Origin of the sequence: Nocardioides sp. NPDC057767 (assembly GCF_042798275.1) — a bacterium.
Lineage (GTDB): Bacteria > Actinomycetota > Actinomycetes > Propionibacteriales > Nocardioidaceae > Nocardioides.
Window position 1 is genome coordinate 109,353 of sequence record NZ_JBHVKJ010000002.1, and the last position, 55,961, is coordinate 165,313.

Consider the following 55,961-nt stretch of genomic DNA (forward strand, 5'->3'; position numbering starts at 1 on the left):
GCAATGCGCCGCTGCTCAGGGCACGGTCTAGCAGTCCGCGGGAGTCGTGGCCGCGGCGATGGAGCGTGTCGAGCAGTCGAGCGAGCTCGATGGCTTCGCCTCGGGTGTGGTCGTCCTGGGCCTGGATTCCTGTCCGGCGGAGGATCAGCTCGTGCCAGCGCTGGACCGAGTCGCTGTAGCGACCAGTGAGCTGCCGCAGGAGATGGCGTTGGAAGCGGCCGGCGCGCGGTTCGGTGACGGCTGGCCCGGTCGGGCGCGGATCGTCTTCGGGTACGCCGCGGGCGGCTCGCCACAGCGCGACGGTGTCGTGGAGGTCTCCGAGGACATCGGCGTACCGCGTCATCCAGGCCGGACGCTTCTGGCTTTCGATCGCTGTCGGTATGTCGGCGCCGACCAGGTGGTCGAGGAAGCCCTGTCTTGTCACCTCGACATGTTGGGAACGAGCGGTGAGATATGGACCCCAGGACTCATCCCGCGCCAGGTCGGCAGGTATCGCGGGTAGCCAGGGGAGTGGGCCTTCGCCGGCCGCGTCGAGGGCGTCTTCCCAACCGCTGCCAAGCACTCGCATTGCTCCGGTGGCGACCGCGTCGGCGTAGCGTAGGGAGGCGTCGTGGAGCTGGGTGGACCAGCTGCGGCCGCGGCGGAGCGTGGTGGTGGCCGAGACCGCAGCACCGTCACGACCGACCACGTCGTCGAGGATCTGGATCGCGGTCAGTTGTTCCTGCAGTCCAGGCAGCATGCACTGCCGCCGATCGGCCTCGACGGGGTCGATCGGTTCGAGCACCAGATGGACGTGGTTCTCGCGGCGGCCGCGGGTCAGCATCGTGTACAGCATCTGCCGATCCTCGCGGCCGTCGACGATCCCGTGGACGACGTCGGCGGTGAGGCCTTGTGCGGTGTGAACGGTTGAGGCGTAGCCGAGCTCGACGTGGTCGTGCACGTATTCGGCAGGCAGCGACGCCTTCAAGCCGGTTGTGGCGTGGCGTACGGTCAATGCGGCGCCGCGGATGCGGGTGATGGTCCACCGGTCACCGTTCTTGACCCAGTCGGTGCCGGAGACGGCCAGGCGGCGCTGGTTGTGACGGGTGATGATCGTGTCCCCGACTGATGCCTGGTTGCCGTCGGCCAGTTCGACCTCGGTCCGCGGCGCGATGCCGGCGAGACGCCGGGTGCGTGCCTGGTGGTTGAGGGTGGCGGCCATGTTTCGGGTGGGGGCCAGCATGAGTGTGTCCAGCCCGTCGTCTCGGTCGTGTTGCCAGGCGGCGAGGACCTCGGCGATCGTGGTGTCTTCGTCGGCGGTGTGGATGCGGTCGTGGTCGAGGTAGAACCCGATCGCGGTCTGATCACCGTCGCGAAGGTCTAAGGAGGCTGCGGCCTCGCCGGGGTCGATGAAGCGTACGACTTCCTCGAGCCGGTCGGCTCCGTGCCGATGGGTGATGTCGCGCAGCACGCCACCGGCGCCGACGGCGGAGAGCTGCTGGTCATCGCCCAGGAGCCGGATCGTGGCACCGCGCGAGATGCAGAACGCGACTACCCGGTCGAGCGTCAACGTGTCGGCCATTCCCGCCTCGTCGATCACCACCAGGGTCTCTGGTCCGATCCGGGTGCTCAGCCCACTGCGACGGTCACCCCCAGTGTTGGTGGGCTGGGTGGCGACCTCGTCGTCGATCTTCGCGAGGGTCTCGCAGGGCAGGCCGGTCGCCTCCTGAAGTACCTTCGCCGCGGCGGCCGACGGTGCCAGCCCGATCGCGTCATAACCATTCATCGTCCAGACCGCAGCCAGCACCTCGACCGCGGTCGTCTTCCCCGACCCCGCCGGCGCCAATGCGAGGCGGACCCGGTGACCACCACCGGCCAGCGCATGCACGAGCGCGTGTTGTCCGTCATTGAGCCGTACCCCGGCGACCGCGCTGGCGGCCAGGACGATGTCCACTTCTTCCGCAGAGAACGCGAAGTCGCTGCCCAGACCGGCCGCGTCGACCAGTCGCTGTTCGGCTTGAAGGATCCGCTGACTGGTGTAGTGATCGGCGCCGGTATGTCGATACACGCTGGTTCCGCCCGAGCGACGAAGGCCACTGGGTTGGCGAAGATCGGTCCTTTGGTCGATGGGATCGTCGTCCGGCGTGAGCGACACCGACATCCCGACGGCCGCCGCGACGACCGCATCGGCCATCGCGGGAAGGTCACCTGCCCTGATCTGACCAGGTGCCATGGCCCGCACCTGACGCTCCGCCTCTGCCCGCAGATGCCAGCTTTGCCAGGTCGCCCGACGGGTCTCGAGCTCGGTGATGACGGCGACTGCCATTGCGTGGATCACGTGTGTGTCGACGACGTCGGTAGAGGTCGATCGGCGCACCGGCGGCGACACATCCAATGCTTCGTGGATCATCGCGGCGAGGGTCGACTCGCTCCCGAGGAACTCCGATGCCTGGCGGCGCCAGATTCGTCGCTGGTCGGCCTCGGCGCGCGGCTCATGCTTAGGGGCGCGCGTCTCTAGATTGGCCTGCTGTACCAGCCCGAGCCGTTCCGACTCTGTCGGCGGCCGACCGTGCTCCGCGATGAACGCGCTCACGAGGTCGTCCTCACGGCGGTCGATGTCCCGGGCCCGCCGCGACCACACTCGACACAGCCCGGCTGAGACACCCACGATCTCGCGGACAGCGCGCCGCTCCCGAGGGTTCGCCCGTTCGGCGAACGTGACACCGAGCGCCTCGCCGAGCCGGTACTCGAGTGCGGTGTTATAGGTCTCCGAGATCGCCACCGTGTGCTGAAATAACAGCCGGCCATAGACGGTCAGCCACTTGCCCGAAAGTTTCGCCTGCACCTTGTTCGCGACGGCGACATGGGTATGAAGGTCCGGGTCGCCGGCACGGGAGTCCCGGTGGCGGAACGCGGCCGCGATCAAGCCGCGGGTCTTGACCTGCCGCGCCCCGTCGGTCCCTTCGCGGGTGAACAGCACCTCGCGCTCGACATACGCCATCGCGTCGTTGACCGCGGCATCGTGGGCCTGCTCGATCGCACGCGCGATCTCGGGTGGCGCGACCGCCCAAAGCGTCGAGACCGACTTCACCGGGCTGAAGGTCAGATCGAACCCTGCCACCCCGTCCGACCGCGTCCGCCGACCCAACGGTCTCCCGGTGACGGGATGCTCGCCGACGCCGAACAGGTGGCCCATCTGTTCGGCTGTCACCACATCGCCCGCGTTGATCCCGTCCGGGCCAGCGAAGGCGTCGAGCCCAGATCCCGCCCACCGACCGGGCGCCTCGCCCTTGGCCTCGTAGTAGTCCGCCAGCGCTGTGGCGCCGAGCTCGGTGGAGTCACCCGCCGCTACCTGGCGGGTCAGGTACTCGTACCCCGAGCCTGCGGTCAGCTTGTGGATCGTCATGGTCACGTACCCCAGGGGCAGGGGAGGACCGCGAGTGGCCGAGGGGGAGCGGGAATGAAAGAGGTCTGTGCGTTCTGCGGGGTAGTCCGTGGCTCGCATGCCGCCCTGGCGGGGAGGAGGAGGTACCGGGCGCGACCCCGATCGCGATCCGCATTGCGCTCTTCCACCAAATGACCCTGACCGGCATGACCGAGCTCGACCTCTCCTACTCGACGCCGAGCGCGCCACCCCCGGGTCTGATCACATCCCGGTGCCGCGCGACCCCAGGACCTGTCGGCTCAGCCACTGAACAACAGGTACAAGCCGCCGACTGTGTAGGTGATCATCACGACCAGCAGGCCGAGCTGTCCGGTGACCTGGTGGGTTCTCGGAAGAAGCTTGACGGCGCGATCGTGGGCGGCGATGACACCGAGGACATGGCCGGTCACCACGGCGAGGACCTTGATGACGGCGATCGTCGTAGGTTGGCTGGAGAGGAAGTAGACCGGGGTCCAATCGGCTGTGCCGAGCAGGTTCGAGCCGTTGAGCATCGGGTCGCTCAGCTGGATCAGAACCTGTTGGCCGTACTCGAGCAGGAGCGTCATGTAGTGCGCGACGACGTAGCCGACGATGATAGGCGCGACGGAGTGGGCAAAGAGCGCTGGCAGCTGAGCTCGCCTTAGACCTGGACCGACGGCGGTGGCAATGGTCCCGGCGGTGAAGGTGACGCCCACGAAGACGCAGAAGGCCAGCAGTACCAAGGTGCCGAGGACGGTGGCGTCAATGACCGTGGTCTGGGTGATGCGTGCCCACGTCGGAGAGCGGCTGAAGCTGTCATACGCGGTCGACCCGAGCAGCACCGCCACGACGGCGACGCGGCTCGGGCTGGCGTCGAGGCCGTCCAGGTGGTTGAGCGGCCATTGCCAGATGCGGTTGCCGTCGGCGTCTCGCCCCAACGGTGACAGTTGGCCGATGAGGGTCGAGTAGGCCTCGAACGGATCCGCGCGCTCGAACCAACGCTCCCCGAAGATGACGGCGCCGAGGACGAGGGTGACCACGTAGACCGTGAACCATCCGCGAATGGGCGTGATGTAGGTGGAGTTGGGTGCGGCCAACTCGAGCCAGGCGAAGGCGAACAGCCCGATCGTGGCAGGCCAGTAACCGGCGAAACGAGGGAGCGGGATCAGTCCGCCACGAAGGGCCGGGCCGCCCAGGGCCGTGATGCCTGCATAGACCGTGCGCAGCGGGCTGATCGCCTTCCAGGCGGGTCCGAACAGGAGTGATACCGGCACAAGTCCGACCCAGACGAACACGTAGACGATCCCGAAGACCGGGTTGGAAGCAAGGTCCGGTCCGGCGACGAGCGCCCAGACGAAGTAGCCGAAGGCGATCATGCCGAGAGTGCGTGCTGCTCCCTCGGCCCAACGGGAATCGAGGGCGATCGCGAGCCACGTCGGCAGCCGACGGCCCTTGCTTGCGTCAAGGCGCGGGCGGCGCCAAGCAAGAATGAGGATCACGAACGAAGCCGCCAGCGCGATCCCGGACCCGGTGATGGCATAGCTGGCCGGGATAGGAAGGTCCTGTGCGCCCCCGATGCCGTGAGCGGGAAAGAGGGTGTACATCGGTGTCAGCGCGCTTCGATTTGCACGATCAACGCATCGGACTCGTGCTCCTCCACTTCGACCACGCCCGGCTTGTCGATGGTGACCTGGATCGTGGTCGTGCCCTCGGAGAACTCGGGGGTCTGCTCCGGACTGGAGTGGACGTGGAGGCCGCCGGCCCGATCGGAGGTGACGACAAAGGTCACCGGTTCGCCGACCTTGGCCTGAATCCGGGTGCCCTTAGGAGTCACAGACTTTCCGGAGATGGACACCTCGACGACTGGCCCTTCGGGTTCCTGCTGCACCGGGCTGGAGGAGGAACGCGCTGGCGAGGCGGCCTGATCACCCGTGGACGGGGACGAGGACTGTGCAGGCGTGGGTGTCGTGGCCGGGGCTGTGCCGCCACCGCCGCATCCTGCGAGCAGCATCACGACCGCTCCCGCGCCAGCTACCGCCAGTGCCTTCTTCACAGCAGATCCCTTTCGTCAGCGGGGCCATCACCCCGTCTCCTACAACAAGTAGTAGGAGGGTAAAGGTGGGTGCTGAGAGTTCTCCAAACATGCGGCACCCGCAGCGCACGGCGACGGAGCGTCTCCTATCATGAGTAGTAGGAGGTGTGCCGTTGACACCCGTGGAGCTGACCTGTCCCGACTGCCAGGTGACACTTGTGGCAGACAGCGTGGTTGAGCTGGCCGACGTGGTCGGTAAGCACGAGCTCAGCATCCACGAGCGACAGGCCGTGCGCCAGCATGTGCTGTCCAGGATCGGGGCGCAGAACCGATGAGTGTTGCGGCGTAAGAGTGAGGGAGAATCACCGGTATGCGTCAGTTCGGGCATCTAGAAGCCAAGGTGATGGACCGGTTGTGGTCGGCGGATCGGCCGCTGACGGTTCGCGAGGTTCATGCGCTTCTGCCTACCGATCGGCAGCGGGCGTACACGACGGTGATGACGGTGATGGACAAGCTCTTCCGCAAGGGCGTCCTCGAGCGAGAGCTTGACGGCAAGGCCTATCGCTATCGTCCGGTGGCGTCGCGTGCGGAGCACACTGCCACGGCCATGGAGGAACTGCTCAGCACGAGTGGTACGCCGCGGTCGACATTGCTTCACTTCGTCGGTCAGCTCAGCGCCGAGGAGGCCCAGGAGCTGCGCGAGGCACTAGACGCCGTCGCCGTCGATCCTGTGGACCGATCGACCGGGGAGGGACGGTCGTGATCGCCGTCGTCGTGCTGATCGTGGTTGCCGCCACCGCCGGAACCCTGGGCGCCACGATGCTCTCGCGCGCCGGGTGGGTGAGGCGAGCGCCGGTCATCGGGTTGGTCGTGTGGCAGTCGGTGTCGGTGACCATCCTGGCCTCGGTGCTCCTGGCGGCCGCGCTGGTTGCGTTGCCGCCGCCCGTATTCTCGGCGGCATCTGGCTGGCTCGGGACCTGTCTGGGCCTGCTCGAGGGGCACTATGCTGCGCCGTTCGGCTGGATCGGGCGCGTGACGGGCGCGGTGATCGGGTGTGTCGTCCTGGCTCGAGCGGTGGGTTGCACGATGTTGGAGGCCCGCGCAGCGGGCGTTGCGCGTCGGGTCACGCGCGGGCGGCTCGCCCTGCTTGCGGCCCCGAGATCTGATGGCGTGCTGCTCCTCGAGGACGATCGTCCAGCGGCTTACTGCGTACCTGGCCGCCGACCGGTGGTCGTCCTCACCACGGGTGCCGAGCGACTCTTGCGTCCTGAGCAGAGGATCGCGGTGCTGACCCATGAACGGGCGCATCTTCGGGCGAGGCACCACTGGGCGGTGTTGTGGGCATCGGGGCTGAACCGTGCCTTCGGGTTCGTTCCCGCGTTCGCGCACGGCGCCCGAGAGGTGGAGTTGCTGGTCGAGATGCATGCCGATGACGCGGCCGCACGAGCTAGCGGTCGTCAGAGTCTGGCTGAGGCGCTGGTCAGGATGGCCTCGGGCCCGGCGCCCACCGCGACGCTTGCCGCCCACGGTGCAGACGCAGTGACCCGCGTTCGGAGGCTGCTTGGTCGGCCCGAGCGGCTGGGCGCCGGCGCGCGGGTGGCGCTGACCGGGCTCGCGGCCGCGCTGCTGCTCGGTCCGGTGCTGATCGGGCTGCTCCCGGCGATCGAGTCGACCCTGCGGGAGCACTGCGCACCGTATGAGCATGCTTGTGACGTGCCGGGACGTTCAGACGTCGCGCTGCCCTGATCCTGTGTCGGATCCGTCGGGGGACCGGTCCGCCAGCGCTTGCAGTCGAGCGTTGTACGCGGCCCGCGCTGCATCTCCGTCCCGTTCAGCTCGCCTGTCGAGACGACGGGCCTCACGGCCGTCGGCGCGGACCCAGGCGGCAACGAGCGCTGCTGCCAGAAGTGCGAGTGGGAGGTCACCCATGGCCCAGCCCAGGGACGCGCCCAGATATTGGTCCTGCGCGAGGGTGTCGCCCCAGGTGCGCCCCAGCCCGCCGTACCACTCTTGAGCCAAGATCTTGCGGCTGGACATCAACGAGATCGAGAAGAAGGCGTGGAACGCGAAGGTCGCCATCACCAGCAGGACCCGCAGCGGATAGGGCGGTCGGCGGGGCCCCGGATCCTCGCCGCACACGACGTTGGCGAGCAGGTAGCCGCTGAGCAGGAAGTGCGCGGTCATCAGCAGATGTCCGGTGTGTGTACTCAGGGCAAGCTCGAAGAGCCCGGAGTAGTAGAAGGTGGGCAGACTGATGATGAAGAGGCCGGCCGCCACCAGTGGATGCCCGAGCAGGCCGACGGGCCACGAGTGCACGATGACGAGGAGCCACTCCCGGGCGCCGCGGGAGCCGTCCGTACGTCGTCGAAGTACACGCAGCGCCAGGGTCACCGGGCTGCCGAGCACCAAGAGGATCGGAACCAGCGTGGCGATGGTCATGTGTTGAACCATGTGCATGCTGAACAACACCTCGCCGTAGGTTCCTGGGGGCCCACTGGTCGCCCACAGCAGAACCAGGCAACCGAGGAGCCATAGCACCGTGCGGCCTCGTGACCAGACGACGCCGCGCTGATGGAGTCGGCGCACACCGAGCAGATAGAGCACGGCCGCGAGCACGGCGACAGGGCCCCAGAACGTGTCCAGGCGCCATTCGGTGATCCATCGTTGGGCCGTCAGCTCGGGCGGCATGGGCTGCCCGAGGATCGCCTCGGCCGGAGTCGCCGCGGGTTCTGTGCCGGAGCCCGATGGAGGCGCGGAGCGGCCCAAAGCGACCCCGGTACCGATCGCGACGCCCATCAGGGCAAGCTCTCCAACGGCGAGGCGTGCGAAACGGCCCCCGGTGAAGGATGCCGGGGTCGAGGCCAGCAGGCGCCGTCGATGCCACCAGCCGATCCCCAGGCATGCACCTAGCACCGCTGCCTTGATGGCGAGCAAGGCTCCATACGTGCTGAGGAGGTCGGCGACGGCAGGCACCCGGATGCCGGCAGCGAGCACTCCCGACAGGCCTACCAGCGCTGCACACCAGCCGGCGAGGCGAGAGAATCCCGAGATCACGGACGTCGTGCGGGCAGCGGCGCCGGCAACCAGGAGAGCGGCCAGGGTGCCGACCCAGATCGTGACCGGGACCAGGTGCAGAAACTGCAGGTTCACTCCGAGATCGTGGTCGGAGTCTCCTGCGGCGTGCCCGGTCAGGGCGAGTGGCCACAGGGCAGCCAGGGCCAGCAACGTGCTGAATCCGATGCCGGTCACGCTGCGCACCAGGGCCGCGGTGGTCGTCGCGGCCGCAGCGAGGACGAGGCTGGCCGCAAGTGCCTTGCCGTAGTCGATCTGGGTGATGAAGAACCACACCGGCGCCCACCCTCCGGACCACGGTGAGACCCCTGAGACATCAGCCTGTACGAAGATGATCTCGATGGCTCCCGCAACGACCCAGGTGGAGCCGGCGGCAGCGGCTACGACCTGGCTCCTGCGCTGTGCAGCCCCAAGGAGGCGCCGGCCCGCTCCTGGCAGCAGCACCGCCGCCAACACCAGGCTGCCGATCGTCACCGTTGCGGCGACATCGCGCACGACGCGAGCGACGGGCAGACCCCACCGAGTGAGGGCGCCGGGGTCGGGGAGGCCTGATGTCGGAGACGCGACCGCGCCGGTGAGCGACAACAGGGCGACGGTCACCAGGACAGGAGTGGTCAGCAGACCGATGAGGAGAGCTCTCCTGGTCACTCCTGACCGTCCTTGCGACGACGCAGCAGGACGACCGGCATCGCGATCAAGGGCACGAGCAGGACGGCGAGGAACACGATACGGCCGGCGGTGGTTCCTGGTGCCTCCTTGGCGGCGTCGGTGCCCGAGGACCGATTACCGCTCGATGGCCGCGGTTCGTCCGTCATCGAAGCTGACGCAGTCGGCGAGGCACTGGGCGAGGCGTCTCCCGGGTTCGTCGCTGGGCGAGCCGCGACGGTGAACTTGACGGTTCCGGTGACCGGATGACCATCGGTTGAGACGACGCGAAAGCTGAGTGTCCACGGGACCGCGTCGCCACCGGCGCCCGACGTGGCTGTCGCAGGCACGGCCGCGACCAGCTGGGTTCCTTCGGCTGTGGGGGAGGACAGCGAGGTGGCGGGCGTCTCCGGGGCGGAGAGGGTCAGCGTTGCGTACTCCGCGCTGATGGCCTCGTTGAAGGTGAGCCGCACCTGGGTCGGCATGGCCGACAGTTGCGCGCCGGCCGCCGGGTTCGACGCGACCACCGCGGTGTGCGCCTCGGCGGGAGCAACCGAGCCGAGGAGGGCGACCGCCCCGACCATGGCGGCCGCAACGAGCGTTGCGAGGTGTCGCGGACGCGTGGGATGGGGCATCGGAGTCTCCTTCGACTGGTGCGCTCGTTCGTCTAATGCTCTCGCTGGGTTCGGCCGCCACGGTCGGCGCGACCCAGGCGCGTACGATGCAAAGTAGTAGTGGCGACTGGGAAGTTCCTGAGAGCTGCGCCGGCATCCGAGAATCGCCGGCTGGCGAGACTTGACATGGCGTGCGCGACTGGCGATAACATCGCCGAATGGCGATCATTAATGTCGAAGGGGTTGGCGCTCCGCCGATCGACGAGCGTTCCGCTGGCGTTGCCGCAGCCTGCTTGTTCCGCGGGATGAGTGATCCCTCGCGCGTAGCGATCCTGCGGCACCTGCTCCTGGGGGAGCACCGCGTGGCGGATCTGACCCAACACCTCGGATTGGCCCAGTCCACGGTCTCGAAGCACCTGGCCTGCCTTCGCGACTGCGGGCTGGTCGAGTCCCGGTCGGTCGGACGGTCGTCGGTGTACTCGCTGACGCATCGCGACGCGGTGCTCAAGGTGTTCGCGGCCGCAGAAGAGCTTCTGGCTGCCACTGGAGACGCCGTCGTGTTGTGTCCGGTCAACGGTGAGGAGGCGGCACAGTGACCACCGATCTTCCCGCCCCGGTCTTCACTGGAGACCAAGCAAGGCGCAAGCGGCTGGGCCGCCGTGCTCAACTGTTGGCCGCCGCGTCCGTGAGCTACAACGTGATCGAGGCAGTCATCGCGATCAGTGCCGGGCTGATCGCCGGGTCTGTCGCGCTGGTCGGATTCGGCCTGGACTCGATCGTGGAGGTCAGCAGTGGCCTGATCATCTTGTGGCAGTTCCGGCATCCGCTTCCGGAGTCTCGCGAGCGGCAGGCGTTGCGCCTGATGGCGTTGTCCTTCTTCGCACTCGCCGGCTACGTGACGTTCGAGTCCGTCCGCGCGCTGCTGAGTGGTGATGCACCGGAAAGCTCGCCGGTCGGGATCGCTCTGGCTGTGGCCTCGCTTGTGATCATGCCGTTCCTGTCCTGGGCGCAGCGGCGCACGGGGCGAGCGCTCGGGTCGAACGCCGTTGTCGCGGACTCCACGCAGACCTTGCTGTGCACCTACCTGTCGGCGGTCCTCCTTGCGGGCCTGCTTCTCAATGCTGCGCTCGGATGGGCGTGGGCCGACCCGATCGCGGGTCTCGTCATCGCCGCCGTCGCGGTGCGGGAAGGACTCGAGGCGTGGCGTGGAGAGGGATGCGCGTGCGGACCTGATCTGCCGGCCGACCTCGACACCGCCTCCGGCGGCTGCGCTGACGGATGCTGCAACGACGAGGGGAGGCTCTGATGGGCGGCCACGGACACGGACACGGACATGCGCCCGCCGCCGGGCATGCCGGTTCCCGCTACCGCGTGAGGTTGACGGCGGCGTTTGGCCTGGTCGCCGCATTCTTCCTGGTCGAGCTGGTCGCGGGATTGCTCTCCGGGTCTCTCGCCCTCGTCTCCGATGCCGGCCACATGGCCGCGGATGTGGTCGCTCTGGGGGCTGCGCTCGTCGCCACCAGGATCGCCACCAGGCCAGACACGACCGGCCGCAGGACGTACGGCTCCTACCGCGCTGAGGTGTTCGCCTCCGGCCTCACCGTCTTGATCATGCTCGGCGTGTCCGCCTACGTCGTCGCCGAGTCGGTCGCCCGGATCGGGGAGTCGCCGGAGCCGGCATCGGGCACGATGCTGGTCGTTGGTGTCATCGGCCTGGCGGTGAACGTCGTCTCGATGCTCCTGCTCCGCTCCGGTTCGACCGAGTCGCTCAACGTCAAGGGCGCCTACTACGAAGTCGTTGCCGATGCTGCCGGCAGCGTTGGGGTCATCCTGGCCGCGATCCTGGTCGCGGCAACCGGAAACGGCCTGTGGGACACCGCCGTGGCTCTGGCGATCGGCATCTTCGTGGCCGTACGTGCTGTCGTGCTCGGCCGCGAGGTCCTCGCCGTTCTCGGCCAGCACGTGCCCGACGGCGTCAGTCTGGACGAGGTCGTCACCGGTCTGGAGGCCATCGACGGCGTGAGCGAGGTCCACGATCTGCACATCTGGACCCTCACCTCCGGCATGAATGTGGCCACTGCCCATTTGGTCACCAGCGCAGGCGTGTCGCCCGATGACGTGCTGACTCGGGCCCAAGCGCTGCTCGCCACGGAGCACCGGATCGAGCACGCGACGTTGCAGGTCGAGCAGGCGCCGACGGCGCAGTGTCACGAGGTCAACTGGTAGGGACTCGTGCCGGCCAGGCGGGTCGGTACAGCCTTGCCGGTCATCGTGCACGCGAGAGCCGTTGCGAGATGGGTTTCCATGATCACCAAGGTGCAGGCACGGGGACGCTATCTCGCCGAGAACTCCCAATGCCATGGTTCCGGTTTCGACCCGTCGCTGCGTGCCCACTGGGGGTTGTCCCAGCCCAGGTCGGGACCGTTGCGCCGCAGCCACGCGTGAGTAGCTGACGAGTAGGACTCGGCACCGCCGCAGAGGTCCAGCGCGATCCCCCAGCCGTGGCGGCTCGTGCCGGGGTCTGCTGCCAGGTCCGGCTTGGCTTCGAACACCTGCTCCTGCGCTTCGATACTCCGGTAGGAGTCGGTCACGCAGATGCCTTCGCCGAACTCAGAACGGTAGCGGTCGTCGAGCCGCGACCAGGCCTCGGCGGCATCGGGGTGAAGAGCGTGGGAGCTGCCGACCGGGAGCCCGCACAGCTCTCCCGCCGGCAGGCTTCCGTTGGGATGAGAGGTGGCCTGGTCCGAGGCAGTGCAGGACCGGAGCCATGCCGGATCACCATCCCGCTTGGGCTTGGTCCTCGTGCTCGGGGCGCCTCGCGTGACCGGCTTGCGACGATCTGTCGCTGCGTTCGGGGATGCCTCCACGGCTTCGGTCGGTCGGGCGCTTGCCGGAGCCTGTGCTCCGGAATCGGTGACTGCAGCGCGTTCGTCCTGAGTGACCGCAGACGCCACGGTGAAGGCAGCCGCGGTGGCTACCACCGCTCCGGCCGCAAGCCCAGAGGGCCCGAGCGAGCCCGGCGATCGCCGCTCGCCGCTCCATCGTCGTCGCGACAGCCTTTCGGCACGGTGTCGTCCCTGGGGTCGTCGACTCATGTTCCTCACGTGGTTGTCTTTGCGGCACCCCATGGCTCCCTGTCTCCCGCATGAACGCGAGCGATTGGCCAGCTCTCGGGGCGGCCCCACAATCTACTATTCGACATCGGAGACCGTCGAACCCGAGTGGCAGACCACGGAAACTCTCATAAAGACCACAGGGAACTCTCATAGAGAACGTAACGCTCCCGGACGGGATCTCTTGACCAGTGCCGGTGTTGCCCTCCCCCACGGATGCACGAGACCAGACACCTACTATCCTACTAAGTAGGCTAGTACGAACAGTCCTGGCGACCTCAAGAACGAGGGGACAGGACCGTGCGAAGGGGATCCATGCTTGAGCAGAATGACAAGGGCTCGACAAGTCGAGGCCGGCTCCTCGCCGTGGTGGCGGTGGCCTTGGTCGTTGCGTTCGGCGCAGTCATCGGAGCGGCCATGTTCCTCCGAGATGGCCCCGGCCAGAGCTCGGCCGCTTCCCCGGGTGGTGACTCTGTCGAGGAGTACAGAGCCGGCGACCGCAGACCGGTCGGGAGTATCCGAGGTGGGCTTCTCGACGGTGGCACTTTCTCCAGCGCCGAGGTGAGCGGAGTCGTCGTATACAACGTGTGGGGCTCATGGTGCGCGCCGTGTCGTACCGAGGCGCCGGTACTACGTCGGCTCTCGACGGAGTTTGCGACATCGGGTGTCAGGTTCATCGGCATCAATGTTCGTGACAATGATCAGGCGGCCCGCGCTTTCGAACGCACCTATGACATCGCTTACCCGAGTATCACCACCGCATCGGCGCCCGATGCCCTCCTCGCGTTCGGTAGCGCGTTTCCACCACGCGCCGTTCCGAGCACATTCGTCGTCGACGCAGAGGGCAGGCTCGCTGCTCGGATCCTGGGCCCGGCCAAGTACTCGACTCTCAAGGCATTGGTCACGCGAACGCTGGAGGCATCGGGGCCCACGTCGTGATGCGCTCACCTGAGTTCGGCCCGGGGAGGGTGCAGTCATCCCGGCCTGAGGAAGCGCGCATCTCTTGGGGGTGGGGTCGCTGGGCTTGGAGGAAGCTGACTGCGATGCGTACCGCAGTCATTCTGCTCGCGCTGCTCGCCCTAGCGGCGATCCCCGGCTCGTTGTTGCCTCAGCGCGGTGTAGCCAGCGACCCCTTCGCGGTGACTCAGTACCAGCGAGACCACCCCGACTTGGCGCCTTGGCTCGACAGGTTCGGCATGTTCGAGGTCTATGCGTCGCCATGGTTCGCGGCGATATACATCCTGCTGCTGGTCTCGATGACGGGCTGTGTCCTACCTCGCACCCGCCAGTTGTGGCGATCCGCACGAAGTAGCCCACCCGCGGCTCCGCGCAACCTGGCCCGCCTGCACGGGCACCGAAGCTGGTCCAGCCGCCTCGACGCCGAGGAGTTGCTCGACACCGCAGCACGGCACCTGCGCCGTCGGGGCTTTCGAGTGGTCATGGACGCCGATCAAGTGCGAGCCGAGAAGGGCTACCTTCGGGAAGTGGGGAACTTGATGTTCCATCTTTCACTGCTCGTCCTCCTCTTTGGCGTCGCCGCAGGCAAATTGCTTGGGTATGAGGGCCGGGTCGCGGTCATCGAAGGATCATCGTTCACCAACGTCCGTGCCCTCTACGACGGCTTCGCTCGCTCACCTTGGACCGACGTTGACGACCTCGAACCGTTCACGCTCCGGCTCGAGGACTTCATGGCAACGTACGAATTGACGGGACCAAAGGCCGGAGAACCCAGGGACTTCAAGGCGAACATCTCCTACCGCACATCCGACAGCAGTCCCGAGCGTCAAACGACAGTCTCGCCGAATCAACCCCTCGTTGTTCGCGGCACGAAGGTGTTTCTGACCGGTCACGGCTACGCGCCCAAGGTCACGGTCCGCGACGGAACCGGTGCGGTGGTCTTCACAGGTCCGGTGATCTTCCTGCCCAAGGACTCCGCACTCGCCTCCGACGGAGTCGTGAAGGCTCCCGACGCGCGCCCCGTACAGATCGCGTTCCAGGGAACCTTCCTGCCCACCGCTGCGATCGACGAGTCAGGGCCGTACTCGGCCTTCCCGAAAGCCATCGACCCCCAGCTCTTCCTGACCGCATTCACCGGTGACCTCGGTCTCGGCGACGGCACCCCGCAATCAGTGTTCACCTTGGACAAGTCGGGTCTGAGCCAGGTCCAAACGGACGACAAACCCTTCAGCCAAGCACTCTCGCCCGGCGAGACGATGAGCCTCCCCGATGGCAACGGCAGCCTCACCTTCGACGGTCTCGCGCAGTTCGCCAACTTCCAGATCGCCTACGACCCCGGCAAGGAGGTTTCTCTCGTTGCTGCCGTCCTCCTGCTGGTCGGACTCACCATGTCGCTGGCGATCCCAAGGCGACGCCTGTGGGTCCGCGTCACGAACACGGATGACGGGAATCACATCGAGCTCGCCTCACTCCCTCTGGCAAGGCGCGAGGCACCGGTATCCGAGTCAAGAGACCTGATCGCCGCCCTGGACGGACCCACCACCAAATCCCCCGAGGACGATGGCACATGAACACACAGACCTTTGCCGAACTCTCCGACTCGATGATCTACTCGGCCATCGCCATCTATGGGCTTGCGCTGCTTGCCTATGCCGCTGAGAGCGCAGGACGTGTCGCGACCAGCGGGCCCAGAGTCCGGCAGAGCAACCGTCTGGTCCTGATCGGAGCTGTGGGGACCTCGCTAACTGTGCTGGCTTTCCTGCTCAATGTCGGGGGCGTCGCCACGAGGGCTCTGGCGACTCAACGCGCGCCATGGGGCAACATGTACGAGTTCGTCATCGTGGCCGCCCTTGCCTCCGGCGGCGCCTATCTGATTTTTCTGCGTCGGCAGCCGGTCCGGACGCTCGGGGTGTGGGTCGTCGCGGTCCTGCTGCTGGCATTGGGGCTCGCCGTCACCGTGCTGTACACACCCGCCGGCTCGCTGGTTCCGGTGCTCAACTCGTACTGGCTCGTCATTCACGTAGCGGCCGCGATCACGGCCAGCGGAATCTTCACGGTGGGGTTCGTCGCGGCAGCACTCTTCTTGGTGCGAATCCGCTCCGACAAACGCCAAGGTGTCGATGCCGCTCCATCTCGGCGGTACGCCGCCACCCTTCCGGCCGCGGAGATCCTCGAGCGAGTCGCCCACGGGGCAGCGATGTTCGCATTCCCGATCTGGACGTTCGCGGTGATTGCGGGCGCGATCTGGGCGGAGAACTCCTGGGGACGCTACTGGGGATGGGACCCGAAGGAGACCTGGGCATTCATCACCTGGGTGCTCTACGCTGCCTACCTGCACGCCCAGTCAACCGTCGGCTGGCGCGGAGCCCGAGCCTCCTGGTTCGCGATCGCCGGCTACCTGGCGCTCCTGTTCAACCTGTTCGGCGTGAACCTGTGGATCACCGGTCTCCATTCCTACGCAGGCGTGTAGAGGTTCGCGGCGCTGGCAACGTCTGACGATCTGATGGTGCCCCTGGTCGAGACGCCGTGAACTGGGTGCTGTCCGCGGTCGCGTCCAGCCCGAGGGCGAATCGACTACCGGCCATTTACTACGATCCATCATCGTAGATTCCACTGAGACGAGAGTTGTGCCTGTGACCATCCAGTTGAAAGTCGCGATGCTGATCGCCGCAGCCTTCGTGATCGGCATCGGAGGCCTCCTGTTCTCGACAGGCCGTGACGACGAACCTGCAACGGGCGACTCATCGAAGACCGCGAACGGTGCGCCTGATCCACGCCTCGTACGTCCCGACAGCCACGTTCTCGGGGAACGGGGAACCAGTGACGTGGTGCTGGTCGAGTTCTTGGACTTCGAGTGCGAGGCCTGTCGTGCCGCCTATCCGATCGTCGAGGAGCTTCGCGAGGAGTACGCCGGCGAGGTGACCTTCGTGACCCGGTACTACCCGCTACCTGGGCACTTCAACTCCACCCGCGCCGCGCGGGCCGTGGAGTCGGCAGCGAGACAGGGCAAGTACGAGCAGATGTACCAGCGGATGTTCGAGACCCAGTCTGCGTGGGGTGAGCAGCAGAAACCGATGGATGCGCTGTTTCGCAAGTACGCTGCGGAGCTCGGGCTGGACATGAAGCGGTTCGACGCCGACTACTCGTCCAAGGATGTTGCTGATCGCGTTCAACGCGATGTCGACGACGGCACCGAGCTCGGGGTCCAGGGAACCCCGACGTTCTACCTTGACGGCGAGCTGTTCGAGCCAGCCGCTGCGGAGGACTTCAACACGGCTCTCGACGCTGCACTGGGCAAGTGATGGCCACCACGCGAGCGTCCGGCAGCGATAGGGCCCGTGATGGCGTTCCTGTCACTTCGCTGCCGATCTCTGACAAGGCCCTTGCGTGGCTGCTGCTCATCGCCGGCCTGGTCGGCCTAGCTGCAGCATTCGTGCTGGCGGTAGAGAAGTTCACGCTGCTACGCAACCCGGACTACCTGCCCACCTGCAGCATCAACCCGGTGCTCAGCTGCGGATCGGTGATGTCTGCCGATCAGGCCGAGGCGTTCGGGTTCCCCAACCCACTCATCGGGGTGGCCGCCTTCCCTGTCGTCGCAATGACAGGCGCTGCGCTCCTTGCTGGTGCCGAACTCAAGCGTTGGTATTGGATCGGCCTTCAAGTCGGCGCAACGTTCGGCATGGCCTTCGTGGGATGGCTCATCTTCCAGAGTCTCTACCGGATCGGCGCGTTGTGCCCGTACTGCATGGTGGTGTGGGCCGTGATGGGGGCCGTGTTCTGGTATGTCACTCTCCGAAACGCCGGCGCGGGGATGTTCGGCGCCAGGGTCGGCCGTAGTGCCGTGGTGCGATGGTCTGCACGCTGGCATCTCGTGGTGGTGACCACGGCGGCCGTGCTGGTGCTGACGTTGATCGCACATCGGTTCTGGTACTACTGGTCGACCTTGGCGTAAGCCCGCCGGTCACATTGCAGACGGCGTCGTAAGCCCTGGTTCGCCACCGCCGGATCATCGCCGGACGACGCATCTACTATGAGCGATAGGATTTCATGGGAGACGCTCGCGGATCGAGGACGGACATGCGTGGACTAGGGCAACTTGAGGCCACCGTCATGGGCGTGATGTGGGAGGTCAGAGAGCCTGTCACGGTGCGCGCGGTGGTGGAGAGACTGCAGCAGAGCCGCGAGATTGCGTATACGACGGTGATGACCGTGATGGACAATCTCCATTCGAAGGGCTTCTTGACGCGCGGGCGTGCAGGTCGGGCCTACGTCTACCAGGCTGCGCGACCACGAGAGGAGCACGAGGCGGAGCTGATGGAGGAGGTGCTGGCCGGAAGTGCTGACAGGAGCGCGACGTTGTTGCATTTCGTCGAGAAGATCACGCCTGACGAGCTGGCGCAGCTGAGGGCACTCCTGGCGGACAAGCCGTGACAGCCAGCATCATCTTGCTCAGTCTCGCCTTGGCACTCGGCGGGCTGGGGCCGCGACTGATCGACCGAGTCATGCGACCGGAGTCTGCTCCGATGTCGGGCGTGCTTGCCTGGCAGACGACCTCGGCAGCGGTGCTGCTGTCGTTCGGAATGGGTGCAGCGCTGTTATGCCGCCATATCTGGACGAGTGCATCAGGCCTGGAGCTCCTCGGTCGTTGCGCGGAGCTGCTGACCCATGCACGCACGGCGGAGCCGGTCACTCTCGCTGGGCTGTTGGGGATCACGGTTCTTCTCGTTGGCGCGATGCGAGTGCTCTGGTGCGGCTTCCGGCACGCTCGGAGGATCGGCCGCGACCGCCGTGCGCAGCGACTGAGGCTGGCGATGCTGGCGGTCCCGCACGAGTCTGAACCTGACGTCCGAGTGATCGACCAGGGCCCAGCGACGGTGTTCTGCCTTCCTCACTGGGCTCGTGGTGACGTGTACGTCACCAATGCAGCGCTCGAGGTCTTGTCGCGTGCCGAATTGGCGGCGGTGCTCGAGCATGAGCGCGCTCACCTGCGCGGGCGGCATGCGCTGGTGGTCTCTGCTGCGACGGTGCTAGGGACGGCGTTTCCGTTCGTGCCTCTGTTCCGTGCGGCGGCGAACGCTGTTCCGGGCCTGGTTGAGATGGCAGCGGACGATGCCGCGGTTCGCCATACGGACCGACACGTCGTGGCGGGCGCCCTGCTGTGTCTGGCAGAGGCAGCTACCCCGGCAACGGCATTCGGTGCGGGTGGCAGCACGGTCATCCGCCGGGTGCGTCGCCTGGTCGATCCAGACCCCAGGTCGGGAGGGTTCCGGGTTGTTCTCGTGACGGCCGTGGCGCTGGCCGTACTGCTCGGCCCGATCGCGGTGGGGACGCTTGCTCCGGCTGCTGCATGCCCCTTCGCGATGCCCTGACAAGCGCCAACGGTCTTGGCGCTGGGTTAGTCGCCGTGCTCGGGATAGATCAGAGTCCGGGTGACGAGGTGATTGGGTGCGGCGAGCACTTCCTGCACGATGCGGTCGTGGTGATCGAGCGTGAGTTGCACGTAGGTTGCTTCTGCCGGATATCCGAGGGCGAGCGTGTTGTCGTCGAGGCGGATGACCACCGGAGCGACCCCTGAACCGAACGGCCCTGTGCCGAGGTACTCCCGACCGGTCAACGGAATCGCGGATCGCCCGGCAGCGCCGATGCTCGTGTCGCTGGTGACCTGCTCGTGGACCACCACACGGGGTTCGCGCTCCGTCGCAGCCACAGCCTTCTTGAGCAGGTCGGGAGCAGGTCGAGCCGGCCAGGGGACGAGGAGCGCGGCGGTACCGCCGTCGAACTCCTCGTCGTCGACATAGAGGGTGACGGTGCTGGATCCCGGGCTCCAGTCGATCGGTGTGACGAAGCATCCTTCACCGCACTCGCGAAAGCGCAGTTTCACTGGCGCCTGCCGTGGTGGTGTGACGTTGCCCGACAGCGTGTAGCGATTGCTCCCCGTGTCCGCGGAAGTGGCTGCCGTATCCGGCGTGACGAGCCGGATCACGAGTTGGCCTTGGCTTGCTGTGGCTCCGATTCCGATCCAGCCGGCCCGGGTGCCCAGTGCCACGACCTCACCTGAGGGTGGGGGAGGAAACGGTAGCGGCGCGTCCTCCGGAGTCGGTGGAGCAAGCGCGGTGAGTGCTGAGGAGGCCACGAGCACGCCCGCGAGGGCCCCGATCTCAAGGTGGGCAGCCACCGAAGGCTGCCGGGCACCTCGGCGTAGGAACCAGCGGGCTGCGAGTGCGAGCGCGACGGCCACGAGAACGAGTCCGAGCTTGGCGGCGAGCCAGCGGCCGTACGAGGTATCGGTGAGCATGGGGACGATGTCGCCCAGAGGGACGAGCGGCGCGGCCGCGAGCGTGCCCGCGACCAGCACGGCTACGACGACCCAGAGCGCAGGTCGGGCATAGGTGACGAAGGCATCGCGAGCACCCGGCCCGCCCCGGCGTAGAGCAACCCGGACGGTGTGGACCAGCGCTCCGAGCCACACCGCTGCGGCAAGTAGGTGAAGGCTGAGGAACACCGCACCCCAGCCCGGGAGCTCCGCCTGGGGATGAGCTCGCAGGCCTTCGAGGATCGCGATACCGACCGTCCCTGCGATCAGCACCGTGCGGCGACGGGAGGCCAGCACGACGAGGGCCAGGGCCACCTCGCCTGCGGCGAGCCGTCCCGGGGCGGAGTCGACCAGCACGCCGACCCGGGTGACCCCGCTCGAAAGCGATCCGCCGCCGGCTTGGACGAGCGCCAGGCCGACGGCTCCTAGGAGGGCGAGACCCCCGCCGGTGCGGAGCAGCGGGCGGGGGTCGTCGGGCTCGCTCGTACGCCGCGCCAGGTGCTCTCCGACCAATCCGCCCAGCAGCAGGGCGAGGCCGGCGAACAGCAGCCATCGGAGCACCCCTGTGGGAGTGGCACCTGGTGTTTGTGGCGTCTGTGGACCCAGAGTGAGCCCGGCGCTGGAGCCGACCGCGAACCGGAACTCGGCGGCCATCGAGTCGCCATCACGCGCGGTGACTGCCCAGGCCACCTCGTACTCGCCTGGCTCGAGGCGCGACAGCAACGGCACCGACAGGACTCGGTCGCCGCGGCTGAGCCTCACCGCTCCTACCGGGGCTGCCCCGTCCGGGCCTGTGATGGTGAGCGCGCTGCCTGCGGGGGCGACGGCCTGATCGAAGACCAGCTGGATCTGCCGCGGCGAGGTGGGGACTGCACCGTTGGCGGTGGGTGTGGTGAAGAGGAGGGTCGCGTGCGCCTGCGCTGGTGAGGGGAGGCTCAGCAGCACGATGCAGACGGCGGCCAGTACCACCAGCGATCGGATCACCGTGCGTGGAGGGGTTTGAAGCGGCGAAGCCGGAGGCTGTTGCTGACCACGAACACCGAGGAGCTCGCCATGGCGGCGCCGGCGATGAGTGGGTTGAGCAGACCGAATGCAGCTAGGGGTAGGGCGGCCACGTTGTAGAAGAACGCCCAGAACAGGTTGCCCTTGATGGTGCCCAAGGTCTTGCGGGCCAGCCTGATGGCGTCGACGGCGCCCCGCAGATCACCCTTGACCAGGGTCAGGTCGGCAGCGGCGATGGCGGCGTCGGTGCCGGTGCCCATGGCGAGGCCGAGGTCGGCCTGCGCGAGCGCGGCCGCGTCGTTGACGCCATCGCCGACCATGGCGACGACCTTACCGTCGGCTTGGAGTTTCTTGATGACGTCGACCTTGTCCTCGGGGTGGACTTCGGCGATGACATGCGCGATGTCGACCTGGGCAGCGATGTGCTGTGCGGCCGCCTCGTTGTCGCCGGTGAGGAGGATCGGCGTCAGGCCGAGCCTCTTCAAGTCGACGACGGCGCCCGCGCTGGTGGGCCGGAGCGCGTCCGCGACCACCAGCGCCGCCCGCGCCTGTCCGCTCCAGGCAGCGAGCACGACCGTGTGACCGGCCGCCTCGGCATTGCGCTGTGCAGAAACCAGAGCGTCAGGGATCGCCAGACCCAACGTGGCAAGCCATGTTGCCCGACCGGCGAACACCTCGTTGCCGTCCACGACGCCGCTGACGCCCCGACCCGCATGGTTGTGGAAGTCCGAGACAGGTCGAGGGTCGCTGAGTGTTTCGGCAATGGCGCGGGCAATGGGATGTTCGCTCGCATGCTCGATCGCACCTGCCAACTGCAGGGCCTCTTCCCGGTCCGTCCCCTCGTCGGTGATGACCTCGAGAAGCCGCATCCGGCCCTCGGTGACAGTACCGGTCTTGTCCAGGACGATGGTGTCCACACGTCGGGTGGACTCCAGCACCTCGGGTCCACGGATCAGTAGACCGAGGTGGGCACCACGGCCGGTGCCGACCATCAGCGCAGTCGGGGTGGCCAGGCCCAGTGCACAGGGGCAGGCGATGATGAGGACGGCGACAGCCGCCGTGATCGCTGCGGTGGCAGTGTGACCGAGACCGATCCAGAGCCCGAAGGTGCCGGCCGCGATGACCAGGACGGCGGGTACGAAGACTGCTGACACCCGGTCAGCGAGCCGTTGGGCATGGGCCTTGCCGGTCTGCGCCTGCTCGACGAGGCGGGCGATCTGAGCCAACTTGGTGTCGCTGCCGACCCGAGTTGCTCGTACGACGAGTCGACCCCCTGCGTTGACGGTAGCTCCTGTGACGGTGTCGCCCGGGGCGACTTCGACTGGGACCGCCTCGCCGGTGAGCAGTGACTCGTCCACCGCGGAGGCGCCGTCGACGACCTCGCCGTCGGTGGCGATCTTCTCGCCGGGGCGTACGACGAACTCCGTGCCGATCGTGAGATGGTCGACGGGGATACGCACCTCGACGCCGTCTCGCAAGACTGCGACGTCCTTCGCCCCGAGGTCCAGCAGGGCACGGATCGCCTCGCCGGCGCGGCGTCTCGCTCGCGCCTCGAAGTAGCGGCCGGCGAGGATGAACGCCGTCAGGGCGGCAGCGACCTCGAGGTAGATCTCCGGAGTGCGGCCGAGCTCGCCGGACCGCGGCATCAGGGAGAACTCCATGTGCATGCCCGACTCGCCGGCACCTCCGAAGAACAGCGCGTAGACACTCCACCCCCAAGCGGCCAGCACACCGATCGAGACCAACGTGTCCATCGTGGCCGCACCGTGCCGAGCGTTGACGGCGGCAGCACGGTGGAAGGGCCATGCACCCCACAGGGCGACCGGTGAGGCGAGCGCAAACGCGAGCCACTGCCAGAACTGGAACTGCGCCGGCGGCACCATCGACAGCACCACCACCGGTAGGGACAGCACGGCAGACAGGATCAGCCGATCCCGCAGGGAACGGATGCGCCGCGCCTCGGCCGCCTCTGCCGACGCCTCACCAGATCCGTGCTCTGGTCTCGGGAGTGCGGCGCCGTATCCGGCGGTCGCGACGGTCGCAACCAGCTCGTCGGGCAACACGCTGCCTGGGAACGTGACGTGCGCGGAGGCCGTGGCGAAGTTGACCGTCGCGAGGACGCCGGGCATCTTGTTGAGCTTCCGCTCGATTCGGGTCGCGCAGGATGCGCAGGTCATCCCGGTGATCGTGAGGTCCACGGTGCCGCCTGTGGCGGGCCCTGCGGACAGCGAGGTGTCGGTCATGGCGTCCTTTCTACTATCTGACATAGTAGTAGCACTGTCGCGAACGAACGGAGACCATCCCCATGAACCTTGGCGCCATCCTCCTTGCCGGCCTACTGGCTGGCGGCGTCTCATGTGCCGCCGTCCAAGGTGGCCTTCTGGCCGGTCTGGTGGCGCGCCAGAAGGGTCGCACGACCGGGATTGAGGGCGGGAAGCGACAGCCGGCGATGAAGCAGACGTGGCAGGCACAGCTCGGAGGTGACCTGGCTCCGGTGGGCGGCTTTCTCGCCGGGAAGATCACCTCGCACGCTCTGTTCGGCGCGCTGCTCGGCGCAGTCGGCTCGGCCGTCCAGCTCTCTCCGAATCTCCGCTCGACCGTGCAGATCGTGGCGGGCCTTCTGATCATCGCCTTCGGTCTGGCTCAGCTCGGCGTACCGGGCTTCAGGAGTTTCGCGATCACTCTGCCCGCCTCCTGGGTGAAGCTCGTGCGTGGTCGTGCACACTCGACAAGCGCCCTGGCTCCAGCGATCCTCGGGTTCGCCTCGATCCTGCTGCCGTGTGGCGTGACGCTGTCGATGATGGCGCTGGCCATCACCTCAGGATCCCCTGTACGGGGCGCGCTCACCATGGCTGTGTTCGTTCTCGGCACCGCGCCGTTGTTCACCCTCATCGGATATGTCGCTCACAAGGCGGCGGCTGCCTGGAAGGGCCGGCTCGCGCTCGCCACCGGCATCGTTGTGCTTCTCGCCGGGTTCTACACGCTGAACGGCGGCCTCACCCTGGCCGGTTCGCCGCTGGCCGCGCAGAATCTCAAACAGACCTTCGGTATCGACCAACCAGCGATCGCGGACGCCTCTACGGTGACGATGGCCGACGGCACACAGACTGCGGTCATCACAGTCACCTCGGGCCGGTTCTCGCCAGCAAACCTCGCACTCAAGGCAGGCGTCCCGACCAAGGTGATCTTCCGTTCCCAGGGCGCCTACGGATGCGTACGAGCGCTCGTCGTCCCCGCCCTCAACACTCAAACAGTTCTGCCCGAGAACGGCGACACCCCGTTCGACCTCGGCATCACCAAGGCCGGGCGCATCGACTACTCGTGCTCGATGGGCATGTACTCCGGCACCATCACGATCAGCTAGGACACCATGCAGACCACCTATACCTGGGCCGTGACCGGCATGCACTGCAACAGCTGCAGCATCCTCATCGACGAGGCCGTCGAAGAACTCGATGGCGTGACTTCTTCGACCACTTCGCTCAAGAAGAAGCTCACTACTGTCACGCTCGACCCCACCCGATGCGAACCTGCCCACGTCGCCGAGGCGATCCGCATCGCCGGCTACGACGTCAACCCTGTATCCGTGAGCGCTCAGGCTGCACCCGCACGGCGCGCATGGTTTCGCCGGGCACGGTCGTGAGGTCCTGATGGGCAACCGCTCAAAGAGATGGGCGCAGAAGAGTCTGTGGCCCGTGTATGCGTTCGGGGCGTTCATCGTCATCGGCTTCACGCTCACCGTGCTCGGGGTGCGGACGTGCCTGTGAACGCGCCATCGCACACCCATCTGGCGATGCGGGTGACTCTCGAGGGGCGCGACCGATACCGGTGGATCAGTCTCGGGGCGGCGGGCCTGGCAGTGATCGCTGGAGGCATGGCGGTGTTCGGCTTGCCCCCGATCGATCTCCACGGGCCGTTGCACTGGTACGGGATCATGGACCCGCTGTGCGGCGGCACTCGTGCCGCCCGCTACACCGCGATGGGTCGGTGGGGTGAGGCATGGCGCTACAACCCACTCGGCATCGCCACCGTGCTGGTCGTAAGCCTGCTGCTCCTACGTGGCGCCACCGGCATCATGACCGGCCGTTGGCTCACCGCGCACATCACCTGGACCCGCCGCGCACGCAGGATCGCCATCGCTGCGGCCGTGATCTTGCTGATCCTTCTCGAGATCCGGCAACAGGGTCGGGCCGACCTGCTGATGCAGGGCACCTTCACCTTCATCGACCACCCTGTTCGTTGAACCCTGACCCTGAGGATCGAACCATGCACCGCCTGCCTGTTCTTGTAGCGATCTCCTCCTCCGTGATCCTGCTTCTGGGCGGCTGCGCGTCGGACCAACCGGAACGCTCAGCCGCCACGGGCGACGATCAACAGATCGGCCACATCCACGGGCTCGGCATCGATCCCGCCGACGGCGCCCTGTATGCAGCAGGACACCTCGGGGTCTTCAAGATCGAGAACGGCACACCAACCCGCATCGCCAACCGCTGGCAAGACACCATGGCGTTCACCGTCACCGGTCCGCACACCTTCCTGGGCAGCGGCCACCCGGACCTGAACGAGGACCTGCCGCCCCATCTCGGTCTGATCGAATCCACCGATGCAGCCAAGACCTGGAAACCCCTGTCACTCCAGGGCGAGGCCGACTTCCACGCACTCGAGGTCGTCGGCAACCGGGTGTTCGGCTACGACTCCAACAGCAGCCAGATCCTCGCCACCACCGACCGTACGACGTGGAAGAGCGTGACGGAGGGCGAGTTCATCGACCTCGCCTCATCGTCGGGCAAGACTGATCAGGTCCTCGCCACCACCGGAGCGGGTGAACTCGTCCGGGTGGACCTCGGCGGCCAGACCACGAAAGTCGCCGACGCACCCCGGCTCGTGTGGATCGACGCCACCCCGCGCGGCGTGCTCGTCGGCACCGGACCTGACGGCAAGGTCTACACGGCCGACTCTGCAACCGGCGACTGGATCAACCCAGGATCGGTCACTGGGCAACCCGAAGCCCTCGACGCCACGGACACCGTCTGGCACGTCGCAACCGATACCGGAATCTACGCATCCGAGGATCAGGGGGCGACGTGGTCCAAGATCGTCGAAATCGGACAGTAACTGCGTAAGTGCCCCGGTTGATCCGACAGCGGCGTCACCGCGAACGGGTCCTGTCCGGCAGTTTCTCCAGTACGAGCTGGATCGATCCGATGTTCCAACATGGACTCCAGGATCGACGTTACCCAAAGGTGGCGCCGAAACGGCCTTGGTGCTGTGACGCCGACGGACGCGCGTCGGCGAATTTTGCGTGCCTCCTAGGTCTCAGTTGCTGGTTGGTCCTTCCAAGACAGCGCAACGAGCAGGAGTCCGCCGGTCACGATGAAAACGTCCGCGAGGTTGAAGGTGGGCCACCAGCCGGTGTGCAGGTAATCGGTGACGTGCCCGTCCGGCGTGCGATCGATGAGGTTGGCGAGCGCGCCGCCGAGAATGACGGCGAGCGCGAGGCCCCAGGGCTGGCTTGCTTCTGGCGTGGTGCGCCATAGCAGCACTGCTACCCCTGCCGTGAGAAGGGCGGTTATCCCGACGACGATCCAGGACGGAGCGTCGGCTGCGAAGGAGAATGCGACGCCGGGGTTGAAGGTGAGCCGGAGATCGAGAAGGCCGCCTTCGATCGGAGCAGCAGGTAGGGCGCGTTCGGCCCATGCCTTGATTCCGAGGTCGGCTCCGGCAAGGACGGCGGCCAGGACGAGCAGCCCGATCCGGCGTTTGAGGACGCGGGACCGAGCTGCGACGGTGGTGCTAGGGGCTGTCACTGGCAGTCCTGCGAGCACGAGGACGCCTGGCCGGAGCCGGGCTCGTTGTCGTCGTCTTCGCAGCCATCGTCGCAGACGAGTTCGCCTTCCCAGGCTTCCTTGCCCTCCATGATGGCGAAGGCGGCGATGACAAAGCCGGCTACGGGGTCGATCCAGGTCCAGCCCAACAGCGCGAAGGCCACCAGTCCCGCGAAGGTCGATACGGACAGCCACGCGCACAGCTTCGTTTCGGCGGCGTCGGCGACGACGAGGCGGGAGTTCATCTCCAGACCGGCCTTGCGCTTGGCGTGGGCCAGCCAGGGCATGATGACGATGGAGACGCCGGTCAAGACGATGCCGACCAGGGAGGTGTCGGGTTTCTCGCCGCTGACGAGGTCGCGGATGCCTTCGATGGTGACGTAGGCGGCGAGGGCGAAGAACGTGACGGCGATGAACTTCAGGGCCCTGCGTTCCTTGGCCTCGTCTGGTTCGCCGCCCTTCATCTCCGCGAGCAGCCGCACCAGGACCACCGTCGCGGCAGCGACCTCGATGCTGGAGTCGACCCCAAAGCCGATCAGCGAGACCGCCCCGGCGACCGTGCCGGCCGCGATCGCGATGATGCCCTCGACGACGTTGTAGCCGATCGTGAACTGGGCGTACCTGACAGCGCGGCGGGCAGCCTTGCCGGTCACGTCCGGCGTGGTGGCCGTGGTCGGTGTGCTGCTCATCGGGTGGACTCCTCAGGGCCGATGGAGTTGGATCCGTAGGTGGGGCACAGGTCGACGGCGTCGCCGGTAGCGGCGAGCAACTGCTCTGCGGAGGCGAGCAGGTCGAGCAGCTCCGGCCTAGCGAGCGAGTGCAGGGTGGCGCGGCCTTGTGGCCGGGAGGTGATCAGGCCACAGTCGCGCAGGCAGGCGAGGTGCGCGGAGACTGTGGACTGCGCCAGCCCCACGCAGCTGACTAGGTCCGTGACGCGGGCCTCGCCCTCTGCAAGTCGCCGCAGAATCGCCAGGCGTGCCGGGTCTCCCAGGGAACGGAACAGGGCAACGGCCGCGGTCGGCGCCCCACATGAGGTGGTAGCCGACAGTGCGCTCTCCGTGCTATCAATCGTCATGGAACGATGATAACTGTCGTAGTCGATGTTTATCTAGAAGGGGTCGTGTCATGTTGATGAACCGAATCGAGAAAGCAGCGGTCAACAGTCCCGCCCGCCGGGCCCTGCAACGCTTCTACGAGGTCCCCGCGCTGTTGCGGCTGGCCGGCGGGCCGCTACCAGAGGGCGGCCGCGCCGTGGAGATCGGCTGCGGCTCCGGGTACGGCACACGGATGATCCTCGACCGCTTCCAGGCCGCACAGGTCGATGCACTTGACCTCGATCCCGACATGGTGGCCAAGGCCCAGCACCGCCTAGCGGACCGTCCGGACCGGGTGCGCCTCCAGGTAGCGGACGCCACCGACCTGAAGGCGGCGTTTGATGCCGCGGACGCCACCTATGACGCGGCCTTCGACTTCGCGATCATCCATCACATCCCCGATTGGCGCGCGAGCGTCGCTGAGATCGCACGTGTGCTGAAACCCGGCGGAATGTTCATCTTCGACGAAGTCACCGCCCATGCCCTGGCCCGACCGACCTACCGGCGACTGTTCGACCACCCCGAGCACGACCGATTCACCGCGCAGGATTTCCTCGCCGAGCTACCCCATCACGGCCTGGCTGTGACCGGTGCATTCACCCGCATCCAGGGCGACTATCTGCTCGGCGCCGCCCGCAAGCTCGACTTCGGCAGCGAATGAGCACGATGCCCATCACCGAGGGACGTGATTTCGGCAGGTCAGAGGGCGTGCCGCACCGCACGTCAGGTGGCGGCTTGAAAATCGCCATGTCACGGTGAGCGGGTGTTCGAGGGCGAGGGTGGCCACTGGCGGAGTGGTTTCGACCCTGGGTAGTAGGAGCGCGGCATGCCGCGCTGACTGCATCAGGGGGTGCAACGGTCATGAGGGCGGCGTCCAGGCGGGAAGCGACTCCAGACGCGTTGATACCCCCTGCGCGATCGAGTTCTCTCGAGGTGGCTTCGAGCGGACGAGTGCACCAGGACAGGCTCTGTGACGGTGAGCGAGCCAAGATCCTCACGCCGGAGCAGGACGCACGGGCGGTGCGAGCGCTGGCCGTGTTCAAGGCGAAGCGGGATGCGTTCTTGGCGGGGGTGCCGTTAGAGCAGCTCGACGCGGATGTCTGGGTTGTCGACGTAGATGCGGTGAACGCCGAAGTCGCGTAGCAGTCTCTGCCGTAGAGCGACGGGTGCTGATTCGTCTTCCAAGGCTTGGGCCAGCTCGGCGAACCGCTCGGCAATCTCTCCGGCGAACGGGAGAATCTCGATCTGCGCGCTGTCACCAAGGTCAGCCAGGTCGGCCCGCGCCGCACTGACCGCCTCATCAGTGCGGCGCTTCGTCGACACGAGGTCGTCGTCATCGAGAAGGCCCTTGATCGCCAGTCGTTTGGCGTTCTTCCACTCGGCTTCAGACTCCGCGATGCGGGCCTCTAGGGCGGTCCGCCTTCGGGCGTGTTCGTCTTTGGAGACGCCGCGGCTGACCGTGACCTGGACCGTGGCGCCACCACGTATCGGCTGCGAACCGACACCCTTGATGATGCGGTCGGCCAGCATGCTGTTCACGCGCGTGCAGGTGCCTGGATAGCCTTCCTTGGCCACCATTCCGGGTCGAGTGCCGGGGCAGTAGAACCTGATGCGGATCTTCATGTTCGGTTTGCCCGGATTATCGACTCGGGCGTACATGCGGTGTCCGCAGCGGGCGCAGTAGACGAACCGATCCAGGACGTGCTCGGGAACGACGCGCTTCTTCATGCGGCGTTCGCCGCGTCGAGCCATGCGCTGAGTGTGCACGCGGTCCCAGAGGTCGGGATCCACGAGCGGACCGAGCGGGGAAGCCTTCACGACACGTCCAGGGTCGTCCTCGTCGCGGGCTTCCAGGTAGGCCCTGCCGTTCTCGTCGCGAAGAACCTGCCGCCGGCCCCACACCAGTTCACCCTTGTAGAGAGGGTTGTCGAGGATTCCGTTGATCGTGTTTCCGCCCCACCCGGACCGTCGTGTCTTGGTTGGTACCGCTTCCGTATTCAGCCGTCGGGCGATTTCGTCGGAGGGCACGCCTTCATCGGCCCATGCGAAGATCTGCTTGAGCCAGGGGTATTCGTCCGGGTGCAGTTCGAGTTCGCCTGAACGCACCTTGCGGCCTCCGACGAAGGCCGGCATCCCGCTGGGAAGCTCGACGCCATCGACCACGAGCGGCTTCATACGTACGCCGTACGCGGGGCGCATGGCGATCGTGGAGCCGGCCGCAACCTTGGCGCGAAGATTGCGGCGAGTGCGGCGCCTGACCTTGAGCACCTCGCCCTTCGCGTTCACGGCGCGTAGGTCGGCGTCGTACATCGCGTCCTCGTCGTGCGGATCGATCAGGCCGATGTCCTCTGTCACGAGCGTGATGCCGAGTCGTTTGCACAGGGTGGTGATCTGCTGGCGCTGGCCGATACCTGCGGTGAGTCGCTCGAGCTCGTTGACTACCAGGTAGTGCACATCGCGGTTGGCTTCCAGGTAGTCGAAGAGCTCTTGGAGGCCCGGGCGGTCGGCGAGACTGCGAGAGACACCTTCGTCGGCGAACGAGTGCGTCAAGACGATGTCGTGTTCGGCGGCAACGGCGTCGTTGATCGCGCGCTGCTCAGCCGTCGAACCCTGCTCGTCGGTCGAGTAGCGCGTGTAACCAACTCCGTGCCGCACCTGCGGCCCGGCGTTGTGGCGCCGTGCGTTCACGGATGCATCGTACCGCGATTACGTACAACTAGAACGGATGTCGTCCCACTTCGGCTCGAACGCGTATCCGCCGCCGGTCGGCACGCCCTTCGCGGGCTTCGCGAGCATCGGCAGGATCGGCGGCATCACAGGAAGGTCCACGTCTGACACGATAGGTCAGCCGGTGTGCGGTCGCTGCCTCATTCGGCGGGCAGGAGCACCGTGGACAGCATCACGCGCTGCTTGCCGGTCGCTTCCTCGAGGTACGGGGTGATCAGCTCGTTGAATCCCTGCTGGATCAGCGCGAGGTCCTTCTCGTCGACGTACAACGCACCGGTGCCGAACCCGAGGTGACTGCGGGTCACCTCCCCGAGGCCCAGTGAGCCATCGAAGGTGCGGAGCAGCTCGCCGACGAAGGCGAGGAAGCTGGCTCTGAGCTGCTCGTCGGAGAGCGTCGCCAGCTCGGCCTGCTCGACGTGGGCCAACCGCTCGCCCAGTGTGTAGGTGCGCTCGACGGTACCGCGCACCCGGCGCTCGGAGGTGACGGCGAGGACGCCCGCCTCGACGAGCACTGCGACGTGTCGGTACAGAGTCGCCTGGGGGACGTCGGTCAGCAGCTCCCTGAGCTGGGCGGTGGTCAGGTCGCGGCCGCCGACGGCCTGCAGGATCCGCAGCCGGACGGGATGTGCCACGACCTCGGAGATATTGCCTTGCGGTGGCATGTTCCCTCCAATATTCTCACTTTGAGAATGTTCCTGATCTGAGCATATTCTAGGAGATGAGATGACCACTCTCGCGGTCGAGGACCACCTGCTGACCCTCACCTTCCCTGGCTGGGAGCGGTTCATGACGGGTCGCGCGAGCCACTCCGTCGCCGTCGATGCCGTCGAGTCCGTGGAGGTGCTGCCCGGATGGAGCTCGGAGATCTTGGGCTGGCGCTCGGGCCTGGCGATCTCCGGCCTCCGCAAGCTGGGCACCTTTCGGCATCCCGAAGGCACCCGCAGGCTGGTCTCGATGACGCGGGGGCTGCCTCTGCTGCGGATCCGGTTGCGCGACCGGGAGGCGGGCGGCGGGTTCGACGAGCTGCTGGTCAGCGCGCCGGAGGCTGTCGCGGTGGCCTCCGAGCTCGACGCCTTGGCTCGGCCGTGAGTGCCGCGGTGGCTGCAGACGTGGCGACAGGGGACCAAGTGCTGACCGGCCCGACCCTGCTGGTCGAGCGCCTGAGCAAGTCCTTCGGTGCGTTACCGGCTCTGACCCGGGTTGATCTGGTCGCCCGGCCGGGGCGGGTGACCGGCTTCATCGGCCCGAACGGCGCGGGCAAGAGCACGACCTTGCGCATCCTCGCCGGGCTCGCCGGTGCGGATGAGGGCGCCGCGACGATCGGCGGGGTGCCGTACGCCTCGCTGAGCCGTCCGGCCCGGGTGCTGGGCGTCGTCGGAGATCTGGCCGGCGCTCATCCCGGGATGAGCGCCCGCGGTCACCTGGAGACGCAGGCCGCATTGATCGGTGTCGCCGCCGATCGGGTCGAGGAGGTGCTCGCGGCGACCGGTCTCGACTCGGTTGCGCGCCGACGGGTCCGGGGCTTCTCGACCGGCATGCGGCAGCGGCTGGCGTTGGCGACGGCCCTGCTCGGGCAGCCGTCCGGCCTGATCCTCGACGAGCCGACCAACGGCCTGGATCCTTCGGGCATCGTGTGGCTACGTCGCCTGCTGCGAGCCTTCGCCGACGCTGGTGGGACGGTGCTGGTCTCCAGCCATGTGCTCACCGAGCTGCAGCAGGTCATCGACGACCTGGTGCTCATCGAGGGCGGCCGCACCCTCTGGTCCGGTTCTCTGACCGACTTCACCGGCGACCACGCCTCGTTGGAGGACGCCTACCTGAGCATGATCGAGGAGAAGATGGCATGCGAGAGCTGATGAACGCGGTCCGGGGTGAGTTCGTCCGACTGACCCGCACCCGGCTGCCTCTGTGGACGCTGGTCACCGCAGTGGCGTGCGGCGGCCTGCTCACCGGTCTCGTCGGACTGACCGGGCCCGAGAACGCCACGCCGCCGATGCCCGGCCTGGACACGGCCGCAGGCGTATCCGGGCTCTTGAGCCTGCTCGGCGTCACCCTCTTCGTGCCCGCGCTGATCGGCACCGTGGCGATCACCGCTGAATACCGACATCGCACGGTGGCCACCACCTTCCTCGCGGTCCCGAGGCGCGGCCGGGTGTTGGTGGCCAAGCTCGTCGTCTACTCGGCGCTCGGCCTGGCCTACGGGCTGGTCATGGCGCTCTCCGCGGTCGCGGGGATCTACGCCGGCACCTCTGCCCACGGGATCGAGCCGGGGCTCGGGATCGGCGCCATCCTCGCCACGGCGTTGAGGCACGGCATCGCCGCGGCCATCTACATGCTGCTGGGCGTCGGGATCGGAGCCGTCGCCCGGCACCAGCTGGTCGCGATCGGGATCACGCTGGGCTACTTCTACCTCGTGGAGAACCTGATGATGATCCTCCCCGGGGTCAACGTCGCCTATCCGTTCCTGCCCGGCGGGGCCACCGCCGCACTCACCGGGTCGACCGCGCTGCTGGAGATGGTCGTGGCGGAGACGGGTGTGAGTGGACCCGTCGTCCAGGCTCCGCTGGTCGGGGCACTCGTGCTCGTCGGTCATGCCCTGGCTTCCTCGGCGCTGGCTGCCGTCGTCTCACTGCGTCGCGACGTCGTCTGAGGCGGTCGGGGCGGCCCGAGGCTCTGTGCCCATCGGCCTCAGCTCGAGAGCGCTTTGGCCTTCAGGGTCTCGAACTCGTGCTGGTCGATGGTGCCGGCGTCGAGGAGCGCCTTGGCGTTGGCGATCTGATCGGCCGGGGAGGTCGGTACACCCGCAACCTTCTTGATGTAGTCGTCCTGGGCGGCCTGCATCTCCGCGGCCTTGGCTTGCTGGCGCTCGTTCATGCTGCGGCCGCGGACGATGAGATAGATCAGCGCGCCGAGCCAGGGCACGAAGATGAGGAGCAGCGCCCATCCGGCCTTGGCCCAGCCGCTGAGCGAAGAGTCGCCGAACAGGTCGAACAGACAACGGATCCAGACCATCAGTGCGGCGATCCAGATGAAGAACCAGAACGACCAGAGGATCACATCTCCGAAGTCGTTGGTCATGGCGTCCATGGCAAGCCTCTTCCCTTGATCGGTCGGGGCGAGTCTGATCGCCCTCGCCTCACGCCGCCTCACCCGTTTGCGGTGACCTGCGCCCGAGGGTGACCGTCGGGGCAACGTCCCTCACGCTCAGAAAGGAAGAAGGTTCCGACCGAGCACGACGTTCTGAAGCAGGCCGACGACTGCTGCGCTCTGTGCATGAGTCAGTGCGGTGAGCGCGACGTTCGCCGTCTACAGTTGTCCCGTGCGTTTCGGCGTACGTTCCCCGGTTGGTCTGCCGGCAGGGCCCGCTTGGCTTTGAACCAAGATTTAGCGACGCAGGTTCGACTCCTGCCCGGGGAGCAGGGCAACGGCCCGAGGTCATCCGACCTCGGGCCGTTCGTGGCTCTGCACCGGTCGGCTTTTCGCTAGACCTGCGGCGCGAACATCTGAGCTGGGTACGGGGCTACTGAAAACGCCAGGGGAGCGGGTGAGTGAGGGCCACGATGGACCCCATGTTGCTAAGCCTCTTGACCGCCGTCACACCGACCCCGGAGCCGAGCCTCGGTGACCGGGTCTTCCCCGTCATCATCGGCGCGTTGGTCGCGCTGGCTGGCTCTGTTTTCGTTCAGTTCTGGCTCGTTCCTCGGGTGGACACACGCAAGCGCCGAGAGCAGCGCTGGGAGGAGGACGTGCTCGCTCTCGGGAAACTCCTGACGTTTGAGCACCCGCCGATCGTCAGTGGGGTGAGGGTCGGGCTTCACACCGTCGGAATGGTCGCCGAGGCCGCGGGCGAGTTGGACGGTGACCAATGGTCGGCATTGCATGCGCAGGAACGCGAGAACCTAAGGGAGGCCAACCAGGCGTTTAACGCGCTTCGTCTCCAGATCGATTGGCTCTCCGACCGAGTGATCTCGCTCGCTCCGACCAATTCCGCGATCCAGCAGTTCGGGGAGCTGTCACGCCGGTACAACTTCCGCCACGCGAAACTCATGTTGCTTGAGTGGCGGCCGGACCTTGACGAGGAAGCGCCGACCACGGAGGAGATCAACAAGGCGGGGGAGGCTCTGAATGCCGTGACGATCGAGATCGTGACCGCTCTTAAAGCGATGTTGGTCTCGCCACCGCCGCGCAACCCCACTGTGCATAGGCGAGCACGCAAGGAGTGACAGGCACCGAAGTTCGCCGCGCCGGCACGAGACGTGGTGGCGTGAACTCAGTGCCTGTCACTGGGTTTCAGGATGTGCGGCGGACCGCGCGGTGGATAGCGTCCACGAAGGGCTTGTCTTCGGCCCTTGTAGATGCATCGAGGCTGTCGAACGGGATCATCGACTCGTGTTCCTCGCCCTTGGTTTGCATCCACGCGACCCAAGCGTCGTGAACGTCTCTAGCGGTCACGCTCTCGCCCTTCACAAGGGACAGCACGGCATACAGGCGGAATAGGTCGTCGCTCTCACCGGGGACGCCGACGTTCGGGTCTACTGATTCCCGGATCGTCTGAGCGATGTCGTCGAGGTAGGTCATGAGCACAGGATGGACCATCCGAGCACGAGATCGATGAGTGCGAAGAGCGCCGGCGCGAATCGCTCGATCGTCCCGAGTTCGGCGTAGCGCGGCCTCCATCGCTTGACAGGGTCACGTTTGAGCTCGGTCCACTCGTCCGCGAAGAGGGACACGGGCAACTGGCTCTCAAGTGGTCGACGCGCTCGCCAGCGGGATACCGGTGATCCATCTCGGCTAACCCGAGGCTGTTGATGCGGTGCTGATGTCGTTCCCGGAGGTCCGGTGGGTAGTGGTCGAGCTGTGGTGCCCGGCTGACGACGCCGAGATGAGGTTGCGGGAGCGCGGTGACTCCGATCTTGCGCGGCGCATGGACGCATGGCGTGAGACCCCGAGGCTCGACACTGCGGACCTGCGCATCGATACGGCGCCGGTGTTTCCGGAGTTTGTGGCCAGCATGATCGACACGAAGGTTCGTGCCTGACCGACGAGCGTGCTTGGTCCGTTCCTGCTCGTGTGGCTGCTCGCTGTAGCGATCGATGCCGAGTAGTACCCAGCCCGCGGTCATCTGGTCGCGCAGTTGCTCGAGGGCGGCTTTGTAGGTCTAGGGTCTCGTCACGACACAACCCGCGCATGGGAATCACCGAGTCGGTGGTCGACGGTGATGTGGAAGTTGGCAACATCAAGGTGGTTAGGTGACGATGACGGAAAGCCATGTCGAGGTCGATCTCGAGGGAGCGTTGGAGCTTTTCTTGGATCTTAACGAGTGGGTGGTCTCATTCGACCGGATCGGGTCGCGAATCGCAGATGGCTACGATCCGCAAATTCAGGACGAGTATGTGACCAAGTCAGATATGACGCGTCGCTTGGCGAAGCATCGACGGCTGATCGGAGAGCTCGTGGAAGCGGCGATTGGTGCGGATCGACTGGAGGAACTCGCGGAGAGTACTCCAGTTTATGGCGATGAAGGTGACGGATGGATTCGACGGCGACCACGTTAGGCCCGGATCGTTCACCGGTGCGGTGTCGTGATCGGCGTGTAAGAAAACGGATCCCGATCAAGGATGTACGTGTCGGAGACCGGGGCTGGGCGACCAACCGGGTCACCGGGGCACGAGGCGGATGTCGATCCGGGCGACTTGCTGGACAGAGCCGCCTGGCTGGACGGCACACGGGCGGCACACCAACCCACCCACATTCGGTACCACTCAGTGTCACTCCCGCACGCTCAGCCGAGGGTGAGAGCGTGCCTTTGAATCAGGACTAGCGACGTAGGTTCGACTCCTACCCGGGGAGCCATGATCGAGCGAAAGAGCCCCTGAGCGTGGGCTTCAAAAGCCCGCCATGGCGGGGAAATGGCCACACCTCCGCGGAGACACGCGCGCAAATTCCCGCCATGGCGGGAAAATGCCGCGCTGCGACTCACGCTGCGCCACTCAGCCGTGGCGGCGGAGGAAGAAGCGGAGGATGTCGTTGAACGCCTCAGGGGCCTCGAGGTTGCTGACGTGACCGCAGCCGGGGATGACGGCGAGGTCCGCGCCCGGGATGCGGTGCTCGAACTCGCGGGCGACCGACAGGGGTGAGCGTGCGTCGAGAGCGCCCCAGATGAGCTGGGTGGGGACCCGGATGGTGTCGAGCACGTCGGTCAGGTCGGCCTGGGCCATCGCGGTCAGGGCGGTGAGCATGCTGTGGCGGCGTACGTCGGCCGACATCGCCTCCAGCAACGGCACGAACGCCGGCGGGGGAGCCCCGGCGAAGAGGCCGGGAAGGGTCGGGTCGAAGGAGCCGTCCGGCTGGTCGCGGAGGCCGGCGAGGCGGGCATCGGCCTCCTCGACACCGAGCGAGCCGCGCCAGCCGGCGTAGCCGTCCGCGAGGACGAGGCTGTGGACGACGCCGGGGTGGCGGCGATACAGCTCGAGGATGACGGTCACTCCCCAGGAGAGCCCGACGACGGTGCACGGAGAGACGTCCAGGGCGCGGATCAGCCCGGCCAGACAGTCGCCGTAGTCGCTCAGCCCGAACCCCGTGGGCACGTCGGAGGAACCGCCGGCGCCGGGCTCGTCCCAGGCGATCACGGTGAACTCGTCAGCGAGGGCGTCGAGCTGGGGCGCCCAGGTGCGACCGTCCTCGGCGCCGCCGTGGACGAACACGATCGCAGGGCCGGTCCCGGCCTGCTGGAAGGCGACGCGCAACCCGTCGATCTCGACGACATCCATGACTCCGACGCTAGCTCAGCAGCCGCGATTCGGCTTGACACATCGGGCAACAATGGCCACGCGCTGTTCATCTTCGTGTAAGGTCGCCGGGCTTCCTGTGCATGCCCGCGTGTCGCGTTGGTGATTGCAGAGATGCACAGGGTGGTATGGATACTGGCCTCATATCGAGGTCGTGGGGGAGCAGGGTGTAAAGTCGCCCAAACTAATCGACAAACACTTGGAGGAAGCGTGGGCATGGGACCGGTCATCGGTTACGTACCTGGCGTGTTCGATCTCTTCCACATCGGTCACCTCAACATGCTGCGTCAGGCGCGGGAGCGCTGCGACACGTTGATCGCAGGTGTGGTCTCCGACGAGGTCTGCGAGACGACGAAGGGGATCATCCCGACCGTCCCGCTCGTCGAGAGGCTGGAGATCGTCGAGGCGATCGGGATCGTGGACGCGGTCTACGCCGAGCGCACCACCGACAAGGTCGACTCCTGGCGCGAGGTCGGGTTCACCCACCTCTTCAAGGGCGATGACTGGAAGGGCACCGAGAAGGGCGACGCGCTCGAGAAGAAGATGGCGTCGGTCGGTGTCGAGGTCGTCTACTTCCCCTACACGCTCCAGACCAGCAGCACCGCTCTGCGGAAGGCGATCGCGCGAGAAGGTGCCCAGGTCTCGTGACCGTCAGCGCCCTCACACCCGGAGGATTCGAGGTCTCCGACGACGGAGTCCTCGTCCGGGGCTCCTCGACGTCGGTCCTGATCCTCTCCGTCGACGGCCAGTACGTCTGGTCGCTGACACCCAGCCGCGACGGCCACCGCGTCGACGAGGGCGTCCTGGTGCCGTGGCCGAACGTGCTCACCCGGTTCCTCGACGGCTCGGCGACGGTCACCATCGCCGACTACGAGGGTGAGGTGCTCTTCGAGGAGAAGGTCTCCCTCGGCACCGGCGAGGGCGCGATCTCGATCGTCGACGGCAGCGGCAACCCCCTCAGCGTCGACAAGGTCGGCCACCTGACCCGTTCGTTCGAGGCCACCGACGAGAGCATCCGCGCGGAGATCCTCGACGGCACCCAGCGTGTCCTCGCCGACCTCCGAGACGTGATCGGCGTGGAGGCCTATCTCAACTACGGCGCGCTCCTCGGCGCGATCCGCGAGGGCCGGATGCTCGGGCACGACTCCGACACCGACGTCTGCTACCTCTCCAAGCACACCCTTCCGGCCGACATCATCACGGAGTCGTACGCCATCGAGCGCACCATGCGCGAGCGCGGCTGGAGCGTCCTGCGGATGTCCGGCGGCGACATCAAGGTGCTGCACCAGGTCTCCGACGGCCGCAAGGTGCACATCGACATCTTCGTGGCGTTCTACGTGCCCGACAAGAACGGCGAGCCGGTCTTCTACCAGCTCGGCAACCGCTCCGGCCGGCTGCGCCGCGAGGCGATCGTGCCGGTCTCGACGATCAACCTGCACGGCTACGATTTCCCGGCTCCTGCCGAGCCCGAGGAGATGCTGGCCTTCATCTACGGCCCGAAGTGGCGCACCCCGGACCCGTCGTTCAAGTACGCGGACCCGCCCGCCGGCGTACGTCGCCTGGACGGCTGGCTGCGTGGGTTCCGCACCGACATGGGGTTCTGGACCGAGTTCCACAACACCCACGGCAAAGAGCTGGAGACCAAGCAGTCCCACTTCGCGACATGGGTCATCAAGCAGCTGCCCGAGGACGCCAAGGTGGTCGACATCGGCTCGGGCTCGGTCGGGCGTGACGGTCGCTTCTTCGCCCGCAAGGGACACCAGGTGCGCTCGGTGGACTTCTCCCGCGCCGCGGTCGCCGCCGTACGACGCCGCGCCCAGCGCCACAAGCTCCCGCTGGTCTCCGACCAGCTCATCCTCGGCGAGCTCCGCTCGACCCTGACGCTGGGTGCGCGGCTTGCCCGCGACCCGCACCATCTCTACGCCCGCGATCTGATCGGCTGCCTCGACAAGGCGGCGCGCCACCAGCTCTGGACCCTGTCGAAGATGGCGCTGCGTCCCGGCGGCGGCAAGCTGTTCCTCGAGTTCGCAGCCACCGGTGAGAACCTCCCCGACCCGAGGCCCGAAGGCCTCGTACGCCGTGTCGACCCCGCCCTGGTCCAGGCCGAGATCGAGGCCGCCGGCGGTGTGGTCGAGCATCTCGAGATCGTCGACGGCCAAGACATGCTCGACGACCCGCTGCCATGCGTCGCGCGCCTCCGTGCCTCCTGGCCCTCCCTCAAAGCTGTAGAAGGAAGCTGACATGTCCGACGAATCCAGCATCAAGAACATCGCTCGCGGCGCTCGCGACGCGGCTCGTACGCGCGCTTCGCTGGTCCGCCGCGTCGAGGCGCTCGAGGCCGAGGTGCAGGAGCAGCGTCAGCTCAACCGCCGCGTCGCCGAGCTCACCGACGTGATCGCCGAGCTGCTCATCCCGCTGCAGGACGCCGACAAGGAGAAGGCGGAGAAGATCCTCGCCGAGTATCGCGCGAAGATCTGAGCCTGTGACCTTGCGAGGGACGAGCAAGGTCACAACGCGAAGAGATCGAGCGAGCGTGCGGCTGAGCCTGCGAAGCCGCAACCGCGGGCCGAGATCTACCGCTCGGTTGCGCATCACCCCAGCGCGTCGAGGGCCTGCCTGAGGTCGTCGATCCGCTGGCCGAGCCGACGGCGGGCGTCGCCGCCGGGGCCCATGTCGGCACCGACGTCCAGGTCGGCGACCGCCTCCTCCACACCCGCGAGGCGCGACCGGAGATCAGCGACGACATCGACGTCGACCCGGCCGGGCACCGAGGAACGGCGCTCGTCCAGGGACCGGCGCAGCAGGTCGGCCTGGGTGCTGAGCTTGCGACTGGCATGCCACAGGTCGACGAATACCTGCACCTTCGCGCGCAGCAGCCACGGGTCGAACGGCTTGGCGAGGAAGTCGGCGGCGCCGGTCGCGTAGCCGCGGTAGGCGAGATGGGTGTCGAAGTCGTTGGCGGTCAGAAAGATGATCGGGACGTCCTTGGTGCGCTCCCGGGCCTTGATGCGGGTCGCGGTCTCGAAGCCGTCCATCCCGGGCATCTGCGCGTCGAGCAGGATCAGCGCGAAGTCGTCGTGGAGCAGGGCGCGGAGCGCGTCCTCGCCCGACCCGGCACGGACGAGGGTCTGGTCGAGCGAGCCGAGGATGGCCTCGAGCGCGACCAGATTGGCCGCCCGGTCGTCGACCAGCAGGATCTTGGCCCGGGCGCTCGTCGCGGCCCCGATCGGGGCGGCAGCGGTCTCGTTCACGAGAGCCACACCCGGAACAACGAGAGGAGGTCGGCGACGTCGACCGGCTTGGTGATGTACTCCGAGGCGCCGGCGGCGAGGCTGTCCTCGCGGTCACCGGTCATCGCCTTGGCGGTGAGCGCGATCATCGGCAGGCTCTTGAACTGCGGGATGTCGCGGATCAACCGCATCGCGCTCAGCCCGTCCATGCCCGGCATCATGATGTCCATCAGGACGAGGTCGACACCCGGCTCGCGCTGCAGCGCCTCGATCCCGGCCTCGCCGGACTCGGCGTAGAGGACGTCGATGCCGTGCTGCTCGAGCGCGCTGGTGAGCGCGAAGACGTTGCGTACGTCGTCGTCGACGATCAGGATCCGCCGGCCCACGAACTGGCCGGTGGTGTCGGCCGGTTCGGCGACGTAGGTCCGGGGGAGCTGCATCCCGGTGCGGCCCAGCAGCACGCTCACGTCGTCGATGGCCTCCTCCGTGGTCGCCGGGGTCTTCAGGGTCATCGTCTCGGCATATCTGTCCAGCCGGTTCTGCTGAGCCTTGGTCACCTCGCCGACCCTACTCAGCACCACCGGGGTGTGCTTGGTGCGCTTGTGGGAGCGCATCCAGCGGAGCACCTCGAAGCCCCCGTCGGCCAGGGGAAGGTCCAGCACCACGCAGTCGACGTCGCGGTCGGCCAGGACCGCCTGGGCCTCGTCGGGGGAGGAGCCGAAGACGGTCTCCACCTCGTCGACCGACCCGAAGAGGGCCTCCACGACGGCGCTGGTGCCGGGGCCGGACTCGTCGCTGCCACCGCTCAGGACCAGCAGGAGCTGGTCCGCCCTGCGCCCGGCGCCGTCCTGCTGGAGCGGAGCCCGAAGCGACATGTGCTGCTGAAGCGGAGCCCGGAGCGATGAATCCTGCTCGCCACCGAGGGGGGCCGCGGGCTGGGCATCGATCGAGTCGGAGCTGATCCTCGGGACGTACAGCGTGAAGGAGCTGCCGTGGCCGGGCTCGCTCTTGACCTGGATCTCGCCGCCGATGAGGTGGGCGACCTCGCGGCTGATGGAGAGGCCGAGACCGGTGCCGCCGAACTTGCGGCTGATGGTGCCGTCGGCCTGTTGGAACGCCTCGAAGATGACCCTCAGCTTCTCCGGTGGGATGCCGATGCCGGTGTCGATCACCGAGAAGGCCAGCACCGCGTCGGCCTGCTGCAGGCTGCGCGTCGAGAAGCGCTCGCCGGAGGCGTTGCGGATCAGCAGGCGTACGCCGCCGCTGTCGGTGAACTTCACCGCGTTGGAGAGCAGGTTGCGCAGCACCTGCTGCAGACGGTGCTGGTCCGAGCGCAGCAGGCGGGGCACGTCGGGGTCGACGCCGACGATGAAGTCGAGGTCCTTCTCGGCGGTCAGTGGCCGGAAGGTCGCCTCGACGTAATCGACGACCGAGGTCACGTCGACGTCGGTGACGTGGACGTCCATCTTGCCGGCCTCGACCTTGGACAGGTCGAGGATGTCGTTGATCAGCTGGAGGAGGTCGGTGCCGGCGCCGTGGATGGTGCGCGAGTATTCGACCTGGCGCGCGTTGAGATTGCCGTCGACGTTGTCGGAGAGCAGCCGGGCCAGGATGAGCAGCGAGTTGAGCGGCGTACGCAGCTCGTGCGACATGTTGGCCAGGAACTCGGACTTGTAGCGCGACGAGAGGGCGAGCTGCTCGGCACGCTCCTCCAGGCCGCGCCGGGCGTCCTCGATCTCGAGGTTCTTGATCTCGATCGCCTGGTTCTGGTCGGCCAGCTGGCGGGCCTTCTCCTCGAGCGCTGCGTTGGTCTGCTGCAGCTCGACCTGCTGGCGTTCGCCCTCGTCCTGCTTGTCCTGCAGCTCGGCGGCGAGGCGCTGCGACTCGACCAGCAGCTCCTCGGTGCGCGAGCTGGCCATGATCGCGTTGAGCGAGACACCGATCGACTCGGCGAGCTGCTCGAGGAACTGCATGTGGACGGTGCTGAACGGCCGGAAGGAGGCGAGCTCGACGACGCCGATCACCTTCTCCTCGAAGACCACCGGAAGCACCACGATCGAGGTCGGCGCCGCTGACCCGTGGCCGGAGGAGATCCGCAGGAAACCGGCCGGAACGTCGCGCACGATGATCGGCTGGCGGTCGTAGGCGGCCTGGCCGACCAGGCCCTCGCCGACAGCGAAGACGTCGGGGACGTCGGCGCTCGGCTGGTAGCCGTAGGAGGCGATCCGGCGCAGCACCTTGGGACCGCTCTGCTCGGGGGTCTGGTCGGTGAGGAAGATCGAGCCGTGCTGGGCGCCGACCAGCGGCGTGAGCTCGGAGACGATCAGCCGGGCGACCTCGAGCAGGTCGCGACCACCCTGCATGTGGCCGGTGAACCGGGCCAGGTTGGTCTTCAGCCAGTCCTGGTCCTCGTTGGCCTTGGTCGTCTCCCGCAGCGAGTCGATCATCTCGTTGAGGTTGTCCTTCAGCTCGGCGACCTCGCCCTCGGCCCCGACGGTGATCTGCCGGCTCAGGTCGCCCTGGGTCACCGCGGCGGAGACCTCGGCGATCGCGCGGAGCTGAGTGGTCAGCGTGCTCGCCAGCTGGTTCACGTTCTCCGTGAGCCCGCGCCAGGTGCCGGAGACGTCGGCCACCTCGGCCTGGCCGCCGAGCTTGCCCTCGGTGCCGACCTCGCGGGCCACGCGGGTGACCTCGTCGGCGAAGGAGGAGAGCTGGTCGACCATCGTGTTGACCGTGGACTTCAGCTCGAGGATCTCGCCGCGGGCGTCGACGGTGATCTTCTGGGTGAGGTCGCCGCGGGCGACGGCGGTGGTGACCTGGGCGATGTTGCGGACCTGGGAGGTCAGGTTGGAGGCCATCGAGTTGACGGAGTCGGTGAGGTCCTTCCAGGTGCCGGCCACGCCGCGTACGTGGGCCTGACCGCCCAGCGATCCCTCGGTGCCGACCTCGCGGGCGACGCGGGTGACCTCGTCGGCGAACGTACGCAGCGTGTCGACCATCGCGTTGAGGGTGCCGGCCAGGGCGGCGACCTCGCCGCGGGCCTCGATGGAGATCTTCTGCGACAGGTCGCCCTGAGAGACCGCCTTGGCGACCTGGGCGATGCTGCGGACCTGGTTGGTCAGGTTGGAGGCCATCGAGTTCACCGACACCGTCAGGTCGCGCCAGGTGCCGGCGACGCCGGGCACCTGGGCCTGGCCACCGAGAGCGCCCTCGGTGCCGACCTCGCGGGCGACGCGGGTGACCTCGTCGGCGAAGGAGCCGAGCTGGTCGACCATGGTGTTGATGGTCGACTTGAGCTCGAGGATCTCGCCGCGGGCGTCGACGGTGATCTTCTGGGTGAGGTCGCCGCGGGCGACGGCGGTGGTGACCTGGGCGATGTTGCGGACCTGGGAGGTCAGGTTGGAGGCCATCGAGTTGACCGAGTCGGTGAGGTCCTTCCAGGTGCCCGAGACGTCGTGGACGTCGGCCTGGCCGCCGAGGCGGCCCTCGGTGCCGACCTCGCGGGCGACGCGGGTGACCTCGTCGGCGAAGGAGGAGAGCTGGTCGACCATGGTGTTGATGGTCGACTTGAGCTCGAGGATCTCGCCGCGCGCGTCCACCGTGATCTGCCGGCTCAGGTCGCCGCGGGCGACCGCGGTGGTGACCTGGGCGATGTTGCGGACCTGGGCGGTCAGCGTGCCGGCCATGAAGTTCACCGAGTCGGTCAGGTCGCGCCAGGTGCCGGAGACGCCGGGCACGGCCGCCTGGCCGCCGAGCTGACCTTCGCCGCCGACCTCACGGGCGACACGGGTGACCTCGTCGGCGAAGGAGGAGAGCTGGTCGACCATGGTGTTGACGGTGGTCTTGAGCTCGGCGAGCTCGCCGCGTACGTCGACGGTGATCTTCTGGGACAGGTCGCCGCCGGCCACGGCGGTGGTGACCTGGGCGATGTTGCGGACCTGGTTGGTCAGGTTGGTCGCCATCGAGTTGACGGAGTCGGTGAGGTCCTTCCACCGGCCGCCGACGCCGGGCACCTCGGCCTGGCCGCCCAGCATGCCCTCGGTGCCGACCTCGCGGGCCACACGTGTCACCTCGTCGGCGAACGCGGAGAGCTGGTCGACCATGGTGTTGACGGTGGTCTTGAGCTCGGCGAGCTCGCCGCGTACGTCGACGGTGATCTTCTGGGACAGGTCGCCGCCCGCGACGGCGGTGGTGACCTGGGCGATGTCGCGGACCTGGTTGGTCAGGTTGGAGGCCATCGAGTTGACCGAGTCGGTGAGGTCCTTCCACCGGCCGGCCACGCCGGGCACCTCGGCCTGGCCGCCCAGGATGCCCTCGGTGCCGACCTCGCGGGCGACACGGGTGACCTCGTCGGCGAAGGTCTGCAGGGTCGCGGTCATCGAGTTGAGCGTCTCGGCGAGCTCGGCGACCTCACCACGCGCGGTGACCGTGATCTGCTGCGACAGGTCACCGCGGGCGACGGCCTTGGCGACCGAGGAGATCCCGCGCACCTGGGAGGTCAGGTTGGAGGCCATCGTGTTGACGGAGTCGGTGAGGTCGCGCCAGGTGCCGGAGACCCCGCGTACGTCGGCCTGGCCGCCGAGCCGGCCCTCGGTGCCGACCTCGCGGGCGACGCGGGTGACCTCGGCGGCGAACGAGGAGAGCTGTCCGACCATCCGGTCGACGGTGTCCTTGAGCTGCGCCATCTCGCCGGAGACCTCGATGGTGACCGTGCGGGACAGGTCGCCGTTGGCGACGGCGGTGGTGACCTCGGCGATGTCACGGACCTGGGCGGTCAGGCGCGAGGACATGGTGTTGACGGCGTCGATGAGGTCGCGCCAGGTGCCGGAGGCGTTCCGCACCCGCGCGCGACCGCCGAGCTTGCCCTCGGTGCCGACCTCGCGGGTGACCCGGGCGATCTCCTCGGTGATCGTGGCGAGCTGGGCGACCAGGCCGTTCACGCTCTTGGCGACCAGCAGCGGGTCGCCCTTGAGGGCGCGGCTGCCGTGGCGTACGGCCATCGTCTGGGTGAGGTCGCCCGCCGAGACGGCGGCAACGACCCGGGCGACCTCGGCGGTCGGACGGGCCAGGTCGGCGACCAGGTCGTTGGCGTCCGCGACGGCACCGGCCCAGGCGCCACCACCGATGCTCGGCCGGAGCCGTTCGTCGTGGTGGCCGTCACGGCCCGCTTCGCGACGCACGCGCGCGAGCTCGTCGCTCAGCTGGCTCAGCCGCTCGGCGATCTCGTTGTGGACGGAGGCGAGGTCACCGAGCGGACCGTCGACAGGCTCGAGACGTCCGGTGAAGATGCCGTCGCGCATCGCGGTCATCGCGTCCTTGAGCTGACGCAACGCGATCGGATCGACCGACACCCGCTCTGGGAGCCTGGTGTCAGTCGGTGTATCCGCCGATGTGCCCGGCGATGAGGGCATTTTCGCCTCCTCTCGCGCTGAAAGGCGCGTCTGCTGAAGTGTCCCACTCACGGGCACGCCGTGGCCCACAAATGCCCGTTCACCACCGATTCTGGTAATTCCTTGACCTACGGGCCGGTACCTTCGCCCGATCGGTGTCATTCCGATGCCGATCGGGGGCAGAATCGGCGTTGGCCATGAGCACCGGAGTCAAGACGCTCTCGCGCACTTTCCAACCGGCACCCACGTCGGTCTCCGAGGCGCGCCGTTTCGCGCGCAGCGTGCTGGCCGAATGGGGGCTGGAGGACGTCCTCGACGACGCCGTCCTGCTGACCAGCGAGCTGGTCACCAACGCTGTGACCCATGCCGGCACGCCGATGACCGTCGCAGTCGTACGCGAGGACGACCGGCTCCGGATCGACGTCGTCGACCAGCACCCGACCCGTGTGCTCCCGGTCGGCGCCAACGCCCGCCCCGGGACCGGCGAGCACGGTCGCGGACTGCTCATCACCTCGGCGCTGTCGACGGCCTGGGGCGTGGAGTACCGCAAGGACCACAAGCGGGTCTGGGCGGCGTTCGCCCTGGTCGAGGAGACCCTCAGCGCCGAGGCACCCGCCGGCGGCGGCCCGGAGGACCAGCGCGTACGCCGCCGAGGGACCGCGTCCCCCGGCCAGGATCCGCTGGGACTGAGCGGGTTGGCGCTCAACCAGCTGCCGCTGGCGGACATGCTCGAGCTGGTGGTGGAGCAGACCCGCGACCGCTTCGGTGCGGATGCGGCGTACCTGCTGCTGGAGGACGAGATGGAGGACCGGTTCGTGGTGGCCGCCACGAGCGGGTCAGCCGCGCCGATCCAGGGACGTGGCGTGCGGCGTGGTGAGGCCGGCGCGCCGACCCTCAAGGCGTCGTTCCGGCCGCTGTCGATCGGGGACCTGCGGGCGACCCCGGTCGAGCTGCTCCGCGGGCTCGAGCTGCGCTCGCTGGCGACCGCGCCGGTGGCCTTCGACGGACGCGTCATCGGGACGCTGGCGGTCGCGCTGGCCGAGCCGGCCGGCTTCACCACCGATGACGGCGCGCAGCTGCAGCTGATCGCCGACTGGGCCGCGCCCAGCGTCGACCGTGCCTCCACCCGGGCCGCGGACGGCGAACGGCGGGCCTGGCTGGCGTTCCTGGGGGAGTCGAGCGTGATGCTGGCCGGGTCGCTGGATCTGGAGGCGACCACGGCGATGACCGGGCAGATCGTCGTGCCAAGGCTGGCGACCTGGTGCGGCATCTACCTCAACGACGCTCGCGAGCAGCCTCGGCTCCAGTTCGCCTGGCATGCCGACGAGCACCAGCTCGACTCGCTGCAGAAGGCCCTGGAGGACGCGGCTCCGGACGGCCGGGAGGCCCCGGCCGAGCCCGACTTCCCCGGTGAGGTCGCGATCCTCCCGCTGGAGGCGCGCAACCGGATCATCGGCTGGCTCACCCTCGGGCGGCCCGTCGGCGAGCCGTTGCGCCGTGAGCGACTGCTGGTGGCCGAGTCGGTGGCCCGGCGGGCGGCGCTGGCCATCGACAACGCCCGCGCTCACACCGAGCTCCAGGACATCGGTCAGTCGCTGCAGCGCAGCCTGCTGCCGGCGGTGCTGCCGGAGATCCCGGGCGTGGACATCGGGGTGGGCTACGAGCCGACGGGGGAGTTCAACGACGCCGGCGGCGACTTCTACGACATCTTCGCGCTCGGTTCCGGGCGCTGGGGCTTCATGGTGGGTGACGTGTGCGGGGTCGGGCCGGAGGCGGCCGCGGTCGCCGGCATGTCGCGCCACACGGTGCGGGCGCTGATGCGCGCCGGCATCCCGATCGCGCCGACCCTGGAGCGGCTCAACGCCGCGATCTGCGACGAGGGTCCGCGAGGCCGGTTCATCACGATGGTCTGCGGCACGATCGAGGTCACCGCGGCCTCCCGGTTCCGGCTGCGGCTGGTCTGCGCCGGCCACCCGCCGCCGTTCCTGGTCACCCGCTCCCGGCCCGGCGTCCCGGCCCGTCGGGTGGGCCGTCCTCAGGCTCTCCTCGGAGTGATCGACGCGGTCGACTACATCGAGGAGGAGGTGACGGTGACGCGTGGCGACCGGCTCGTCGTCGTCACCGACGGCGTCCTGGAGCGGCGGGCGGGGGAGCCGATGTTCGAGGAGGCCGGGGTCGAGGCCGTCCTCGCCGCGGGCATCGGCACCGGGGCTCAGGCCGTCGCCGACCGGCTGCTGCGCGCGGTCGCCGACTTCTCCGCCGCGCCGCCCTCGGACGACATGGCCGTCCTGGTCCTCGATCTGGGCAAGGGCGCCGTCGCTCGGCCCTAGGTCGTGCTGAACTCCTCGTGGCCGAGCACGGCGAGCAGCCGGATCTTCTCCTCCGCCTCGCTGCCGGGCACCGGCGTCAGCACCAGCAGCGCCTGGCCCATGTCCTGGGTGGTCAGCACCTGGCAGTCGACGTCGATGCGGCCGACCTGTGGGTGCAGCAGTGTCTTGTGGTCCTCGAAGCGGTGGGTGACCTCGTGCCGCTCCCACAGCTCACGGAACTCCTCCGAGCGGGTCTCCAGGAGGCGTACGAGGTCACCGGCGCGGGATCGCGCACCCATGGCTCCGTAGGCGACCCGGAGGGTCGCCACCAGGCCGCGGCCGTGCCGGTCGTGGAGCTCGGGCGGGTAGACGTCCCGCGTCGAGGGATCGGTGAACCAGCGATAGGACTCGAACCGGTCCCAGCCGGTCAGCGCCGGTCGGTCGCCGAAGATCGCGACGGCGAGCCGGTTCGCGACCAGCGTCTCGCCGAGCGCGGACATGATCATCGCCGGGGTGTCCTCGAGCCGGTCCAGCACGCGCAGCAGGGCCGGGGCGACGTGGCCGTCGTCGAACGTACGCCGCGGGGCGTTGTGTCCGGCCAGCCGGTAGAGGTGGTCGCGCTCGTCGATGCTCAGGCGCAGCGCCCGGGCGAGCGCCGACAGCATCTGGTCGGAGGGCTGCGGGCCGCGCTGCTGCTCGAGGCGGATGTAGTAGTCGGTCGACATCCCGGTCAGCGCGGCGACCTCCTCACGGCGCAGGCCTGGCGTACGCCGGCGGGGCCCCGTGACCAGGCCGACGTCCTGCGGGCGAAGGGCCTCACGGCGGCGGCGGAGGAAGTCGGCGAGCGAGGCGCGGTCCATGGCAACCATGATGCGGCGCGCCCTCCCGCTCAGCCAGGGATCGCCGATCCCTGGCACCCCGCTGACCCCGGCTCGGCTCCGGGAACCCGCGCCCTAGACTGGGCCGACATGAGCGAGCTCACCGTGATCGTGCTGGCCGCCGGTGGCGGCACCCGGATGAAGTCCAAGACACCCAAGATGCTCCACCAGATCGCGGGCCGGAGTCTCGTGGGCCATGTGCTGGCCGCCGTCTCGGAGGCTGGCGCCTCCCGCGTCGTCGCGGTGGTGGGCCACCAGCGCGAGCTGGTCGAGCCGCACATCGCCGAGATCCTCCCCGAGGCCGTGATCGCCGTCCAGACCGAGCAGCTCGGCACCGCCCACGCGGTGCGGGTCGCGGTCGAGGCGGGCGCGGTCTCCGGTGGCACCGTCCTGGTGACCTACGGCGACACGCCCCTGCTGCGCGGTGAGTCGCTGCGCGCGCTGGTGGCCGACCACGAGGCCGCCGGCCGGGCCGCCACGATCCTGAGCGGGATCGTGGCGGAGCCCTTCGGCTACGGCCGGATCCTGCGGGGTGACGCCGGGGTCAGCGGCATCGTCGAGGAGAAGGACGCGACCGACGAGGAGCGGGCGATCACCGAGATCAACTCGGGGATCATCGCCTTCGACGGGGCGTTCCTCGCCGGCGTACTGCCCCGGATCGGCAACGACAACGCCAAGAAGGAGTTCTACCTCACCGACGCGATCGCGCTGGCGGTCGCCGACGGGCTCGGGGTGGACGCGTTCGTCCTGGACGACGTCACCGAGGCCGAGGGCGCCAACGACCGGGCCCAGCTCGCCGCCCTCGGGAAGATCCTCAACGAGCGGATCGTCACCCGGTGGATGAAGGACGGGGTCACGGTGATGGACCCGGCCACGACCTGGATCGACGCCGACGTCGAGCTCGCCCCCGACGTCACCATCCTGCCCGGCACCCAGCTCATCGGTGCCACCCGGATCGACGAGGACGCGGTGGTCGGTCCCGACTGCACGCTGAAGGACACCGAGGTCGGCCACGGCGCCCGGGTGGTGCGTACGCAGGCAGAGCTCGCCGTCGTCGGACCCGGCGCCAACGTGGGGCCGTTCTCCTACCTGCGCCCGGGGACGGTGCTCGGGGAAGAGGGCAAGATCGGCGGCTTCGTCGAGGTCAAGAACTCTCGCATCGACGCGGGGGCGAAGGTGCCGCACCTGTCCTACGTCGGCGACGCGACGATCGGTGAGGGCACCAACATCGGGGCCGGCACGATCTTCGCCAACTACGACGGGGTCAACAAGCACAAGACCAAGATCGGGCGCCACGTGAAGTCGGGATCGGGTGTGACCTTTGTCGCCCCGGTGGTCGTCGGAGACGGTGCCGCGACCGGTGGCGAGGCCCTGATCCGCGACGACGTTCCGCCCGGTGCGCTGGCCGTCTCCGCAGGTCAGCAGCGCAACATCGAGGGCTGGGCGCTGGCCCGGAGGGCAGGCACGCCGCAGGCGGCGGCGGCCGAGGAGGCACTCGAGGCGGGCGTACCCATCCTCGGTGAATCCCCGGCGACCGGCGAGTAACCCCCGGGGTTGGGTCCGGCGGCGAAGTTGATGGAGAATCCAAGTGCAGTGACCCCGGGGGTAGGAGCCAGCACATGACCAAGCGCACCACCGAGAAGCAGTTGATGCTCTTCAGCGGCCGGGCTCACCCGGTCCTCGCCGAGGAGGTCGCCGACCTTCTCGGAACGAAGCTGACGCCGACCTCGGCCTACGACTTCGCCAACTCCGAGATCTACGTACGCTACGAGGAGTCGGTGCGCGGCTCGGACGCGTTCGTGATCCAGTCGCACACCGCGCCGATCAACCAGTGGCTCATGGAGCACCTGATCATGGTCGACGCGCTGAAGCGGGCTTCGGCCAAGCGGATCACCGTCGTGATGCCGTTCTGGGGCTACTCCCGCCAGGACAAGAAGCACCGCGGTCGTGAGCCGATCTCGGCCCGTCTGGTCGCCGACATGTTCAAGACCGCGGGTGCGGACCGGATCATCTCCGTCGACCTCCACGCCGACCAGCTCCAGGGCTACTTCGACGGCCCGGTCGACCACCTGATGGCGCTGCCGCTGCTGACCGACTACATCAAGGACAAGTACGGCAACCAGCCTCTCGCGGTCGTCTCTCCCGACGCCGGCCGGATCAAGGTCGCCGAGCGCTGGGCTGCGCGGCTCGGCGGGGCGCCGCTGGCGTTCATCCACAAGACCCGCGACATCAACCGGCCCAACGAGACCGTTGCCAACCGCGTCGTGGGTGAGGTCAAGGACCGCATCTGCATCCTGACCGACGACATGATCGACACCGGTGGCACGATCGTGAAGGCCGCCGACGCGCTGATGGCCGACGGTGCCGCCGGGGTGATCATCTGCGCCACCCACGCGATCCTCTCCGACCCGGCCGTCGACCGGCTGAAGAACTCCACCGCCATCGAGGTCGTCATCACCAACACCCTTCCGGTGCCGGAGGAGAAGCAGTTCGACAAGCTCACCACGCTCTCCATCGCCCCGATGGTCGCGCGTGCGATCCGTGAGGTCTTCGAGGACGGCTCGGTGACCTCGATGTTCGACGGTCACGCCTGAGCCGCCTCCTCCGTGGCCGGCGACTTCGAGCTGACGACGGACGAGCTCCGGGTCGTCGCTCGCTACGTCGCGGAGACCGCCGCCGAGGTCCTGCCGGTCTTCGAGGCGGCCGTGCCCGGTGACTCGCGACCGCGGGTTGCACTCGATGCGGCCTGGGAGTTCGTCGGCGGGGCGAGGCGTACGAAGCTGCAGCGGGTCACCTCCCTGGACGCGCACCGCGCCGCGGCCGAGGCGCCGTCCGAGGAAGCCCGACTGGCTGCGCGGAGCGCCGGCGACGCCGCCTCGGCCGCCTACCTGCATCCGCTCGCCGATGCCGCTCAGGTCGGTCACATCCTGCGTGCCGCCGCGAGCGTCGCGCGGATCGCGGAGATCGAGGCGTCGGGTGATCCCGAGGCTGCCGCAACCTCCCTCGACCGTGCCGTCGGCCGGGCTGACCGCGTGCTGATCGATGTGCTCTCACGCTACCCGGCCGTGCCGGTGGGCAGGAACCGCGTCGCCGAGCTGATGAGCTCCCTCGACCGTCGCCTTCGTGCGTCTCGCTGACCGGTTGCGCTCAGGGGTGGCGAACCGTCCTCCCCACGCCGGTGTCGGTTCCCCACGCGCCGGAGCGGGGGGAACTACCCCTTGGGTGGGGAGATGTTTCCCAACCGTGGCGGAGCCCGGTGTCAGGGATCGCCGAAGGCCCTCAGTTGACCGTCCGCCCCGTCAGAACCTCTTGGTTCTGAGCAAGCCACGCATCCATCTCGTCCTCGCGCATCGCGGCCCACAGTTGGCGCCCCTTGCGGGCGTCGAGGTGGACCACGCTCTGCTTTCCCTCCCGCCCCAGCCCAGCCACCGGAGCGGTGAAGAACGTCAGATCCGAAGAGGGGATCCGGGCGAGGTCGAGGGCGAGGCTGCGGAGGTCGCCGCCGGAGAAGCCGGAGTCGACGGTGAGATGGCGGGTGATGATGTCGAGGAGGTCGTAGGCCTTCTTGGGGTCCTTCGGGTCGACGCTCTGCCGCAGGCCGCGGAGGATGGAACGCAGGACGTACTGCTGGCGCTTCACCCGGTCGAGGTCGCCGCCGGGGAGGCCGTAGCGCTGGCGTACGTAGAGCAGGGCCTCCTCCCCGCTGAGCAGGTGCTTGCCCTTGGTCCAGGTGCGGTCGCGCGCGGAGTCGTGGACGGTCTCCGGGACGTAGACCTCGACGCCGCCGAGGAGATCGCCGATCTCCTCGAAGCCGGCCCAGTCGACCCAGGCGACGTGGTCGATACGTACGCCGGTGAGCTTCTCGACCGTCTGCACGCTGAGCCGCGGCCCACCCAGGGAGAAGGCGGCGTTGACCTTGGCCTTGCCGTGGCCGGGGATCCGCACCCACGCGTCGCGCGGGATGGAGACGACCGAGGCCGAGCGGCGGTCCGCGCTGAGGTGGAGGAGCATCATCGTGTCGGCCCGCTGCTCACCGGGTGTCCACGACGAGGTTGCCTCGCTGCCGGTGGTCGCCTCGCCGCCGGTGCGCCCGTCGGTGCCGAGCAGCAGGACGTTCATCGCGCCCTCGGTGCCGCCGGCCGGCTCCGGACGCTCCTCCAGGCCCGCGAAGACGTCGACGGTCCGGACCTGGTCGTCGAGACGGTGGGCGAGGTACCAGCCGGTGCCGGTGACGGCGCCGACGAGAACGACGAACGCGATCCCGACGCCGAGCCAGATGCGCGACTTCTTCATGGCCGTCCTCAGAGGTGGGGGTCGAGGGCGCCTAGAGGCTAGTGGTCGCTACTCCCGGTCATCGAAGTGGTCCTCCCAGGAGCGCCGCAGGATGGTCGGTACGCCGTTGGCCAGGGCCGCCTGCAGCGCATCGATCTGGCCGGCGTCGAGAGCGATCCTCGGAAACGCACGGCCGACCTCGATGGCGAACGCCTGACCACGGGTGGCCAGCTTCGGTGCCTCGGCGAGATAGGCGGCGACGTAGGGGCGGAGCAGGTGGGCCTGCTCGGCGATCCACATCCCCGACGCCAGCGCATCGAAGCGGCGGTTGTCGACGCCGGGGGCGAGCATCGCCTCCCACGCGGCGTCCTTCGCGACGGTCGACGGGCGCGCGGCGAGGGCACGTAGCGCCCCGAGGGCTCCTTCGGCGGTGCCGTCGCGGTCGCGCTCGGCGGCGATGAAGCGCGCGTCGGCCTCACCCAGCGAGGCGAGGCGCGCGACCGCCTCCCAGCGTGTGGTCGGCAGCAGCGTGACCCCGGTGGCGACCTTGTCGGCGTCGAGCCAGCCGCGCAGCATCTCGGCGTCGCCGCTGGTGGCGGCGAGGGCGGCGGCCCAGGCCAGGGCGCGCTGCTCGTCGTCCCCGGACGCCGCAAGACCCGCCGCGGCCGCGGCGGCGACCCGTGCCACCGCACCGGCCGAGCGCGAAGCCGGCACCCGCTGCGGGATCACCACGGACCTGGCCTCGGTGAGCACGCCTTCGATGATGTCAGCGCGGGTCTCCGCAGGCAGGTGGGTCTCGACCAGGTCGAGGAAGTCGTCGGCCGAGAGGTCGCGCGAGCGCACCTGGAGAGCGTTGGAGGACCAGAGCACGGCGCGTACGAGCGGGTCCTGGATCCGGGACAGCCCGCCGGAGAGCGCCTTCTGGGACTCCGGGTCGAGCCGGAGCGCGGCGAAGGTCTCGCCACCGGCGTTGGGAACGACGACGAGACCGGCGAACTCGGGCAGCGGCACCGGCTCGGCGTCGATCTCGACCCGCTTGCGCCCGACGAGCCGGAGCGAGGAGTCGTAACCCGCGACCGTGAACGCGTGCGGCCTGCTCCCCTCGCGCACCAGCACCGGCACGTCGCCGTCGCGCTGCACCGACAGGGTGTCGAAGCCCGGTTTTCGCAGCCAGGCGTCCACCCAGCCGCGTACGTCCTTCGACGAGGTCTCCGTGAGCGACTCGACGAAGTCGGCCAGGGTGGCGTTGGCGAAGCGGAAGCGGGTCAGGTGACGGTTGACCCCGGCCATGAACTCCTCGTCGCCGAGCCAGAAGGCGAGCTGCACGAGGCAGGCACCGCCCTTGGCGTAGGAGATCCCGTCGAAGATGGTGGCGGCGGTGTCCACATCGGGTACGTCGACGGCCAGCGGGGCGACCGGATGGGTCGAGCGGCGTGCGTCGGAGCGGTAGCCCCACGGCTTGCTCCGGATCTCCACCTCGACCCGTAGGTCCGAGAACCCGGCACCCGCCTCCGCGACCCGGTAGCCCATGTAGTCGGCGAAGGACTCCTGCAGCCAGGTGTCCTCCCACCAGGTCATCGTCATCGAGTCGCCGAACCACATGTGGGACATCTCATGGGCGATGATCACCGCGCGGATCGCCCGCTGAGCGTCGGTGATCGCGCCGCGCGGCAGCAGCTCGTCGCGGTAGGTCACACACCCCGGCATCTCCTGCGCACCCCAGTTGAGCCCGGGAACGAAGACCTGGTCGTAGGAGTCGAAGGGGTAGGGCTCGTCGATCAGGTCGGCGTAGTGGGCGTAGCACGCCTCGGTCGTACGCCGCAGCTCCTCCGCGTCCCGGTCGAGCTCGGTCGCCAGCGACCGCCGGGCGTGCCAGCCGAAGTCCAGCCCCTCCCCGGAGTCGAGCACTGCCGACCAGCGCACCGAGTGCCACGGACCCGCGGCGACCACCAGCAGCGCCGGCGGGATCGGGGGAGTGGTCGCGAAGGCCCACTGCCCGGCCTCCTGCGAGACGACGGCCCCGTTGGCGAGGACGGTGTCGGACGGGTCGGCGGTGACCGCGACCGAGAACGACGCCTTGAGATCGTTCTGGTCGAAGCAGGCGAAGACCTTCGAGGCGTTGTCCATGCCCAGGTAGGCGGACACGTAGCGAGACCCGTCGACCGGGTCGGTGAACGTGTGCATCCCGTCGCCGTCGGTCGTGTACGGCAGCGTCGCGGTCACCTGCACCTCGTTGACCGCCTCGTCCGGCCCCGTCGACAGCCCGGTCAGGCCCACCCGTGCACCGTCGTACGCAGCCTCGACCGCCTCCCCGTTGA

52 protein-coding genes and 1 tRNA gene (2 of these 53 cut by a window edge) are annotated in these 55,961 nt (G+C 68.0%); 31 read left to right on the forward strand and 22 right to left on the reverse strand.

The features are described 5' to 3' along the window. From mobF to ACFVDI_RS01885, 3 genes are all read right to left on the reverse strand, one after another. Positions 1-3,385, reverse strand: partial view of a MobF family relaxase gene (gene mobF, locus ACFVDI_RS01875; protein WP_328528989.1) — the 5' portion only. 119 nt of this gene lie to the left of the window's left edge; the window shows 3,385 of its 3,504 coding nt (coding positions 1-3,385); its start codon is at positions 3,383-3,385; the stop codon falls past the left edge of the window. A gap of 278 nt (positions 3,386-3,663) precedes the next feature. Continuing rightward, positions 3,664-4,986 carry a hypothetical protein gene (locus tag ACFVDI_RS01880; RefSeq protein ID WP_141779336.1) on the reverse strand — a complete coding sequence of 441 codons (1,323 nt, stop codon included), beginning with the start codon at positions 4,984-4,986 and terminating at the stop codon, positions 3,664-3,666. A gap of 5 nt (positions 4,987-4,991) precedes the next feature. Beyond that, entirely contained in the window at positions 4,992-5,435 is a 444-nt protein-coding gene (locus ACFVDI_RS01885) for a hypothetical protein (protein ID WP_141779337.1), read from the reverse strand. Between the two features lie 349 nt (positions 5,436-5,784). Here ACFVDI_RS01885 and ACFVDI_RS01890 point away from each other — a divergent pair, with 349 nt between their 5' ends. Together ACFVDI_RS01890 and ACFVDI_RS01895 are read left to right on the forward strand one after the other, a co-directional pair. After that, positions 5,785-6,177 carry a BlaI/MecI/CopY family transcriptional regulator gene (locus ACFVDI_RS01890; RefSeq protein ID WP_141779338.1) on the forward strand — a complete coding sequence of 131 codons (393 nt, stop codon included), beginning with the start codon at positions 5,785-5,787 and terminating at the stop codon, positions 6,175-6,177. Continuing rightward, positions 6,174-7,160, forward strand: coding sequence for a M56 family metallopeptidase (locus tag ACFVDI_RS01895; protein ID WP_141779339.1), 987 nt, complete (start codon positions 6,174-6,176; stop codon positions 7,158-7,160). The genes ACFVDI_RS01890 and ACFVDI_RS01895 overlap by 4 nt, the downstream gene beginning before the upstream one ends. Here the strand turns inward: ACFVDI_RS01895 and ACFVDI_RS01900 are convergent. Next, positions 7,140-9,134, reverse strand: a complete 1,995-nt coding sequence (locus tag ACFVDI_RS01900) for a bifunctional copper resistance protein CopD/cytochrome c oxidase assembly protein (RefSeq protein ID WP_211352326.1) — start codon at positions 9,132-9,134, stop codon at positions 7,140-7,142. The genes ACFVDI_RS01895 and ACFVDI_RS01900 overlap by 21 nt on opposite strands. After that, entirely contained in the window at positions 9,131-9,766 is a 636-nt protein-coding gene (locus ACFVDI_RS01905; RefSeq protein ID WP_141779340.1) for a copper resistance CopC family protein, read from the reverse strand. The genes ACFVDI_RS01900 and ACFVDI_RS01905 overlap by 4 nt, the downstream gene beginning before the upstream one ends. Before the next feature lie 197 nt (positions 9,767-9,963). Between ACFVDI_RS01905 and ACFVDI_RS01910 the strand changes: the two genes are divergently transcribed. The 3 genes from ACFVDI_RS01910 to ACFVDI_RS01920 all read left to right on the forward strand — a co-directional run bounded on the left by ACFVDI_RS01910 (position 9,964) and on the right by ACFVDI_RS01920 (position 11,971). Continuing rightward, positions 9,964-10,341: a metalloregulator ArsR/SmtB family transcription factor gene (locus ACFVDI_RS01910; protein ID WP_141779341.1), complete on the forward strand. Its 378-nt coding sequence runs from the start codon at positions 9,964-9,966 to the stop codon at positions 10,339-10,341. After that, positions 10,338-11,051 carry a cation diffusion facilitator family transporter gene (locus tag ACFVDI_RS01915; protein ID WP_141779342.1) on the forward strand — a complete coding sequence of 238 codons (714 nt, stop codon included), beginning with the start codon at positions 10,338-10,340 and terminating at the stop codon, positions 11,049-11,051. The genes ACFVDI_RS01910 and ACFVDI_RS01915 overlap by 4 nt, the downstream gene beginning before the upstream one ends. 65 nt (positions 11,052-11,116) lie before the next feature. Beyond that, entirely contained in the window at positions 11,117-11,971 is an 855-nt protein-coding gene (locus ACFVDI_RS01920) for a cation diffusion facilitator family transporter (protein WP_378899904.1), read from the forward strand. A gap of 107 nt (positions 11,972-12,078) precedes the next feature. On the opposite strand, the gene ACFVDI_RS01925 is transcribed toward ACFVDI_RS01920, so the two are convergent. Then, the gene (locus ACFVDI_RS01925; RefSeq protein ID WP_141779344.1) at positions 12,079-12,873 is read right to left on the reverse strand and encodes a D-alanyl-D-alanine carboxypeptidase family protein; all 795 of its coding nucleotides are present in this window, start codon (positions 12,871-12,873) and stop codon (positions 12,079-12,081) included. 300 nt (positions 12,874-13,173) lie between these two features. On the opposite strand from ACFVDI_RS01925, the gene ACFVDI_RS01930 reads away from it, so the two are divergent. The 7 genes from ACFVDI_RS01930 (at position 13,174) to ACFVDI_RS01960 (ending at position 19,184) form a co-directional block, all read left to right on the forward strand. Then, the gene (locus tag ACFVDI_RS01930; protein ID WP_141779345.1) at positions 13,174-13,797 is read left to right on the forward strand and encodes a TlpA disulfide reductase family protein; all 624 of its coding nucleotides are present in this window, start codon (positions 13,174-13,176) and stop codon (positions 13,795-13,797) included. 104 nt (positions 13,798-13,901) lie between these two features. Beyond that, positions 13,902-15,386 carry a cytochrome c biogenesis protein ResB gene (locus ACFVDI_RS01935; protein ID WP_246087973.1) on the forward strand — a complete coding sequence of 495 codons (1,485 nt, stop codon included), beginning with the start codon at positions 13,902-13,904 and terminating at the stop codon, positions 15,384-15,386. After that, positions 15,383-16,285 (forward strand): c-type cytochrome biogenesis protein CcsB, encoded by a 903-nt coding sequence (gene ccsB / locus ACFVDI_RS01940; protein WP_141779347.1) that lies wholly within the window; start codon positions 15,383-15,385, stop codon positions 16,283-16,285. Before ACFVDI_RS01935 ends, ccsB begins: the two co-directional genes overlap by 4 nt. Positions 16,286-16,448: 163 nt before the next feature. Further along, positions 16,449-17,117 (forward strand): thioredoxin domain-containing protein, encoded by a 669-nt coding sequence (locus ACFVDI_RS01945; protein ID WP_246087974.1) that lies wholly within the window; start codon positions 16,449-16,451, stop codon positions 17,115-17,117. Next, complete coding sequence (locus ACFVDI_RS01950; RefSeq protein ID WP_141779348.1) at positions 17,117-17,767, forward strand: vitamin K epoxide reductase family protein; 651 nt, start codon at positions 17,117-17,119, stop codon at positions 17,765-17,767. Before ACFVDI_RS01945 ends, ACFVDI_RS01950 begins: the two co-directional genes overlap by 1 nt. 125 nt (positions 17,768-17,892) lie before the next feature. Further along, entirely contained in the window at positions 17,893-18,246 is a 354-nt protein-coding gene (locus ACFVDI_RS01955; protein ID WP_141779349.1) for a BlaI/MecI/CopY family transcriptional regulator, read from the forward strand. After that, entirely contained in the window at positions 18,243-19,184 is a 942-nt protein-coding gene (locus tag ACFVDI_RS01960; protein WP_141779350.1) for a M56 family metallopeptidase, read from the forward strand. Before ACFVDI_RS01955 ends, ACFVDI_RS01960 begins: the two co-directional genes overlap by 4 nt. Positions 19,185-19,210: 26 nt before the next feature. Here ACFVDI_RS01960 and ACFVDI_RS01965 read toward each other — a convergent pair whose 3' ends face one another. Beyond that, the gene (locus tag ACFVDI_RS01965; RefSeq protein ID WP_328528991.1) at positions 19,211-21,112 is read right to left on the reverse strand and encodes a copper resistance protein CopC; all 1,902 of its coding nucleotides are present in this window, start codon (positions 21,110-21,112) and stop codon (positions 19,211-19,213) included. Continuing rightward, complete coding sequence (locus tag ACFVDI_RS01970; protein ID WP_141779352.1) at positions 21,109-23,373, reverse strand: cation-translocating P-type ATPase; 2,265 nt, start codon at positions 23,371-23,373, stop codon at positions 21,109-21,111. The genes ACFVDI_RS01965 and ACFVDI_RS01970 overlap by 4 nt, the downstream gene beginning before the upstream one ends. Before the next feature lie 62 nt (positions 23,374-23,435). On the opposite strand from ACFVDI_RS01970, the gene ACFVDI_RS01975 reads away from it, so the two are divergent. The 4 genes from ACFVDI_RS01975 to ACFVDI_RS01990 all read left to right on the forward strand — a co-directional run bounded on the left by ACFVDI_RS01975 (position 23,436) and on the right by ACFVDI_RS01990 (position 26,245). Further along, a complete protein-coding gene (locus ACFVDI_RS01975; RefSeq protein WP_141779353.1) occupies positions 23,436-24,494 on the forward strand; it encodes a sulfite exporter TauE/SafE family protein in 1,059 nt (352 codons plus the stop codon). A 6-nt stretch (positions 24,495-24,500) separates the two neighbouring features. Next, entirely contained in the window at positions 24,501-24,773 is a 273-nt protein-coding gene (locus ACFVDI_RS01980) for a heavy-metal-associated domain-containing protein (protein ID WP_141779354.1), read from the forward strand. 246 nt (positions 24,774-25,019) lie between these two features. After that, positions 25,020-25,373, forward strand: coding sequence for a DUF2752 domain-containing protein (locus ACFVDI_RS01985; RefSeq protein ID WP_170225060.1), 354 nt, complete (start codon positions 25,020-25,022; stop codon positions 25,371-25,373). Between the two features lie 23 nt (positions 25,374-25,396). After that, positions 25,397-26,245 carry a F510_1955 family glycosylhydrolase gene (locus tag ACFVDI_RS01990; RefSeq protein WP_141779356.1) on the forward strand — a complete coding sequence of 283 codons (849 nt, stop codon included), beginning with the start codon at positions 25,397-25,399 and terminating at the stop codon, positions 26,243-26,245. A gap of 194 nt (positions 26,246-26,439) precedes the next feature. On the opposite strand, the gene lspA is transcribed toward ACFVDI_RS01990, so the two are convergent. From lspA to ACFVDI_RS02005, 3 genes are read right to left on the reverse strand one after another with little or no spacing between them, the layout of a single operon-like run. Continuing rightward, positions 26,440-26,955 (reverse strand): signal peptidase II, encoded by a 516-nt coding sequence (gene lspA / locus ACFVDI_RS01995; RefSeq protein WP_211352327.1) that lies wholly within the window; start codon positions 26,953-26,955, stop codon positions 26,440-26,442. Next, entirely contained in the window at positions 26,934-27,644 is a 711-nt protein-coding gene (locus ACFVDI_RS02000; protein WP_141779357.1) for a cation diffusion facilitator family transporter, read from the reverse strand. The genes lspA and ACFVDI_RS02000 overlap by 22 nt, the downstream gene beginning before the upstream one ends. Next, on the reverse strand, positions 27,641-28,030 hold the full coding sequence (locus ACFVDI_RS02005) for a helix-turn-helix transcriptional regulator (protein WP_141779358.1): 390 nt from the start codon (positions 28,028-28,030) through the stop codon (positions 27,641-27,643). Before ACFVDI_RS02005 ends, ACFVDI_RS02000 begins: the two co-directional genes overlap by 4 nt. Before the next feature lie 50 nt (positions 28,031-28,080). Here ACFVDI_RS02005 and ACFVDI_RS02010 point away from each other — a divergent pair, with 50 nt between their 5' ends. Next, on the forward strand, positions 28,081-28,710 hold the full coding sequence (locus ACFVDI_RS02010; protein WP_141779359.1) for a class I SAM-dependent methyltransferase: 630 nt from the start codon (positions 28,081-28,083) through the stop codon (positions 28,708-28,710). Between the two features lie 416 nt (positions 28,711-29,126). Here the strand turns inward: ACFVDI_RS02010 and ACFVDI_RS02015 are convergent, their stop codons facing one another. The 3 genes from ACFVDI_RS02015 to ACFVDI_RS02025 are packed head-to-tail and all read right to left on the reverse strand — an operon-like array spanning position 29,127 to position 31,408. Then, positions 29,127-30,737 carry a recombinase family protein gene (locus tag ACFVDI_RS02015; protein ID WP_141779360.1) on the reverse strand — a complete coding sequence of 537 codons (1,611 nt, stop codon included), beginning with the start codon at positions 30,735-30,737 and terminating at the stop codon, positions 29,127-29,129. A gap of 18 nt (positions 30,738-30,755) precedes the next feature. Beyond that, a complete protein-coding gene (locus tag ACFVDI_RS02020; protein ID WP_378899714.1) occupies positions 30,756-30,878 on the reverse strand; it encodes a hypothetical protein in 123 nt (40 codons plus the stop codon). A 38-nt stretch (positions 30,879-30,916) separates the two neighbouring features. Further along, positions 30,917-31,408, reverse strand: coding sequence for a helix-turn-helix domain-containing protein (locus ACFVDI_RS02025; RefSeq protein WP_378899717.1), 492 nt, complete (start codon positions 31,406-31,408; stop codon positions 30,917-30,919). A 91-nt stretch (positions 31,409-31,499) separates the two neighbouring features. On the opposite strand from ACFVDI_RS02025, the gene ACFVDI_RS02030 reads away from it, so the two are divergent. The 3 genes from ACFVDI_RS02030 to ACFVDI_RS02040 are packed head-to-tail and all read left to right on the forward strand — an operon-like array spanning position 31,500 to position 33,426. Further along, positions 31,500-31,865 carry a hypothetical protein gene (locus ACFVDI_RS02030; RefSeq protein WP_378899720.1) on the forward strand — a complete coding sequence of 122 codons (366 nt, stop codon included), beginning with the start codon at positions 31,500-31,502 and terminating at the stop codon, positions 31,863-31,865. Between the two features lie 38 nt (positions 31,866-31,903). Then, positions 31,904-32,632 carry an ABC transporter ATP-binding protein gene (locus tag ACFVDI_RS02035; protein WP_378899723.1) on the forward strand — a complete coding sequence of 243 codons (729 nt, stop codon included), beginning with the start codon at positions 31,904-31,906 and terminating at the stop codon, positions 32,630-32,632. After that, complete coding sequence (locus ACFVDI_RS02040; protein WP_378899726.1) at positions 32,620-33,426, forward strand: ABC transporter permease; 807 nt, start codon at positions 32,620-32,622, stop codon at positions 33,424-33,426. The genes ACFVDI_RS02035 and ACFVDI_RS02040 overlap by 13 nt, the downstream gene beginning before the upstream one ends. Positions 33,427-33,464: 38 nt before the next feature. Here the strand turns inward: ACFVDI_RS02040 and ACFVDI_RS02045 are convergent, their stop codons facing one another. Beyond that, positions 33,465-33,863, reverse strand: a complete 399-nt coding sequence (locus ACFVDI_RS02045; protein ID WP_378899729.1) for a PLDc N-terminal domain-containing protein — start codon at positions 33,861-33,863, stop codon at positions 33,465-33,467. A gap of 250 nt (positions 33,864-34,113) precedes the next feature. Here ACFVDI_RS02045 and ACFVDI_RS02050 point away from each other — a divergent pair. Next, positions 34,114-34,193 (forward strand) — tRNA-Gln (locus ACFVDI_RS02050). Between the two features lie 152 nt (positions 34,194-34,345). Next, positions 34,346-34,999, forward strand: a complete 654-nt coding sequence (locus ACFVDI_RS02055; protein WP_378899732.1) for a hypothetical protein — start codon at positions 34,346-34,348, stop codon at positions 34,997-34,999. A gap of 67 nt (positions 35,000-35,066) precedes the next feature. On the opposite strand, the gene ACFVDI_RS02060 is transcribed toward ACFVDI_RS02055, so the two are convergent. Beyond that, positions 35,067-35,354, reverse strand: a complete 288-nt coding sequence (locus ACFVDI_RS02060) for a hypothetical protein (protein ID WP_378899735.1) — start codon at positions 35,352-35,354, stop codon at positions 35,067-35,069. A 235-nt stretch (positions 35,355-35,589) separates the two neighbouring features. On the opposite strand from ACFVDI_RS02060, the gene ACFVDI_RS02065 reads away from it, so the two are divergent. Both ACFVDI_RS02065 and ACFVDI_RS02070 read left to right on the forward strand, forming a co-directional pair. Further along, positions 35,590-35,814 (forward strand): hypothetical protein, encoded by a 225-nt coding sequence (locus ACFVDI_RS02065; RefSeq protein ID WP_378899738.1) that lies wholly within the window; start codon positions 35,590-35,592, stop codon positions 35,812-35,814. A gap of 211 nt (positions 35,815-36,025) precedes the next feature. Beyond that, positions 36,026-36,331, forward strand: a complete 306-nt coding sequence (locus ACFVDI_RS02070) for a hypothetical protein (RefSeq protein ID WP_378899741.1) — start codon at positions 36,026-36,028, stop codon at positions 36,329-36,331. Between the two features lie 435 nt (positions 36,332-36,766). Here ACFVDI_RS02070 and ACFVDI_RS02075 read toward each other — a convergent pair whose 3' ends face one another. Beyond that, positions 36,767-37,546: an alpha/beta fold hydrolase gene (locus ACFVDI_RS02075; RefSeq protein ID WP_378899743.1), complete on the reverse strand. Its 780-nt coding sequence runs from the start codon at positions 37,544-37,546 to the stop codon at positions 36,767-36,769. Between the two features lie 234 nt (positions 37,547-37,780). Between ACFVDI_RS02075 and ACFVDI_RS02080 the strand changes: the two genes are divergently transcribed. The 3 genes from ACFVDI_RS02080 to ACFVDI_RS02090 are packed head-to-tail and all read left to right on the forward strand — an operon-like array spanning position 37,781 to position 40,042. Further along, positions 37,781-38,212, forward strand: a complete 432-nt coding sequence (locus ACFVDI_RS02080) for an adenylyltransferase/cytidyltransferase family protein (RefSeq protein WP_045550834.1) — start codon at positions 37,781-37,783, stop codon at positions 38,210-38,212. Further along, positions 38,209-39,804, forward strand: coding sequence for a class I SAM-dependent methyltransferase (locus ACFVDI_RS02085; protein ID WP_378899746.1), 1,596 nt, complete (start codon positions 38,209-38,211; stop codon positions 39,802-39,804). The genes ACFVDI_RS02080 and ACFVDI_RS02085 overlap by 4 nt, the downstream gene beginning before the upstream one ends. A 1-nt stretch (position 39,805) precedes the next feature. Then, positions 39,806-40,042 (forward strand): DUF6752 domain-containing protein, encoded by a 237-nt coding sequence (locus tag ACFVDI_RS02090; protein ID WP_378899748.1) that lies wholly within the window; start codon positions 39,806-39,808, stop codon positions 40,040-40,042. A gap of 113 nt (positions 40,043-40,155) precedes the next feature. Here the strand turns inward: ACFVDI_RS02090 and ACFVDI_RS02095 are convergent, their stop codons facing one another. Further along, on the reverse strand, positions 40,156-40,815 hold the full coding sequence (locus tag ACFVDI_RS02095; protein WP_378899751.1) for a two-component system response regulator: 660 nt from the start codon (positions 40,813-40,815) through the stop codon (positions 40,156-40,158). After that, on the reverse strand, positions 40,812-46,145 hold the full coding sequence (locus ACFVDI_RS02100; RefSeq protein ID WP_378899754.1) for a HAMP domain-containing protein: 5,334 nt from the start codon (positions 46,143-46,145) through the stop codon (positions 40,812-40,814). The genes ACFVDI_RS02095 and ACFVDI_RS02100 overlap by 4 nt, the downstream gene beginning before the upstream one ends. 236 nt (positions 46,146-46,381) lie before the next feature. Between ACFVDI_RS02100 and ACFVDI_RS02105 the strand changes: the two genes are divergently transcribed. Beyond that, complete coding sequence (locus tag ACFVDI_RS02105) at positions 46,382-48,514, forward strand: SpoIIE family protein phosphatase (RefSeq protein WP_378899757.1); 2,133 nt, start codon at positions 46,382-46,384, stop codon at positions 48,512-48,514. On the opposite strand, the gene ACFVDI_RS02110 is transcribed toward ACFVDI_RS02105, so the two are convergent. Beyond that, positions 48,511-49,353 carry a helix-turn-helix transcriptional regulator gene (locus tag ACFVDI_RS02110; RefSeq protein ID WP_378899760.1) on the reverse strand — a complete coding sequence of 281 codons (843 nt, stop codon included), beginning with the start codon at positions 49,351-49,353 and terminating at the stop codon, positions 48,511-48,513. The two genes, ACFVDI_RS02105 and ACFVDI_RS02110, sit on opposite strands and share 4 nt — an antisense overlap. A 108-nt stretch (positions 49,354-49,461) precedes the next feature. Here ACFVDI_RS02110 and glmU point away from each other — a divergent pair, with 108 nt between their 5' ends. From glmU to ACFVDI_RS02125, 3 genes are all read left to right on the forward strand, one after another. Beyond that, positions 49,462-50,916 (forward strand): bifunctional UDP-N-acetylglucosamine diphosphorylase/glucosamine-1-phosphate N-acetyltransferase GlmU, encoded by a 1,455-nt coding sequence (glmU, locus tag ACFVDI_RS02115; protein WP_378899763.1) that lies wholly within the window; start codon positions 49,462-49,464, stop codon positions 50,914-50,916. Positions 50,917-50,990: 74 nt separating this feature from the next. Further along, positions 50,991-51,965, forward strand: coding sequence for a ribose-phosphate diphosphokinase (locus tag ACFVDI_RS02120; RefSeq protein ID WP_328529004.1), 975 nt, complete (start codon positions 50,991-50,993; stop codon positions 51,963-51,965). Between the two features lie 12 nt (positions 51,966-51,977). Next, complete coding sequence (locus tag ACFVDI_RS02125; protein WP_378899767.1) at positions 51,978-52,508, forward strand: putative immunity protein; 531 nt, start codon at positions 51,978-51,980, stop codon at positions 52,506-52,508. A 142-nt stretch (positions 52,509-52,650) separates the two neighbouring features. Here ACFVDI_RS02125 and ACFVDI_RS02130 read toward each other — a convergent pair whose 3' ends face one another. Then, the gene (locus ACFVDI_RS02130) at positions 52,651-53,664 is read right to left on the reverse strand and encodes an LCP family protein (protein WP_378899770.1); all 1,014 of its coding nucleotides are present in this window, start codon (positions 53,662-53,664) and stop codon (positions 52,651-52,653) included. A 48-nt stretch (positions 53,665-53,712) separates the two neighbouring features. Continuing rightward, positions 53,713-55,961, reverse strand: the 3' portion of a protein-coding gene (gene pepN, locus ACFVDI_RS02135) for an aminopeptidase N (RefSeq protein ID WP_378899773.1). It continues 181 nt past the right edge of the window; 2,249 of the gene's 2,430 nt are visible here — the last part of the coding sequence; its start codon lies beyond the right edge, outside the window; it ends in the stop codon at positions 53,713-53,715.

Coding starts and splice junctions, on each gene's coding strand:
- ACFVDI_RS02080 (WP_045550834.1), top strand. CDS start 37,781: ATGGGACCGGTCATCGGTTACGTACCTGGCGTGTTCGATCTCTTCCAC.
- ACFVDI_RS01925 (WP_141779344.1), bottom strand. CDS start 12,873: ATGGGGTGCCGCAAAGACAACCACGTGAGGAACATGAGTCGACGACCC.
- ACFVDI_RS02130 (WP_378899770.1), bottom strand. CDS start 53,664: ATGAAGAAGTCGCGCATCTGGCTCGGCGTCGGGATCGCGTTCGTCGTT.
- ACFVDI_RS01980 (WP_141779354.1), top strand. CDS start 24,501: ATGCAGACCACCTATACCTGGGCCGTGACCGGCATGCACTGCAACAGC.
- ACFVDI_RS02010 (WP_141779359.1), top strand. CDS start 28,081: ATGTTGATGAACCGAATCGAGAAAGCAGCGGTCAACAGTCCCGCCCGC.
- ACFVDI_RS01950 (WP_141779348.1), top strand. CDS start 17,117: ATGGCCACCACGCGAGCGTCCGGCAGCGATAGGGCCCGTGATGGCGTT.
- ACFVDI_RS02120 (WP_328529004.1), top strand. CDS start 50,991: ATGACCAAGCGCACCACCGAGAAGCAGTTGATGCTCTTCAGCGGCCGG.
- ACFVDI_RS01935 (WP_246087973.1), top strand. CDS start 13,902: ATGCGTACCGCAGTCATTCTGCTCGCGCTGCTCGCCCTAGCGGCGATC.
- ACFVDI_RS01975 (WP_141779353.1), top strand. CDS start 23,436: ATGAACCTTGGCGCCATCCTCCTTGCCGGCCTACTGGCTGGCGGCGTC.
- ACFVDI_RS02110 (WP_378899760.1), bottom strand. CDS start 49,353: ATGGACCGCGCCTCGCTCGCCGACTTCCTCCGCCGCCGCCGTGAGGCC.
- ACFVDI_RS02005 (WP_141779358.1), bottom strand. CDS start 28,030: ATGACGATTGATAGCACGGAGAGCGCACTGTCGGCTACCACCTCATGT.
- ACFVDI_RS01910 (WP_141779341.1), top strand. CDS start 9,964: ATGGCGATCATTAATGTCGAAGGGGTTGGCGCTCCGCCGATCGACGAG.
- ACFVDI_RS02040 (WP_378899726.1), top strand. CDS start 32,620: ATGCGAGAGCTGATGAACGCGGTCCGGGGTGAGTTCGTCCGACTGACC.
- ACFVDI_RS02105 (WP_378899757.1), top strand. CDS start 46,382: ATGAGCACCGGAGTCAAGACGCTCTCGCGCACTTTCCAACCGGCACCC.
- ACFVDI_RS01880 (WP_141779336.1), bottom strand. CDS start 4,986: ATGTACACCCTCTTTCCCGCTCACGGCATCGGGGGCGCACAGGACCTT.
- glmU (WP_378899763.1), top strand. CDS start 49,462: ATGAGCGAGCTCACCGTGATCGTGCTGGCCGCCGGTGGCGGCACCCGG.
- ccsB (WP_141779347.1), top strand. CDS start 15,383: ATGAACACACAGACCTTTGCCGAACTCTCCGACTCGATGATCTACTCG.
- ACFVDI_RS02000 (WP_141779357.1), bottom strand. CDS start 27,644: ATGAGCAGCACACCGACCACGGCCACCACGCCGGACGTGACCGGCAAG.
- ACFVDI_RS01990 (WP_141779356.1), top strand. CDS start 25,397: ATGCACCGCCTGCCTGTTCTTGTAGCGATCTCCTCCTCCGTGATCCTG.
- ACFVDI_RS01890 (WP_141779338.1), top strand. CDS start 5,785: ATGCGTCAGTTCGGGCATCTAGAAGCCAAGGTGATGGACCGGTTGTGG.
- ACFVDI_RS02055 (WP_378899732.1), top strand. CDS start 34,346: ATGTTGCTAAGCCTCTTGACCGCCGTCACACCGACCCCGGAGCCGAGC.
- ACFVDI_RS02075 (WP_378899743.1), bottom strand. CDS start 37,546: ATGGATGTCGTCGAGATCGACGGGTTGCGCGTCGCCTTCCAGCAGGCC.
- ACFVDI_RS02030 (WP_378899720.1), top strand. CDS start 31,500: ATGACCACTCTCGCGGTCGAGGACCACCTGCTGACCCTCACCTTCCCT.
- ACFVDI_RS01970 (WP_141779352.1), bottom strand. CDS start 23,373: ATGACCGACACCTCGCTGTCCGCAGGGCCCGCCACAGGCGGCACCGTG.
- ACFVDI_RS01955 (WP_141779349.1), top strand. CDS start 17,893: ATGCGTGGACTAGGGCAACTTGAGGCCACCGTCATGGGCGTGATGTGG.
- ACFVDI_RS02045 (WP_378899729.1), bottom strand. CDS start 33,863: ATGGACGCCATGACCAACGACTTCGGAGATGTGATCCTCTGGTCGTTC.
- ACFVDI_RS01930 (WP_141779345.1), top strand. CDS start 13,174: ATGCTTGAGCAGAATGACAAGGGCTCGACAAGTCGAGGCCGGCTCCTC.
- ACFVDI_RS01905 (WP_141779340.1), bottom strand. CDS start 9,766: ATGCCCCATCCCACGCGTCCGCGACACCTCGCAACGCTCGTTGCGGCC.
- ACFVDI_RS02060 (WP_378899735.1), bottom strand. CDS start 35,354: ATGACCTACCTCGACGACATCGCTCAGACGATCCGGGAATCAGTAGAC.
- ACFVDI_RS02090 (WP_378899748.1), top strand. CDS start 39,806: ATGTCCGACGAATCCAGCATCAAGAACATCGCTCGCGGCGCTCGCGAC.